Source organism: Variovorax boronicumulans, assembly GCF_019352895.1.
GTDB classification, from domain to species: Bacteria; Pseudomonadota; Gammaproteobacteria; order Burkholderiales; family Burkholderiaceae_C; genus Variovorax; species Variovorax boronicumulans_A.
The window spans coordinates 570,669-627,275 of record NZ_JAAAFX010000007.1 but is presented as its reverse complement, the minus strand read 5'-3'; the positions used below and the strand labels follow the sequence as shown (position 1 = coordinate 627,275).

At 69.8% G+C, this 56,607-nt stretch carries 50 protein-coding genes (2 of these 50 running past the window's edge); 25 read left to right on the top strand and 25 right to left on the bottom strand.

Features of this window, described 5'->3' with window-relative positions; translation table 11 throughout:
• On the bottom strand, positions 1-454 hold the beginning of the coding sequence (locus tag K0H49_RS17885; protein ID WP_219215275.1) for a 5-(carboxyamino)imidazole ribonucleotide synthase. 734 nt of this gene lie to the left of the window's left edge; the window shows 454 of its 1,188 coding nt (coding positions 1-454); its start codon is at positions 452-454; its stop codon lies beyond the left edge, outside the window.
• Complete coding sequence (purE, locus tag K0H49_RS17880) at positions 451-1,008, bottom strand: 5-(carboxyamino)imidazole ribonucleotide mutase (protein WP_219215273.1); 558 nt, start codon at positions 1,006-1,008, stop codon at positions 451-453. The genes K0H49_RS17885 and purE overlap by 4 nt, the downstream gene beginning before the upstream one ends.
• 36 nt (positions 1,009-1,044) lie before the next feature.
• Between purE and K0H49_RS17875 the strand changes: the two genes are divergently transcribed.
• A complete protein-coding gene (locus K0H49_RS17875; protein ID WP_219215271.1) occupies positions 1,045-1,965 on the top strand; it encodes a tetratricopeptide repeat protein in 921 nt (306 codons plus the stop codon).
• A 38-nt stretch (positions 1,966-2,003) separates the two neighbouring features.
• Positions 2,004-2,444, top strand: coding sequence for an META domain-containing protein (locus tag K0H49_RS17870; RefSeq protein ID WP_219215269.1), 441 nt, complete (start codon positions 2,004-2,006; stop codon positions 2,442-2,444).
• A 19-nt stretch (positions 2,445-2,463) separates the two neighbouring features.
• On the opposite strand, the gene K0H49_RS17865 is transcribed toward K0H49_RS17870, so the two are convergent.
• The 5 genes from K0H49_RS17865 to pyk form a co-directional block, all read right to left on the bottom strand.
• Positions 2,464-3,372 (bottom strand): phosphoribosylaminoimidazolesuccinocarboxamide synthase, encoded by a 909-nt coding sequence (locus K0H49_RS17865; RefSeq protein ID WP_219215267.1) that lies wholly within the window; start codon positions 3,370-3,372, stop codon positions 2,464-2,466.
• A 221-nt stretch (positions 3,373-3,593) separates the two neighbouring features.
• Entirely contained in the window at positions 3,594-4,658 is a 1,065-nt protein-coding gene (gene fba, locus K0H49_RS17860) for a class II fructose-bisphosphate aldolase (protein WP_219215265.1), read from the bottom strand.
• 55 nt (positions 4,659-4,713) lie between these two features.
• Complete coding sequence (locus K0H49_RS17855) at positions 4,714-5,625, bottom strand: alpha/beta hydrolase (protein ID WP_219215262.1); 912 nt, start codon at positions 5,623-5,625, stop codon at positions 4,714-4,716.
• Between the two features lie 101 nt (positions 5,626-5,726).
• A complete protein-coding gene (locus K0H49_RS17850; RefSeq protein WP_219215260.1) occupies positions 5,727-6,842 on the bottom strand; it encodes a DUF6892 domain-containing protein in 1,116 nt (371 codons plus the stop codon).
• Between the two features lie 97 nt (positions 6,843-6,939).
• The gene (gene pyk, locus K0H49_RS17845; protein ID WP_183025262.1) at positions 6,940-8,388 is read right to left on the bottom strand and encodes a pyruvate kinase; all 1,449 of its coding nucleotides are present in this window, start codon (positions 8,386-8,388) and stop codon (positions 6,940-6,942) included.
• Positions 8,389-8,572: 184 nt separating this feature from the next.
• On the opposite strand from pyk, the gene K0H49_RS17840 reads away from it, so the two are divergent.
• Complete coding sequence (locus K0H49_RS17840) at positions 8,573-9,682, top strand: fatty acid desaturase (RefSeq protein ID WP_219215258.1); 1,110 nt, start codon at positions 8,573-8,575, stop codon at positions 9,680-9,682.
• Positions 9,683-9,743: 61 nt separating this feature from the next.
• Here K0H49_RS17840 and K0H49_RS17835 read toward each other — a convergent pair whose 3' ends face one another.
• From K0H49_RS17835 to def, 6 genes are all read right to left on the bottom strand, one after another.
• Complete coding sequence (locus K0H49_RS17835; RefSeq protein WP_219215256.1) at positions 9,744-10,937, bottom strand: phosphoglycerate kinase; 1,194 nt, start codon at positions 10,935-10,937, stop codon at positions 9,744-9,746.
• 99 nt (positions 10,938-11,036) lie between these two features.
• The gene (locus K0H49_RS17830; RefSeq protein WP_219215253.1) at positions 11,037-11,375 is read right to left on the bottom strand and encodes an AzlD domain-containing protein; all 339 of its coding nucleotides are present in this window, start codon (positions 11,373-11,375) and stop codon (positions 11,037-11,039) included.
• Complete coding sequence (locus K0H49_RS17825; protein WP_219215251.1) at positions 11,372-12,109, bottom strand: AzlC family ABC transporter permease; 738 nt, start codon at positions 12,107-12,109, stop codon at positions 11,372-11,374. The genes K0H49_RS17830 and K0H49_RS17825 overlap by 4 nt, the downstream gene beginning before the upstream one ends.
• The gene (gene fmt / locus K0H49_RS17820) at positions 12,109-13,059 is read right to left on the bottom strand and encodes a methionyl-tRNA formyltransferase (RefSeq protein WP_219215529.1); all 951 of its coding nucleotides are present in this window, start codon (positions 13,057-13,059) and stop codon (positions 12,109-12,111) included. Before fmt ends, K0H49_RS17825 begins: the two co-directional genes overlap by 1 nt.
• A 17-nt stretch (positions 13,060-13,076) precedes the next feature.
• The gene (locus K0H49_RS17815) at positions 13,077-13,577 is read right to left on the bottom strand and encodes a hypothetical protein (protein WP_219215249.1); all 501 of its coding nucleotides are present in this window, start codon (positions 13,575-13,577) and stop codon (positions 13,077-13,079) included.
• Complete coding sequence (gene def, locus K0H49_RS17810; RefSeq protein WP_219215246.1) at positions 13,574-14,107, bottom strand: peptide deformylase; 534 nt, start codon at positions 14,105-14,107, stop codon at positions 13,574-13,576. Before def ends, K0H49_RS17815 begins: the two co-directional genes overlap by 4 nt.
• Before the next feature lie 162 nt (positions 14,108-14,269).
• On the opposite strand from def, the gene K0H49_RS17805 reads away from it, so the two are divergent.
• From K0H49_RS17805 to K0H49_RS17795, 3 genes are read left to right on the top strand one after another with little or no spacing between them, the layout of a single operon-like run.
• Positions 14,270-15,481, top strand: coding sequence for a LysM peptidoglycan-binding domain-containing protein (locus tag K0H49_RS17805; RefSeq protein WP_219215244.1), 1,212 nt, complete (start codon positions 14,270-14,272; stop codon positions 15,479-15,481).
• A 22-nt stretch (positions 15,482-15,503) separates the two neighbouring features.
• The gene (gene dprA, locus K0H49_RS17800) at positions 15,504-16,652 is read left to right on the top strand and encodes a DNA-processing protein DprA (RefSeq protein WP_219215241.1); all 1,149 of its coding nucleotides are present in this window, start codon (positions 15,504-15,506) and stop codon (positions 16,650-16,652) included.
• A gap of 56 nt (positions 16,653-16,708) precedes the next feature.
• Positions 16,709-17,224: a DUF494 family protein gene (locus K0H49_RS17795; RefSeq protein WP_219215240.1), complete on the top strand. Its 516-nt coding sequence runs from the start codon at positions 16,709-16,711 to the stop codon at positions 17,222-17,224.
• 18 nt (positions 17,225-17,242) lie between these two features.
• Here K0H49_RS17795 and K0H49_RS17790 read toward each other — a convergent pair whose 3' ends face one another.
• From K0H49_RS17790 to yajC, 4 genes are all read right to left on the bottom strand, one after another.
• Positions 17,243-19,621: a DUF1631 family protein gene (locus K0H49_RS17790; protein ID WP_219215238.1), complete on the bottom strand. Its 2,379-nt coding sequence runs from the start codon at positions 19,619-19,621 to the stop codon at positions 17,243-17,245.
• 136 nt (positions 19,622-19,757) lie between these two features.
• Positions 19,758-20,711, bottom strand: a complete 954-nt coding sequence (gene secF / locus K0H49_RS17785; RefSeq protein WP_219215235.1) for a protein translocase subunit SecF — start codon at positions 20,709-20,711, stop codon at positions 19,758-19,760.
• A 12-nt stretch (positions 20,712-20,723) separates the two neighbouring features.
• A complete protein-coding gene (gene secD / locus K0H49_RS17780; RefSeq protein ID WP_219215232.1) occupies positions 20,724-22,607 on the bottom strand; it encodes a protein translocase subunit SecD in 1,884 nt (627 codons plus the stop codon).
• Between the two features lie 94 nt (positions 22,608-22,701).
• Complete coding sequence (yajC, locus tag K0H49_RS17775) at positions 22,702-23,031, bottom strand: preprotein translocase subunit YajC (RefSeq protein ID WP_183025275.1); 330 nt, start codon at positions 23,029-23,031, stop codon at positions 22,702-22,704.
• 595 nt (positions 23,032-23,626) lie between these two features.
• Here yajC and K0H49_RS17770 point away from each other — a divergent pair.
• The 3 genes from K0H49_RS17770 to K0H49_RS17760 all read left to right on the top strand — a co-directional run bounded on the left by K0H49_RS17770 (position 23,627) and on the right by K0H49_RS17760 (position 25,949).
• The gene (locus tag K0H49_RS17770) at positions 23,627-24,484 is read left to right on the top strand and encodes a ferritin-like domain-containing protein (protein ID WP_219215230.1); all 858 of its coding nucleotides are present in this window, start codon (positions 23,627-23,629) and stop codon (positions 24,482-24,484) included.
• Between the two features lie 55 nt (positions 24,485-24,539).
• A complete protein-coding gene (locus tag K0H49_RS17765) occupies positions 24,540-25,421 on the top strand; it encodes an RNA polymerase sigma-70 factor (RefSeq protein WP_219215228.1) in 882 nt (293 codons plus the stop codon).
• A gap of 69 nt (positions 25,422-25,490) precedes the next feature.
• Positions 25,491-25,949, top strand: a complete 459-nt coding sequence (locus tag K0H49_RS17760) for a carboxymuconolactone decarboxylase family protein (protein ID WP_219215225.1) — start codon at positions 25,491-25,493, stop codon at positions 25,947-25,949.
• A 10-nt stretch (positions 25,950-25,959) separates the two neighbouring features.
• On the opposite strand, the gene K0H49_RS17755 is transcribed toward K0H49_RS17760, so the two are convergent.
• Together K0H49_RS17755 and glnE are read right to left on the bottom strand one after the other, a co-directional pair.
• Complete coding sequence (locus K0H49_RS17755) at positions 25,960-27,051, bottom strand: septal ring lytic transglycosylase RlpA family protein (RefSeq protein WP_219215222.1); 1,092 nt, start codon at positions 27,049-27,051, stop codon at positions 25,960-25,962.
• Positions 27,035-29,845: a bifunctional [glutamate--ammonia ligase]-adenylyl-L-tyrosine phosphorylase/[glutamate--ammonia-ligase] adenylyltransferase gene (gene glnE, locus K0H49_RS17750; RefSeq protein ID WP_219215219.1), complete on the bottom strand. Its 2,811-nt coding sequence runs from the start codon at positions 29,843-29,845 to the stop codon at positions 27,035-27,037. Before glnE ends, K0H49_RS17755 begins: the two co-directional genes overlap by 17 nt.
• A 24-nt stretch (positions 29,846-29,869) precedes the next feature.
• Here glnE and K0H49_RS17745 point away from each other — a divergent pair, with 24 nt between their 5' ends.
• The 4 genes from K0H49_RS17745 (at position 29,870) to K0H49_RS17730 (ending at position 37,674) form a co-directional block, all read left to right on the top strand.
• Complete coding sequence (locus tag K0H49_RS17745; RefSeq protein ID WP_219215216.1) at positions 29,870-33,934, top strand: YhdP family protein; 4,065 nt, start codon at positions 29,870-29,872, stop codon at positions 33,932-33,934.
• Entirely contained in the window at positions 33,931-34,755 is an 825-nt protein-coding gene (locus K0H49_RS17740; RefSeq protein WP_219215214.1) for a carbon-nitrogen hydrolase family protein, read from the top strand. The genes K0H49_RS17745 and K0H49_RS17740 overlap by 4 nt, the downstream gene beginning before the upstream one ends.
• Positions 34,756-34,795: 40 nt before the next feature.
• On the top strand, positions 34,796-36,814 hold the full coding sequence (locus K0H49_RS17735) for a two-component system sensor histidine kinase NtrB (protein WP_219215527.1): 2,019 nt from the start codon (positions 34,796-34,798) through the stop codon (positions 36,812-36,814).
• Positions 36,815-37,047: 233 nt separating this feature from the next.
• Entirely contained in the window at positions 37,048-37,674 is a 627-nt protein-coding gene (locus K0H49_RS17730) for a response regulator transcription factor (protein WP_219215211.1), read from the top strand.
• Here the strand turns inward: K0H49_RS17730 and K0H49_RS17725 are convergent.
• Together K0H49_RS17725 and K0H49_RS17720 are read right to left on the bottom strand one after the other, a co-directional pair.
• Positions 37,671-38,312, bottom strand: a complete 642-nt coding sequence (locus tag K0H49_RS17725; RefSeq protein WP_219215208.1) for an OmpA family protein — start codon at positions 38,310-38,312, stop codon at positions 37,671-37,673. The two genes, K0H49_RS17730 and K0H49_RS17725, sit on opposite strands and share 4 nt — an antisense overlap.
• Before the next feature lie 242 nt (positions 38,313-38,554).
• Entirely contained in the window at positions 38,555-38,701 is a 147-nt protein-coding gene (locus K0H49_RS17720) for a hypothetical protein (RefSeq protein ID WP_219215205.1), read from the bottom strand.
• Here K0H49_RS17720 and mltA point away from each other — a divergent pair.
• A complete protein-coding gene (gene mltA, locus K0H49_RS17715) occupies positions 38,700-39,836 on the top strand; it encodes a murein transglycosylase A (protein ID WP_219215202.1) in 1,137 nt (378 codons plus the stop codon). The genes K0H49_RS17720 and mltA overlap by 2 nt on opposite strands.
• A 392-nt stretch (positions 39,837-40,228) precedes the next feature.
• Positions 40,229-42,265 (top strand): PhoX family protein, encoded by a 2,037-nt coding sequence (locus K0H49_RS17710; protein WP_219215198.1) that lies wholly within the window; start codon positions 40,229-40,231, stop codon positions 42,263-42,265.
• A 19-nt stretch (positions 42,266-42,284) separates the two neighbouring features.
• Here K0H49_RS17710 and K0H49_RS17705 read toward each other — a convergent pair whose 3' ends face one another.
• Positions 42,285-42,746: an Lrp/AsnC family transcriptional regulator gene (locus K0H49_RS17705; RefSeq protein ID WP_219215195.1), complete on the bottom strand. Its 462-nt coding sequence runs from the start codon at positions 42,744-42,746 to the stop codon at positions 42,285-42,287.
• 106 nt (positions 42,747-42,852) lie between these two features.
• Here K0H49_RS17705 and mdeB point away from each other — a divergent pair, with 106 nt between their 5' ends.
• The 10 genes from mdeB to K0H49_RS17655 all read left to right on the top strand — a co-directional run bounded on the left by mdeB (position 42,853) and on the right by K0H49_RS17655 (position 54,032).
• Positions 42,853-45,507: an alpha-ketoglutarate dehydrogenase gene (gene mdeB, locus K0H49_RS17700; RefSeq protein ID WP_219215193.1), complete on the top strand. Its 2,655-nt coding sequence runs from the start codon at positions 42,853-42,855 to the stop codon at positions 45,505-45,507.
• A 103-nt stretch (positions 45,508-45,610) separates the two neighbouring features.
• On the top strand, positions 45,611-46,504 hold the full coding sequence (ltnD, locus tag K0H49_RS17695; RefSeq protein ID WP_219215191.1) for an L-threonate dehydrogenase: 894 nt from the start codon (positions 45,611-45,613) through the stop codon (positions 46,502-46,504).
• Positions 46,501-47,469 carry a LysR family transcriptional regulator gene (locus K0H49_RS17690; RefSeq protein WP_374122373.1) on the top strand — a complete coding sequence of 323 codons (969 nt, stop codon included), beginning with the start codon at positions 46,501-46,503 and terminating at the stop codon, positions 47,467-47,469. Before ltnD ends, K0H49_RS17690 begins: the two co-directional genes overlap by 4 nt.
• A gap of 70 nt (positions 47,470-47,539) precedes the next feature.
• The gene (locus tag K0H49_RS17685) at positions 47,540-48,517 is read left to right on the top strand and encodes a Bug family tripartite tricarboxylate transporter substrate binding protein (RefSeq protein WP_219215189.1); all 978 of its coding nucleotides are present in this window, start codon (positions 47,540-47,542) and stop codon (positions 48,515-48,517) included.
• 7 nt (positions 48,518-48,524) lie between these two features.
• A complete protein-coding gene (locus K0H49_RS17680; RefSeq protein WP_219215188.1) occupies positions 48,525-49,508 on the top strand; it encodes a 4-hydroxythreonine-4-phosphate dehydrogenase PdxA in 984 nt (327 codons plus the stop codon).
• Positions 49,509-49,532: 24 nt separating this feature from the next.
• Positions 49,533-50,798 (top strand): 3-oxo-tetronate kinase, encoded by a 1,266-nt coding sequence (otnK, locus tag K0H49_RS17675; RefSeq protein WP_219215185.1) that lies wholly within the window; start codon positions 49,533-49,535, stop codon positions 50,796-50,798.
• A 61-nt stretch (positions 50,799-50,859) separates the two neighbouring features.
• Positions 50,860-51,528, top strand: coding sequence for a class II aldolase/adducin family protein (locus K0H49_RS17670; protein ID WP_219215183.1), 669 nt, complete (start codon positions 50,860-50,862; stop codon positions 51,526-51,528).
• A 22-nt stretch (positions 51,529-51,550) separates the two neighbouring features.
• Positions 51,551-52,378, top strand: a complete 828-nt coding sequence (otnI, locus tag K0H49_RS17665) for a 2-oxo-tetronate isomerase (protein WP_219215181.1) — start codon at positions 51,551-51,553, stop codon at positions 52,376-52,378.
• Positions 52,375-53,571 carry an amidohydrolase family protein gene (locus K0H49_RS17660; RefSeq protein ID WP_219215179.1) on the top strand — a complete coding sequence of 399 codons (1,197 nt, stop codon included), beginning with the start codon at positions 52,375-52,377 and terminating at the stop codon, positions 53,569-53,571. Before otnI ends, K0H49_RS17660 begins: the two co-directional genes overlap by 4 nt.
• Positions 53,568-54,032, top strand: coding sequence for a RidA family protein (locus K0H49_RS17655; RefSeq protein WP_183028705.1), 465 nt, complete (start codon positions 53,568-53,570; stop codon positions 54,030-54,032). Before K0H49_RS17660 ends, K0H49_RS17655 begins: the two co-directional genes overlap by 4 nt.
• Here K0H49_RS17655 and K0H49_RS17650 read toward each other — a convergent pair.
• The 3 genes in view from K0H49_RS17650 to K0H49_RS17640 are tightly spaced (at most 47 nt apart) and all read right to left on the bottom strand, a layout consistent with a single transcriptional unit that may run on beyond the window.
• Positions 54,025-54,711 (bottom strand): TetR family transcriptional regulator C-terminal domain-containing protein, encoded by a 687-nt coding sequence (locus tag K0H49_RS17650; protein ID WP_219215176.1) that lies wholly within the window; start codon positions 54,709-54,711, stop codon positions 54,025-54,027. The two genes, K0H49_RS17655 and K0H49_RS17650, sit on opposite strands and share 8 nt — an antisense overlap.
• A 47-nt stretch (positions 54,712-54,758) precedes the next feature.
• Positions 54,759-55,721, bottom strand: a complete 963-nt coding sequence (locus K0H49_RS17645; RefSeq protein WP_219215173.1) for a PDR/VanB family oxidoreductase — start codon at positions 55,719-55,721, stop codon at positions 54,759-54,761.
• 2 nt (positions 55,722-55,723) lie between these two features.
• Positions 55,724-56,607, bottom strand: partial view of an ABC transporter substrate-binding protein gene (locus tag K0H49_RS17640; protein ID WP_219215171.1) — the 3' portion only. 136 nt of this gene lie beyond the right edge of the window; 884 of the gene's 1,020 nt are visible here — the last part of the coding sequence; its start codon lies beyond the right edge, outside the window; its stop codon occupies positions 55,724-55,726.

Sequence of the window (56,607 nt, the reverse complement as noted above, 5' to 3'; positions counted from 1 at the left end):
CGGTCTTGAGGATGCCGGGCAGCAGTTCGTCGGCGACCGCGTCCAGCTGGGCGGCGGTCTCGATCACCGCGTGCGGCGCGCAGGCCACGCCGCAGCGGATGAAGTGCGCCTTCTCGCGGATCCGGTCCTGCGCGATCGCCACGGCGGCCGCGCCGGGCGCCACCGGCCGGGCCGCGGCCAGGTGCTCGAGCGAGGGCGCGGGCACGTTCTCGAATTCGGTGGTGATGGCCTCGGCCAGGCCGGCCAGCCGGGCCAGGCCCGCGACGTCGGTGTAGTCGGTGTGGATGTGGTGGTGGCTCACCCGGCCGGCCGGGCTGTCGGCGTCGGGGTCGAGCACCGCCGTGAAGTAGCCCATGCGCTGGGCCGTCTGGGCGAACATGCGGCCCAACTGGCCGCCGCCGAGCACGCCCAGCGTGCTGCCGGGCTGCAGATAGGGCGAGACGGCGTGGCTCACAGTGCGCCCCCGCCCTGCGGCGAGAAGGGCGACACGGCCGGCGCGCTGGCCGCACCGGGCTCGGGCGGCGGCAGCGTCATGGCCTGCGCGGCCGCGGTCTGCGCGCTGCGGAAGGTGTCGAGCTGGGTGCGCAGCCGCGGGTTGCCCACCGCCAGCATGGCGATGGCGAACAGCGCCGCGTTGGCGGCGCCGGCATTCCCGATGGCAAAGGTCGCGACCGGCACGCCCTTGGGCATCTGCACGATGCTGTAGAGCGAATCGACGCCCTGCAGGTGGCGGCTGGCCACCGGGACGCCCAGCACCGGCACCGTGGTCTTGGCCGCCAGCATGCCCGGCAGGTGGGCCGCGCCGCCGGCACCGGCGATGATCGCGGCCAGCCCGCGCGGGGCCGCGCTTTCGGCATAGGCGAAGAGTTCGTCGGGCATGCGGTGGGCCGAGACCACCCGTGCTTCGTGGGTGATGCCGAATTGCTGGAGAATCTCGACCGCGTGACGCATCGTCTCCCAGTCGGAGTTCGATCCCATCACCACGCCGACCTGGATTGTTTGGTTCATGGTCGCAATTTTACGTTTTGCCTCCATCTGCATCCGATGATCGATATCACCCTCGAAAACTTCCAGACCGCGCTGATCGAAGGTTCGGCCACCACGCCGGTGCTGCTCGACATCTGGGCCGAATGGTGCGGACCCTGCAAACAGCTGGGCCCGGTGCTCGAACAGCTCGAGACCGAGTACGCCGGCCGCTTCACGCTGGCCAAGCTCGACGCCGACAAGGTGCCGCAGATCTCGACCCAGCTGTCGCAGATGTTCGGCGTGCGCAGCATCCCCTTCTGCGTGATGTTCGTCGGCGGCCAGCCGGTCGACGGCTTCGTCGGCGCCATTCCCGCCGAGAAGATCCGCGAATTCCTCGACAAGCACGTGCCGGCGGCCGAGGAACTCGAGGCCGCCGCCCAGGAAGAGGCCGCGCAGGAAGCGCTGGCCGAAGGCGACACCGATGGCGCGCTCGAGAAACTGCAGCACGCGGTGACCACCGACCCGGCCAACGACGACGCGCGCTTCGACTACGTCAAGCTGCTGCTGCAGCTGGGCCGCAGCGACGACGCCAAGGTGGCTTTCGCGCCGGTGATCGCCAAGGCGCCCGCGGTGCGCCGCTTCGACGCGCTGCAGCGCTGGATGAACGCGATCGACTTCGCGGCACCGGTGAACGGTCCGGCGCCGGCCGTGGCCGATTTCGACAGCCGCATCGCGGCCGGCAAGCGCGACTTCGAGGCCCGCTTCGGCCGCGCGCAGCTGCTGATCGCCGAGCAGCGCTGGACCGACGCGATGGACGAGCTGCTGGAAATCCTGATGCGCGACAAGGCCTGGAGCGAGGATCTGGCCCGCAAGACGTACATTGCGATCCTCGAACTCATCGAGCCGCCCAAGCCCAAGGTGGCCGACGGACAGATCCCGCCCGACGATCCGACGGTGGCGACCTACCGCCGGCGCCTGAGCAGCGTCGTGCTGAGCTGAGGCCCTCCGCCCCCTCGTTGTTCCTGAAAGGACCTCCCATGCGCCCCTTCGTCCGGCCCACCGCCCTGACCGCCCTGCTCCTGTCCGGTGCCGCCCTGCTGGCGGCCTGTGGCACCACGGTGAGCCTGGACGAACCGATCGAGTCGCGCACTTGGAGCCTGGTCAGCATCGGCAACCAGCCGCTGCCGGTCGACCCCGATCCGCAGCGCGGCGCGCAGCTTCAGTTCGACGGCGCACGCGTCACCGGCTCGGGCGGCTGCAACCGCCTGACCGGCAGCTACCAGCGCACCGGGCATTCGCTCAAGATCGAGCAGCTCGCCGCCACGCGCATGGCCTGCCTCGACAACACGCGCAGCATCATCGAGACCGACTTCCTGGCCGCGATCAAGGCCACCACGCAGTACAGCCTGGCCGGCGGCACGCGACTCACGCTGCTCGACGGCAGCGGCCGCACGACCGCGGTGCTCGAGAGCCGCTGAGCGCGGCCCGCTTCGGCCCTCAGCCGGCGGTGAGCCGGTCCAGCGCTTCGCGGTACTTGGCAGCGGTCTTCTCGGTGATTTCGGCCGGCAGGCGCGGCGCCGGCGGGGTCTTGTCCCAGGGCTTGCCGTTGACCTTGGTCGACTCGAGCCAGTCGCGCACGAACTGCTTGTCGTAGCTCGGCGGGTTGGTGCCGTTGGCCAGCGCCTCGTCGTAGCCCTCGACCGGCCAGTAGCGCGAGCTGTCGGGCGTGAGCACCTCGTCCATCAGCACCAGCGTGCCGGCCTCGTCCAGGCCGAACTCGAACTTGGTGTCGGCAATGATCATGCCCTTGGCAAGCGCGATCTGGGCCGCGGTCTCGTAGATCGCGATGCTGGTGTCGCGGATCTGCTGGGCCAGCGTGGGGCCCACCATCTCGACCACGCGGTCGTAGCTGATGTTCTCGTCGTGCTCGCCCATGGCGGCCTTGGCCGCGGGCGTGAAGATCGGGCGCGCCAGCTTGCTGGCGTTGCGCAGGCCCTCGGGCAGCGGCACGCCGCAGACCGAGCGCGATTCCTGGTATTCCTTCCAGCCGCTGCCGGCCAGGTAGCCGCGCACCACCGCCTCGACCGGGATCGGCTTCAGGCGCTTGACCAGCATCGAGCGGTCCTTGACCTGCGGCACCTCGGCCTCGGTGACCACGCTCTCGGGCGCCTCACCCGTCAGGTGGTTGGGGCAGAGGTGGCCCAGGCGCTCGAACCACCACAGCGCCATCTGGGTGAGCAGCACGCCCTTGCCCGGGATGGGTTCGCCCATGATCACGTCGAAGGCCGAGAGCCGGTCGCTCGCGACCATCAGGATGCGGTCGTTGCCGACCGCATAGTTGTCGCGCACCTTCCCGCGCGCGAGCAGGGGCAGGCTTTGGATGGAGGAAGTGTGGACGGTCGTCATGGCGGGGGCGTGATGGAAACAGGGGAAGGGAAAGCGGATTGTGCGCGCAGAAAAAAGCCACCGCGAACGGTGGCTCGTTGTCCGTCGGCCGGGAGCCTCAGAACGTGTGAAGGAACCGTCGCGAGCGCCCCGAGCCTGCGTCGAGGAGCGCAGCCGCACTGAGGTGCGGTGAGCACCGCAGATGCGGGACCGGTGTGCGCAGCAGGTTCATTCACATGTTCTCAGCGGACTTGTTGTGCGAGTTCTCCGTTCGCGTACTTGGCGGCCACGACCTGCAGCGTGTCGCCCTTGATCTTCGAGGCCTGGCCTTCGCAGCCGAACTCGATGTAGCGCTGCTTGCAGACCAGCTTGGCCGCCTCGCGCGCCGGCTTGAGCCATTCGCGGGCGTCGAACTTCTCGGGGTTCTCGAACAGGAACTTGCGCACCGCGCCGGTCATGGCCAGGCGGATGTCGGTGTCGATGTTGATCTTGCGCACGCCGTGCTTGATGGCTTCCTGGATTTCCTCGACCGGCACGCCGTAGGTTTCCTTGATCTGGCCGCCGTACTGGCGAATGATGGCCAGCAGTTCCTGCGGCACCGACGAGGAACCGTGCATCACCAGGTGGGTGTTGGGAATGCGCTGGTGGATTTCCTTGATGCGGTCGATCGCCAGGATGTCGCCGGTGGGCTTGCGCGTGAACTTGAACGGGCCGTGGCTGGTGCCGATGGCGATGGCCAGCGCGTCGATCTGCGTCTGCTTGACGAAATCGGCGGCCTGCTCGGGGTCGGTCAGTAGCTGTTCGCGCGTCATGGTCGCGTCGGTGCCGTGGCCGTCTTCCTTGTCGCCCTTCATGGTCTCGAGCGAGCCCAGGCAGCCCAGTTCGCCTTCGACCGTGACGCCGACGCGGTGCGCCAGCTGCGCGACCTTCTTCGTCACTTCGACGTTGTATTCGTAGCTGGCGATGGTCTTGCCGTCGGCCTCGAGCGAGCCGTCCATCATCACCGAGGAGAAGCCCAGGTCGATCGCGCCCTGGCACACGTCCGGGTTCTGGCCGTGGTCCTGGTGCATGACCAGCGGAATGTTCGGGTAGCTTTCGAGCGCCGCCTGGATCAGGTGCTTGATGAAGCCCTCGCCCGCGTACTTGCGGGCGCCGGCGCTGGCCTGCAGGATCACCGGCGCACCGGTTTCCTTGGCCGCTTCCATCACGGCCTGGACCTGTTCGAGGTTGTTGACGTTGAAAGCCGGAATGCCGTAGCCGTTGGCGGCTGCGTGGTCCAGCAGTTCGCGCATCGAAACGAGAGCCATGGGAAATACCTCGCGGGAAAATTGGTGGGAAGACTGTAGAAAAACTGCCTCGATTCTACCGAGCCACCTTGTGGGACAGGTCCGACGGCAACCCCACGAAGTCCAGGATGGGCGGCAGCACCGGCCCGCCGATCCAGCGGATCGGGGTGGCGAGGGCCCCGATCAGCGTCACATGGCTCAGGTTGTCGAAGGATTGCGTCTGCACCTCGACCCCGTCGGCGCGCAGCTTCTGCACCATCTGGCCGGTGTTGCGCACCGGGTCGACCAGGTTGTCCTTGCTCGCGGCCAAGAGCAGCGCGCGCGGCGAGGCGGCCGAGACGTGGGCGATGGGCTGCGAGCTGCGCGGCGTGTTCGGCCAGTCGAAGGCGCGCTGCGCATCGGGGTCGCCCATGGGCAGGAAGTCGTAGGGGCCGGCCAGGCCGATCCAGCCGGCCAGCTGCTTCGGGCTCGCGCCCACGGCGCCCAGCCAGCGCGCATCGAGCGCCAGCATGGCGGCGTTGTAGCCGCCCGAGCTGTGGCCCATCACATAGACCTGCTGCGGGTCGGCGCCCAGCCGGGCCGCGTTGTCCAGGCCCCATTTCAGGGCCAGCGCGCTGTCCTGCACGAAGACCGGATAGGTCACCTGCGGCGACAGCCGGTAGTCGGGGATCACCACCACCGCACCGCGTGCCGCCAGCGCCTCGCCGACGAAGCGGAAGCTGGCCCGCTCGCCCGTGGTCCAGGTGCCGCCGTAGAAGAAGACGATCAGCGGGCGCCGGCCCTCGGGCGGCGCGGTGGCCGGCAGCGGCCGGTAGACGTCGAGCTGCTGGCGCGGCGCGCTGCCGTAGGCGATGCCGGTGTCGGCCTGGTAGGTGTCGCTCGGCGTGAGCCGGTCGAGCAGCTTGATCGGGGAACAGGCGGACAGGGCCAGCGCGCCGGCGGCCAGCAGCGCGCTGCGGCGCCGGCGGAGGAAGTGGGAGAAGGGCATCCCGGCTGTACGCAGCCCGGATGCATTTGGTTTTCCCCGGGTCGGCAGGACGCGGCCGCGGCCTACGCCGCCGCGGCGAATCCGCGGCCCGTGGGCCCGTGCTAGGTCACGGTGACGCCACGCGCGATGAGCGCGGTGCGGGCGCCAGGGCCGAGGAATCCGCCGATGTCGTCGACCCGGCGAAGCCGCGTGAAGGGTGCGAGGTCCGCGGCGGTGAGGCTGGTGATCGCGAAGGCGTCGTCCTCGCCGTCCCACTGGGGGATCAACTGCAGGTAGATGTCGTTGCCGCCGTCGAGCACCAATGTCTCGACTTGCGCCGCGAGACGTGCCGGGATCGGGAGCCGGGCGAACCAGTCGCGCACCGCGGGGATGACTTCGTACCCGATCTCGTCGGGATCGAAGGATCGTGCACCCTGATCCTGGGCGAAATCGTGGACATCGAAGCGCGGCACCAGCAGCGCCTGGTCGAACATCAGGTGCTGGACGATGGCCAGGCGGAACGGGAAGGACGCGATCTCCAGCACCGGTTCGGTGGCCATGGGCACCTGCCACTTCCCGGAGGGCTTCTTCACCCGTTTCGGAGCCAGATGGCCGATCGCGACCTCGCGGAACGGGTGCGCGGCAGCCCGCACGATGTTCGCGAGTTCGTCGGTATTGCTTTTCGCGAAGCGCTCGGCGAACACCATGGACCGGAGCGCGCCGCACGCTGTCTCATGGAGGGAGAACGTGCTTTCCCAGGGCCCGACCTTCGTTTCGAGAAAGATGTACGCCTTGCGCAGTTCTGCTTCGGGGATCGTCTCGAGCGGGTTCTGCCCGCCCACGGTGAAGGTTCCGGTGAAGACGCGGCGCGGGTGACCCTCGCGCGCATCGCGCGAGGTCGATCGATCCCAGGCGGGGTCCTCGGCCAGGCGGATCGACAGCTCGCTCACCTCGTCGCCGCCCCGGGTGTAGGCGCGCACGCCCGCGTCGTCCCATATCACCAGCGTGCTGCGCACCAGGCCGCGCTCGTCCGGCGCCGGGTCCTCGGGTGGCACGACGCGCGGCGTCCCGAGCAGGGCCGTGAGCGCCGACACCGTCAGCGCCTCCAGCAGGGTGTGGTCGATGCGGATGCCGGCGGCCGTGACATCGATCCGGTGCGACGCACCCGTCGCGGGCGAGGAAGGCGGCGACGCGCCGGCCGGGTTCGTCTTGTTGTCGCGTCTGCGGAACCAGATCATCCGTTCTCCTCAAGGCTCGACGGCAACTGAGCGCAGGGCGCCGCTGTCGACGTGTTGGAATGCGATGCCGCCGGCGGAACGCCGCCCCCTGCTCGCCTCAGGAGGCCCGGCAGATCTTCAGCATGTTGGTGCCACCCGGCGCGCCCATGGGCTCGCCGCAGGTGATGGCGTAGACGTCGCCACTCTGCACGATGCCGCGCTTCTTCAGGTGGGCCTCGGCCTGCTCGAGCGCGGTGTCGCGGTCGGTCTGCGAGTCCATCAAGAGCGGGCGCACGTTGCGGAACAGCGCCATCTTGCGCTGCGTCGACAGGCGCGAGGTCAGCGCATAGACCGGGATGTGGGCCGAATGGCGGCTCATCCACAGCGGCGTCGAGCCCGACTCGGTCAGCGCCACGATGGCCTTGGCGCCCAGGTGGTGGGCGGTGAACAGCGCGCCCATGGCGATGGCCTGGTCGATGCGGGCGTAGGTGTGGCCGCTGAAGTCGGTGTCGCGCGCCGTGTCCTCGGCCTGCTCGGCGGCTTCGCAGATGCGGCTCATCTCCTGCACGGTGGCCAGCGGATAGCGGCCCGAGGCGGTCTCGGCGCTCAGCATCACGGCGTCGGTGCCGTCGAGCACCGCGTTGGCCACGTCGCTCACCTCGGCGCGCGTGGGCACCGGGTTGGTGATCATCGACTCCATCATCTGGGTCGCGGTGATGACCACGCGGTCCATCTCGCGCGCCATGCGGATCATCTTCTTCTGCAGCGCCGGCACCGCCGCGTTGCCCACTTCCACGGCCAGGTCGCCACGGGCCACCATGATGCCGTCGCTGGCGCGCAGGATCTCTTCCAGGTTGGGGATCGCTTCGACGCGCTCGATCTTGGCGATCATGCCCGGCCGGTGGCCGAACTCGGCGGCCGCCACGTTGCACAGCTGGCGTGCCATTTCCATGTCGGTCGCGTTCTTGGGGAAGCTCACGGCCACGTAGTCGGCCTGGAAGCTCATCGCGGTCTTGATGTCCTCCATGTCCTTGGCGGTCAGCGCCGGGGCCGTGAGGCCGCCGCCCTGCTTGTTGATGCCCTTGTTGTTCGACAGCTCGCCGCCCAGCACCACGGTGGTGTGCACGGCCTGGCCGCGGACCAGGTCGACCTTGAGCACGATCAGCCCGTCGTTGAGCAGCAGGCGGTCGCCGGCCTTCACGTCGCGCGGCAGGTCCTTGTAGTCGAGGCCGACGGCGTCGACGTCGCCCAGCTCGGTGCGCGAGGCGTCGAGCACGAACTTGGCGTCGGGCTCGAGCCAGATCTTGCCCTGGGCAAACTTGCCCACGCGGATCTTCGGACCCTGCAGGTCGGCCATGATCGCCACCTCGCGGCCGGCGCGGCGCGCGGCCTCGCGCACCATGGCGGCACGGTCGATGTGGTCCTGGGCGATGCCATGGCTGAAGTTCAGCCGTACCACGCTGACCTTGTAGTGGATCAGCTGCTCGATCAGCTCGAGCGTGTTCGATGCCGGACCGAGGGTCGCGACGATCTTGGTGGCATGGCGGGGAAGTCGGGTGGTGTCCACGGGGTTGCGTCTCCTGGGGGTATTCGGGCTTTTGGCACAATTCTCACATGCGGGGATGACCTCGCGCGATATGACACGGTTGCCAAGACAACCCTGAGGCTGCTTGATCTCGGTCATATCCCCTTCCGATGAATACGCTACGGTGCAGGATTGCGCCGTCGTCCTTCCTCCTTTTGCCCGTCTTATGCAGAGCCCATCTGATCCCGTTGTCACGCCCTTGCCGCCGGAAGCGCCGCTGCCGCACCGCAAGATCATCCGTTCCTGGCTGATCCCCATCTCGCAGCGCACCACCGTGCGCGCGCTGGTGATGCTCGCCATCGACTACCTGCTGTTCGGCGCGCTGCTGACCGGCACGGTGCTGCTCAAGCCGATCTGGCTCAAGCTGCTGGCCGCGCTGCTGGCGGGCTTCGTGATCGGGCGGCTGTTCATCATCGGCCACGACGGCTGCCACCAGAGCCTGACGCCGCACCGGCGCCTGAACAAGTGGCTGGGCCGGATCGCCTTCCTGCCCTCCCTCACGGCCTACAGCCTCTGGGACATGGGCCACAACGTGGTGCACCACGGCTTCACCAACCTCAAGGGCGTGGACTTCGTCTGGGCGCCGCTCACGCAGGACGAGTACCGCGCGCTGTCGCCGGTGCGCCGCGGGCTCGAGCGCATCTACCGCAGCGGCTGGGGCCCGGGGCTGTACTACATGATCGAGATCTGGTGGAAGAAGATGATGTTCCCGCGCCGCTCGGTGATGGGCAACAGCTACCGCCCGATCTTCGGCAAGGACTGCGCCCTGGTGACCGGCTTCGCCGCGCTCTGGATCGCGGCCCTCACGGCCGCCGCGCTGGCCACCGGCCAGTCGGTGCTGCTGGCGCTGCTGATCGGCTTCGTGGTGCCGATGGCCTTCTGGTTCAACATGATGGGCTTCGTGATCTACGGCCACCACACGCACGTCAAGGTGCAGTGGCACGACGAGAAGGCCGCCTGGCAGCGCGCCCAGCCCTTCGTCTCGACCACCGTGCACCTGACCTTCCCGATGCAGGTCGGCGCGATGATGCACCACATCATGGAGCACACCGCGCACCACGTGGACATGAGCATCCCGCTGTACAAGCTCAAGGAAGCGCAGAAGATGCTCGAGCACCTGCTGCCCGAGCGGATCATCATCCAGCCCTTCTCCTGGAAGTGGTACTTCTCGACCGCGCGCGCCTGCAAGCTCTACGACTTCTCGCGCCAGTGCTGGACCGACTTCCAGGGCCGCGCCACCAGCGCGATGCGCGCACCGATGCCGGCCGCGGCCTGATCCGCAGCGCCCCATTGAAAAAGCCCGCAATCGCGGGCTTTTTCGTTGGCACCGGGGTCGATCAGCCGGCCGCGCGTTTGGTCAGGATCTCGAAGGCCGGCAGGGTCTTGCCCTCGAGGATCTCGAGGAAGGCACCGCCGCCGGTCGAGATGTAGCCCACGTCCTTCTCGATGCCGTACTTGGCGATCGCGGCCAGCGTGTCGCCGCCGCCGGCGATCGAGAAGGCCTTGCTGTCGGCGATGGCGCGGGCGATGGCCTCGGTGCCGTGCGAGAAGGCCTCGAACTCGAACACGCCCACCGGGCCGTTCCAGACGATGGTGCCGGCCTCGCGCAGCTGCGCGGCCAGCAGCTCGGCGGTCTTGGGGCCGATGTCCAGGATCAGGTCGTCCTCGGCCACCGCATCGGCGGCCTTGACGGTGGCCGGCGCATCGGCCGCGAAGGTCTTGGCCGTCACCACGTCGACCGGGATCGGCACCGCGGCGCCGCGCGCGCGCATGGCCTCGATCACGGCCGTGGCCTGGTCCAGCAGGTCGGGCTCGGCCAGCGACTTGCCGATCGACAGGCCCGCGGCCAGCATGAAGGTGTTGGCGATGCCGCCGCCGACGATCAGCTGGTCGACCTTCTCGGCCAGGCTCTTGAGGATGGTCAGCTTGGTGCTGACCTTGGAGCCGGCCACGATCGCCACCAGCGGGCGGGCGGGCTGGGCCAGCGCCTTGGTGATGGCGTCGATCTCGGCCGCCAGCAGCGGGCCGGCCGAGGCGATCTTCGCAAACTGGGCGATGCCGTAGGTGGTGGCTTCGGCGCGGTGGGCGGTGCCGAAGGCGTCGTTCACGTAGATGTCGCACAGCGCGGCCATCTTCTTCGCGAGCGTCTCGTCGTTCTTCTTCTCGCCCTTGTTGACGCGGCAGTTCTCGAGCAGCACGACCTGGCCCGGCTGCACCTCGACGCCGTCGACCCAGTCGGCCACCAGGCGCACTTCGCGGCCCAGCAGTTCGCTCAGGCGCTCGGCCACGGGGGCGAGCGAGTCCTCGGGCTTGAACGCCCCCTCGGTCGGGCGGCCCAGGTGCGAGGTCACCATCACCGCGGCGCCGGCGTCGAGCGCCAGCTGGATGCAGGGCACCGAGGCGCGCACCCGCGTGTCTTCGGTGATGCGGCCGGTGTCGTCCTGCGGGACGTTGAGGTCGGCACGGATGAAGACGCGCTGGCCGGCAACCTTGCCTTGTGCACAGAGATCGGTGAAGCGGATGACGTTCATGGCGGGAGAGGAAGTGAGGAAAGAGGGAAGGCGGGGGGCTTCGGCCATTGTAGTTTTGGCCGTTTCGCGCGGGGGCGCAGGGCCGCGCCCCGCGCGACCCTACCAGCCCAGGCCCAGGTGCAGCGGCAGGTAGACGGCCATGCCGACCACCATGGTGCCCAGCACGCCGCCGCGCCAGAAGTAGTAGCCGGCGCCGGCCAGCGCGGCGTAGAGGCGGGCTTCCTGCCAGGTGCTCACCAGGTGGCCCTGGCTCATCACGATCTCGGGGATGACCACCGCCGACAGCGCGGCGATGGGCGCGTAGTGCAGCGCGCGGTGCGCCCATTCGGGCAGGCCCCAGGGCCGGTCGAGGATGAAGAAGAAGCAGCGCGTGAGCACCGTCACGCCGGCCAGGCCGAGGATCACCACCAGGGTCCAGGGATCGGTGTCGCCGCTCATCGATCAGCCTCCGCGGGGTTGCGCACGAACTGCTTCTCGAGCCAGAAGCACAGCAGCACCGCGACCCCGATGCCGGTCACGATGTTGAGCTTGAGGGGCAGCGCATAGGCCGCCACGGCCGTGGCGCCGGCGATCAGCGCCGACAGCACGCGCAGCCGCGTGGTCGCCATCGAACACAGGATGCCGACCAGGCTCAGCACGCCCGCGAAGCCCAGGCCCCAGGCCTGCGGGATGAAGTTGGCCAGCGCGATGCCGACCGCGCTCATGCCCATCCAGGCGCACCAGGTGATGAAGTAGCCGCCGGTCAGGTAGGCCTCCTGTGCGTGCTGCTCGGCTTCGTTGGCCGGCGGCACCGGGTAGCGGTGGGTAAAGACCGCGTAGCTCAGGTCGGCCGTGAGGTAGCCGTGCAGCATGCGGCGCCAGCGCGGCATGTGCATCAGGTAGGGCCGCAGGTGCAGGCTGAACACCACGAAGCGCAGGTTCACGCAGAAGCCCGTGGCCAGCACCACCCAGGCCGGCGCGCCGGCCACCAGCAGCGGGATCGCCGCCAGTTGCGAACTGCCGGCATAGACCAGCAGCGTCATCGCCACGGCCTCGAACACGCTCATGCCCGACTTGACCATGGCCACGCCGGTCATCAGGCCCCAGGCGCCGATGCCCAGCGCCATCGGCGCCATGGTGACGACGCCTTCGCGGAAGGTGGGACGGCCGCGAACCGCTGCGCTCAGGAACATCAGCCGAACACCTGGCCGGGCTTGACGTCGAAGCCGTGCAGGAAGTCGGCTGCGGGCAGGCGCTTGCCGCCGGGGCGCTGCAGCTCGGTCAGGCGGACCGATCCGCCGTGCACGGCCACGTCGATGCCCGCAGGCGACACGGCGAGCACCGTGCCCGGGGCCTCGGCCGCACCGCCGCTCTGCACCTCGGCCGACCAGCACTTGACGGCCACGCCGTCGAGCACGCTGCTGGCGCCGGGAAAGGGGTCGAAGGCGCGCACGCGGCGCACCAGCGTCGGGGCGTCCTGCTGCCAGTCGATGGCCGCCTCGTGCTTCTCGATCTTGTGGGCGTAGGTCACGCCTTCGGCAGGCTGGGCCACCGGTTGCAGCGTGCCGGCCTCGGCCTGGCGCAGTGCGTCGACGATCAGCCGGCCGCCCATGGCCGCCAACTTGTCGTGCAGGCGCGCCGTGCTGTCGTCGCCGATGGGCAGCGACTCGCGCAGCAGCATCGCGCCGGTGTCCAGGCCCGCGTCCATCTGCATGATGGTGACGCCGGTCTCGGTGTCGCCGGCCTCAATGGCGCGATGGATCGGCGCGGCGCCGCGCCAGCGCGGCAGCAGGCTCGCATGGATGTTGAGGCAACCCAGCCGGGGCGCGTCGAGCACCCATTGCGGCAGGATCAGGCCGTAGGCCGCGACCACCAGCACGTCGAGTTCGGCCGCCAGGAGGGTGTCGCGCGCCGCGGCGGCCTCGTCGGGGTACTTGCCGTCGAGTCGCAGGCTGCGCGGCTGCGCCACGGGCCAGCCGTGCTGCAGCGCGAACTGCTTGACCGGCGAGGCCTGCAGCTTCATGCCGCGGCCGGCCGGGCGATCGGGCTGGCTCAGCACCAGGCGGATGTCGAAACCGGCGCCGTGCAGGGTTTCCAGGGCGACACGGGCGAATTCGGGCGTGCCGGCAAAGCCGATCTTCAGACTCAAGGGGAAACCTCTCACCAGCGCACGTCGTCGCGCATCACGTCATCGGCGGTGTGGTAGCGCACCACCTCGCCGGTCGGGTCGATGTAGATGTGCAGCAGGCGCGGCGCATTCATCGACTTGAAGCGCCAGGTCCAGACCACGCCGTCGAAGGAACCCACGCGCGCGACCTCGTAGGGCCGGCCGTAGGTGCGCAGCACGTCGGCCTCGCGCCAGCGGCCTGCCTGGATGGTGCGGTCGAACAGCGCCTCCTGCAGTTCCTGGCGGGTCGACACGACCTGGCCCTGCGCGTCGACGTCGACGTTGTTCACTTCGTAGCCCATCGGGCCGCGCGAGTACTGGAGCCGCTCGCCGCCGCCAGGCAGCGGATAGACCGCGGTCGGGGTGCCCAGCCGCTGCAGGGCGTCGGCGCGCGTGACGCCCAGCGGCAGCCGGGTGGGCTCGCTGGCGCAGCCGGCCAGGACCAGCGCCGCCAGCGCGGCACAGGCCAGGGACGGGCGCCAGTTCGCGCTCACCGTCGGGCGTCCTGCGCGGCGTCGCGCTCTTCTTCGCGCTGCTGCTTGAGCAGCTTGCTCTTGATGCGGTTGCGCTTGAGCGGCGACAGGTATTCGACGAAGACCTTGCCCAGCAGGTGATCGAGCTCGTGCTGGATGCACACGGCCAGCAGGCCGTCGGCCTCGATGGTGTGCGGCTTGCCGTCGGCATCGAGGGCGTTCACCCGCACCGAGGTCGAACGCATCACGCCGTCGTAGATGCCGGGCACCGAGAGGCAGCCTTCTTCGTTGAGCACCTTCTCGTCGCTGGCCCAGACGATCTCTGGGTTGATCAGCACCAGGGGCGCGTCGTGCTCCTCGGACACGTCGATGACGACCACGCGCTGGTGCACGTCGACCTGGGTCGCGGCCAGGCCGATGCCCTTGGCGTCGTACATGGTCTCGAGCATGTCGGTGACCAGCTCGCGGGTCTGCGCGTCGATGCCTTGCACCGGCTTGGCCACCGTGTGCAGGCGCGGGTCGGGAAAGCTCAGGATGGTTCTTTTGGACATGAAATCGGCAGGAAATTGTGGCTATTTTCGCCAATTCCGGAGGGCCCCGGCGGCGCCTGAAGCGATAAGCGTTGCCCTATCAAGGGCTTCAGCGCAAAATTCGTAGCAAATTGTGAGGATTCGTACGCCCGGTGCGGCCTCTGCGTGGACATCGATTCAATCATGAAAAAAACCTGCCTCCCTCGCCAGCGTTCGACCGTCCTCACCGCGCTGGCGACCGTGGCTGCACTCGGTTTCGGCATCGGTGCCGCAGCCCAGAACTACCCCGTCACCCCTCAGCAGCGCGCCACGGCCCAGCAGGCTGCGCAGACCGGCGTCCCGCTCAGCGAACTGGCACCCGGCGCGCCCGACGAATACACCGTCAAGTCCGGCGACACGCTCTGGGCGATCTCACGGCTCTATCTGCGCAGTCCCTGGCGCTGGCCCGAGCTCTGGGGCATGAACCTCGACGACATCGCCAACCCGCACCGGATCTACCCGGGGCAGGTGCTGTACCTCGACAAGACCGGCGGCCGCGCGCGCCTGAGCACCCGGCGCGGTACGGGCGGCACGGGCGATGGCGGCACGATCAAGCTGTCGCCGCGCACGCGCTCCGAGTCGCTCTCCGGCCTGGCGCTGCCCACGCTCAACCCGAGCCTGATCGAACCCTTCCTCAGCGAACCGATCGTGGTCGACGAAGGCACGCTGCTGGCCGCGCCGCGCATCGTCGCGGGCAACGACAGCCGCGTGCTGCTGGCCCGCGGCGACCGCGCCTATGCCCGCGGCGAGCCGAATGCGCCGCTGGTCGACACGGGCGGACCGCTCAGGACCTACCGCGTGTTCCGCAACGCGACGCCGCTCAAGGACCCCGGCACCGGCGAGATCCTGGGTTACGAGGCGCAGTACCTGGGCAAGGCCCAGCTGCAACGCGGCGAGTCGGTCGCCCAATCGCTGGAAGACGGCAAGCCCGTGACGACCGTGGTCCCGGCCACCGTCGACATCGTCGCGGCACGCGAGGAAATCCGCGCCGGCGACCGGCTGCTGCCCGAGCCCGCGCGCCAGCTGCTGAGCTACGTGCCGCGCGCACCGGCACAGGCCTTCGACGGCCGCATCGTCTCGGTCTACGGCAACGCGGTGCAGTTCGCGGCCCAGAACCAGGTCGTCGCGATCAACAAGGGCTTGCGCGACGGCATCGAGAACGGCCACGTGCTGGCCATCCTCAAGAACGGCGAGACCATCGTCGACCGCACCGGCGGCGCCAAGGAAACCCTCAAGCTGCCCAACGAACGCATCGGCCTGCTGATGGTGTTCCGGCCCTTCGAGAAGGTCTCGTACGCGCTGGTGCTCGAGATCAACGACACGCCGCGCGTGGGCGACCTGCTGGTCAACCCCTGAGGCTTTCGCGCGGGCCGTCAGCGTGGAACGTGACGAACTCGCCGACTGGCTGCGGCTCGCGCTGACGCCGGGCATCGGCGACGGCACGGCGCGCCGGCTGCTCGCCGCCTTCGGGCTGCCGGGCGCCGTGTTCACGCAATCACCCGCCGCACTGCGCGACGTCGTCACGCCAGCCCAGGCCAGCGCGCTGCAGGCCGCGCCAGCGGGCCTCGACGCACAGCTCGCCAGGACCTGGGACTGGCTGCATACCCCCGAGCCCGAAGGCGCGGTGCGGCGGCTGGTGACGCTGGGCGATCCGGGCTATCCCGCCGCCCTGCTCGAGACGGCCGACCCGCCGCTGATGCTCTACCTGCTGGGCGCTCCGGCCTTCGACCTGACGCAACTGGCGCGCAGCGTGGCCATCGTCGGCAGCCGCAACCCCACGCCGCAGGGCGAACTGAATGCCCGGGCCTTCGCCCGCGCCTTGGGCGATGCCGGCGTCGTGGTGGTGTCGGGCCTGGCGCTGGGCGTCGACGGCGCCGCCCACCAGGGCGCGCTGGACGCGGCGGAGGCGGCAAGGGGCGGCCCCCGGCTCGCGACGGTGGCGGTGGTCGGCACCGGCCTCGACCGCGTCTACCCGGCGCGGCACCGCACGCTGGCCCACCGCATCGCGTCGAACGGCCTGATCGTCAGCGAGTTCGCGCTCGGCACGCCACCGCTGCACCCGAACTTCCCCAAGCGCAACCGCATCATCGCGGGGCTTTCACGCGGCACGCTGGTGATCGAGGCGGCACTGCAATCGGGCTCGCTGATCACCGCCCGGCTGGCGGTGGAGCAGGGCCGCGAGGTGTTCGCGATCCCGGGCTCGATCCATTCGCCGCAGTCGCGCGGCTGCCATGCGCTGATCCGGCAGGGGGCCAAGCTGGTCGAATCGGTGCAGGACGTGCTCGAGGAATTGCGCTTCGACGACACCGCCCCAGCCACCTCCCGCGCGAATGCAGAAGAAGGCCCGGACCGCGCCGACATCGCATTGCTGCAGGCGATCGGCTTCGATCCGGTGGGCCTCGACGCCCTGTGCGCACGCACCGGCCATGGCGCCGCCGCGCTGCAGGGCCTGCTGCTGGAACTCGAACTCGGCGGGCGCGTGGCGCGCCTGCCGGGCGGCCTGTTCCAGCGCGTCGCACAAGGCTGAGCGCACGGCGCGCATCGCCGCGCCTGCGCAACGGTGCAGTGGGCTATATTGAGCCCATGTTTGAAGTGCTTGTGTTCGTCTACGAAAACTACTGGCGCGGCAACGCGTGCCCCGAACCCGAGCAACTGGGCCGCAAGCTCAGCGCCCACGGTTTCGAGGACGAGGAAATCCGCGCCGCACTGCAATGGCTCGACGAACTGAGCTTCGCGACCCAGGGCGTTCCCCTGGAACGCAACGCCGACGCGTCGAGCGCGACGGTCCTCGCGCGCACCGCCGGCGAGGCCGCGCTGGCACCGTCTGCCGACGCGATGCGCATCTACTCCGCAGCCGAACAGGATCACCTGGGCGCGGAGTGCCTGGGCTTCGTCCATTTCCTCGAAGCGGCCGGCGTGCTCCACGGCGGCCTGCGCGAGATCGTGATCGAGCGCGCCATGGCGACCTCGGGCCAGCCGGTGGCGCTCGAGGAACTCAAGATCATCGTGCTGATGGTGCACTGGAGCACCGGCATCGAGCCCGATGCGCTGGTGCTCGACGAGCTGTGCGACGGTCGCCGGGACCGCATCGCGCATTGATGCGCCGCGGCGCGGCCCTCAGTTGAGCAGGCGCTCGGGGTTCGCATCCAGCTTGGCCAGCGCCTCGCGCGTGGCGCGCACGGTGAGCGTCTCCTCCTCGGCGGGCACCAGCAGGCCGGCCTGCAGGTAGGACGCCAGCCGACCGGCCTGGATCAGGAAGCTGCGGCCGTCGGCCGAGGCGAACAGATGCAGCTGCTTGCGCTCGCTGCGCCAGACGAACTGCACCTGGCTCGCCCGGTTGTTGTGGTCGAGCATGAACCAGTTGCCGACCTGCAGCTCGTGCGCCCACTGCAGCATGTCGTCGTCGATCTTCGCGCCGCGGGTGTCGGGCACGACCTCGATCGAGGCGGCGTCCACGCCCAGCAGCAGCTCGATGCTGGCGGCGTCCAGCGCCAGCTCGGCCGTGCCTTCGTCGCTCACGAAATCCTCGAGGTTGGCCAGCCTGGAGGCCATCGCCTCGATCTTGGCCTGGGGAATGGCCTCGGTCTTCGAGAGGAAAGCGTCGGACAGCGTCACGCCGATGGTCTTGATCTGCGCTTCCTGCGGCTCGCCGACGATGCCCAGCAGCGCCATGCCGGAGCGCAGCCGCTGCAGCAGCTTGGGCAGGTCCTGGATCACGCGGGTGCGGTCGTTGCGGTTGGGCTTGGCGCTGGCGGCCCAGACCAGTTCGGAGGCCGCGCGCTTGAGCGTGACGGTCTGCTCGTCCTGCGCGCCGTACTTGAGCGCGGCGATGGCCAGCACCTCGGCCCAGATCTTGAACAGGAACTCGCGGATCTCCTCGCGCACCGGCATGTCGTTGAGCATCTTGCGCAACTCGATGGTGTACTGGATCGCCATCGTCTCCTTCTGCTCGACCTGCTGCGCCACGCTCATCACGCGCTGCGTGCTGTCGCTCTGCGTCAGGTACTTGTTGAGGAAGGCGACGAATTCGTCGAACACCAGCTTGAACACGCGCTGGCCGGTCTCGGGGTACTGCTCGATGACCTGCACCACGCGGCGGATCTCGCCCTCGAGCGCGCTGCCGGAGATGGCGGCCGCGTCGAAGCCCATCACCACCGAGCCCATGCGGTCGATCAGCATGCGTGCAGGGTGCTGCAAGGTGCCGAAGAACTCGGGCTCGGCGATCGCCACGCGCAGCACCGGCATCTGCAGGCGCGCGAACCAGACGCGCGCCGAGAAGGGAATGCGCTCCTCGGCCAGGATGGCCTGGAACATCAGCGCGACGATCTCCACCGTGGCCTTGTCGGCCGTGGTCGGCGCCCGGCGCTTGAGTTCGCTGGTGCGGCGGCGCAGGTCGGCCGCGCTGTGCTGGAGCGCGACGGCCTCGTCGCCGACCACGTACTGCGACGATGCCAGCTGGTACGCCGCACCGGCATCGGAGATCGCGGCGGCGAAGCCGCCCGGCACGCCCGCGCCGGCACCGGCGCCCGCCACGCTGCGCATGAACCCGCCTTCGCCACCGACGCCGCCGGTGGCGCGTGGGCTCATGTCGCCGCCGATGCGTGCCGAGACGAAACGCTTGAGGTTGAGCAGCACGCCCTGGGCACGCTGACGGGCCATGGACAGCGGCGACCCGCCGGTCGCGACCAGGGTGTCGGTCGACATGCCGCCCGTGCCCGCCATGCCCATCGAATGCATGGCGCCCATCGCGCCGGCACCGCCGGCCTGGTAGCCCATGCTCTCGGGCGCCATCGGCCGGCCCGCGCCGGAGGCGCCGCCACCCAGCGGCATCACCCCGGAATTGCCACCCCCGGTGCGCCGCACGAAACTCTTGAGGTCGATTTCCGGCATCACGCCCTGGCGGACCAGGTGGCTGTTGGCGTCGGCGTAGGCCTTGGCCGTGGCTTCGAGCACGGCGCGCTCGATCACGTCCTGCACGCGGGTCCAGAGCACGCGCGTGAGCCCGGTGGCCAGCCACTGCTCGACCAGCACACGGGCCAGCGCCTCGGGCCGCAGCACGTCCCTCGCGCCGAGTTCCTCGGTGCCGTCCAGATGCTGGATGCGCAGGCGCAGGTCGTTGATCTCGAAGTTGGACTTGCCCTGCACCGCCTGGGCCAGCCGGGACGAGAGGATCTGGGTCTCGACCACGTCGTCGTCCATCAGCGCCAGATTCGACATCGAATGGGTGTCCACACCGACGGCCGTCACCTCCTGCGCGTTGCGCCAGGCCTCCTGGGCCTGGGTCACCCAGCGGCCGCCCAGCGACTGGAAGGCCAGAAAATCGTCGCGCCAGTCCTGCATGTCACGCGCATTGCCCATCTGGGCCGCCGAAGCCGCCAGCCGGTCGCGGATCGTCTGCGCCAAGGGCTCGAACAGCGCCTGCGTCGCGGCGATGAAGCGCTGGCGCGTCTCGCGTGCGAGTTGCTGGGACAGGGCCTGGGGACGCGCGGTGCTCATGGGAGGGTTTCAGGACAGCAAGAGGACATCATCGGACCCTGCGAGCTTGCCCGGGTCGGGCCGGACGCACAAGGGTATCCGATGCGCCCCAACCCGAAGCCCCAAGGCCCCGCATCATGTCTTCGGGCCTGAAGGCTCAGACCGTGGCGCCGGCATTGGGATCGTCCGGGTCGCCTTCGTGCTTGACGGGGGTCTTGACCAGGTCTTCGCGCTTGATGCCCAGCCACATGGCGATGGCCGCAGCCACGAAGCACGACGAGTAGATGCCGAAGCAGATGCCGATGGTCAGGGCCAGCGCGAAGTAGTGCAGCGTCGGTCCGCCGAAGAAGAACATCGAGAGCACCACCAGCTGCGTCGAGCCATGGGTGATGATGGTCCGGCTGATGGTCGAGGTGATCGCGTTGTCGATGGTCTCGACCGTGCTCAGCTTGCGGTAGCGGCGGAAGTTCTCTCGGATCCGGTCGAAGATCACCACCGACTCGTTGACCGAGTAGCCCAGCACCGCCAGCACCGCCGCCAGCACCGCCAGCGAGAACTCCCACTGGAAGAAGGCGAAGAAGCCCAGGATGATCACCACGTCGTGCAGGTTGGCCAGCACGGTCGACAGGGCGAACTTCCACTCGAAGCGGAAGGCCAGGTAGATCATGATGCCGATCACCACCATGCCCAGCGCCTTGAGGCCGTTGGTGGTGAGTTCCTCGCCGACCTGCGGGCCGACGAACTCGTTGCCGCGCAGCACGGCGGTCGGCTCGACGGCCTTGAGCGCGTCCATCACCTGGGCGCTCTGCTGCGCCGAGGTCTGGCCCTTCTGGACCGGCAGGCGGATCTGCACGTCGCGCGAGGTGCCGTAGTTCTGCACCTGCACGTCGGCGTAGCCGAGCTTGCCGATGGTCTCGCGCACCTTGCCGACGTCGACCGACTGCTGGTAGGCGACCTCCATCACGGTGCCGCCGGTGAACTCCACCGACAGGTGCAGCCCGCGGTGGAACAGGAAGAACACCGCCAGCAGGAAGGTCGCGATGGAAATCAGGTTCAGCACCTTGGCATGGCGCATGAACGGGATGGTCTTGTGGATGCGGAAGAACTCCATGGCATCGATCCTTTAGTTGGCTTCGACCGGGGTCGTGCCGTCGGTCTTGGGGCGCCAGACGGTGCCGATCGAGACGCTCTTGAGCTTCTTCTTGCCGCCGTACCAGAAATTCACCAGGCCGCGCGAGAAGAACACCGCGGAGAACATCGAGGTCACGATGCCGATGCAGTGCACCACCGCGAAGCCGCGCACCGGGCCCGACCCGAAGGCCAGCAGCGCGATGCCCGCGATCAGCGTGGTCACGTTGGAGTCCAGGATGGTGCCCCAGGCACGGTCGTAGCCGGCGTGGATCGCGGCCTGCGGCGAGGCGCCGGCGCGCAGTTCCTCGCGGATGCGCTCGTTGATCAGCACGTTGGAGTCGATTGCCACGCCGATGGCCAGCGCCATGGCGGCAATGCCCGGCAGCGTGAGCGTGGCCTGCAGCATCGACAGGATCGAGATCAGCAGCAGCAGGTTGACCGCCAGCGCGATCGACGAGAACACGCCGAACAGCGCGTAGTACAGGCACATGAACACCATGATGGCCAGGAAGCCATACATCACGCTCTTGAAGCCCTTGTCGATGTTGTCGGCGCCCAGGCTCGGGCCGATGGTGCGTTCCTGGATGATCTCCATGGGCGCGGCCAGCGAGCCGGCACGCAGCAGCAGCGCGAGGTCGTTGGCCTCGACCACGTTCATCGAGCCGGAAATCTGGAAGCGGTTGCCCAGCTCGCCGTTGATCGACGGCGCGGTGAGCACTTCGCCCTTGCCCTTCTCGAAGATCAGCATCGCCATGCGCTTGCGGTAGTTGTCGCGGCTCACGTCGCGCATGATCCGGCCGCCCTTGGCGTCCATCGTCAGGTCGACCTTGGGCTGCTGCGTCTGCGAGTCGAAGCCGGGCTGGGCGTCGGTCAGGTTCTCGCCGGTGACCAGCACCTGCTTCTTGACGATGACCGGGCGGCCTTCACGGTCGAGGAAACGCTCGGAGCCGAAGGGCACCGGGCCGGTGCCGAGTTCGGCGGCGCGGCCTTCGGTGGTCTCGTCGACCATGCGCATCTCGAGCGTCGCGGTGCGGCCCAGGATGTCCTTGGCCTTGGCCGTGTCCTGCACGCCCGGCAGCTGGACCACGATGCGGTCCAGGCCCTGCTGCTGGATCACCGGCTCGGCCACGCCGAGTTCGTTGATCCGGTTGTGCAGCGTGGTGATGTTCTGCTTGAGCGCCGCGTCCTGCAGCCGGCGCGCGGCCTCGGGCTTGATGGAAGCGGTCAGCTTCCACTCGGTGCCGTCCTGGCTGTCGACCGTCGAGAGGTCGGCGAACTGGTCCTGCACCAGGCGCTTGGCGGCGTCGAGGCTGGCCGCGTCGCGGAAACGCACTTCGATCGACTGACCGTTGCGGTTGACCGCGCTGCCGCGGATGCCCTTGTCGCGCAGGGCGGTGCGCAGGTCGCCGGCGAAGGACTCGGCCTTCTTGTCGATCGCGCCCTTCATGTCCACCTGCAGCAGGAAGTCGACACCGCCACGCAGGTCGAGGCCCAGGTACATGGGGAAGGCATGCAGCGCGGTGAGCCAGGTCGGCGAACGCGAGACCAGGTTGAGCGCGACCACGTAGGACGGGTCGGCCGCATCGGGCACCAGCGCGCGCTGGAGCACGTCGCGGGCCTTGAGCTGGTCGTCGGTGCTGAGGAAACGGGCGCGCACCGAGGTGGCGTCCAGCGTCATCACGTCCGGCGTGAGGCCGCCGGCCCGGAGGGCCTCGGTCACGCGGGTCTGCGTGGCCGCGTCGACCTTGACGGTGGCCTTGGCTGCGGACACCTGCACGGCCGGCGCCTCGCCGAAGAAATTGGGCAGGGCGTAGATCAGCCCCACCAGCAGCACGACCACCAGGATCGCGTACTTCCAGACCGGGTAACGGTTCATATGAAAAGAGATTCAGCGTTGGGCGTTGCGCGCGAACCGGACGGACCGGAGAGAAAGGAGCACCGGGCGCTCGGCGCCCGGCGTCCGGCCTCGATTACTTGATCGCGCCCTTGGGCAGCACCTGGACCACCGCCGAGCGCTGGACCTTGATCTCGACGCCGTTGGCGATCTCGAGGCCGAGGTATTGCTCGCCCAGCGAGGTGATGCGGCCGAGCACGCCGCCAGCGGTGGCGACTTCGTCGCCCTTGGCCAGCGCCTCGATCATGGCGCGGGCTTCCTTCTGGCGCTTCATCTGGGGCCGGATCATGACGAAATACAGCACCACGAACATCAGCACCAGGGGCAGCATGCTGCCGAGCGAGGACAACATGTCGCCGCCCGCGGCTGCGGGTGCGGTCTGAGCGAAAGCAGAGGAAATGAACAAGAGAGTCTCCAGCAGAAGAGCGGGTGGGAGCGCGCCGCCGGGGCGGCGCTGCCGTGGCCACGGATTGCAGCCATGGGGCGCGGCAGGGGCCGCGCAGCACCCGGCATTGTATTCGGCGCGCTGACGCAGGGGGCGGGGTGTTATCCGGGGCGGGATCGGGGATTTTGCGGCCTCCGCCGCCGCCAGCCGCGGCGTGGCGACACGCCGCCGGCCCGGCAGGGAATACAAAAATGTTGCGAGGCGCCCCGACGCGAAGGAGGGAGGAGGAGGGAGGAGGAGGGTCGCCCCGGGATTTCAGCCAGACAGATGCCTGGAAGGCCTCGCAACATAAAAACATTTGTCATCGCTCGATCACGATGAGATGCATTTATGAGCGCGCCGGCGCCGGGCCGGTTCCCTCGGCAAGGGGGCCAGATTGTCACCAATTGCTTCATCCAGCCCGCGCGACCTTCACCCTCCGACGCGGAGGGTGGATGCGCTCATTGCGCGGCAAAGCCGCTTAGGCTGGCGGCACCGCCGCGCGAAACGCCGCCCGACCGGGCACGCGGCCATTGCCTGCGCACCCCTAGAATCCGCCGGCCCACGAAGGACGCACATGCTCTATCCCGAACTGTTCAGACAACTCGAATCCGTCCGCTGGGACATGGACCGCGACATCCCGTGGCAATCCTTCGAGGGCACCAAGCTGTCCGACGAGCAGGCTCAGACCATCAAGATGAACGCCATCACCGAGTGGGCGGCGCTGCCGGCCACCGAGATGTTCCTGCGCGACAACCGGCACGACAGCGATTTCTCCGCCTTCATGTCGATCTGGTTCTTCGAGGAGCAGAAGCATTCGCTGGTGCTGATGGAATACCTCAAGCGCTTCAGCCCCCAGCACGCGCCGACCGAGCAGGAACTGCACGACATCCGCTTCGACTTCGATCCGGCGCCGCCGCTGGAGACGCTGATGCTGCATTTCTGCGGCGAGATCCGGCTCAACCACTGGTACCGCCGCGCGGCCGAGTGGCACACCGAGCCGGTGATCAAGCACATCTACACCACGCTGAGCCAGGACGAGGCGCGCCACGGCGGCGCCTACCTGCGCTACATGAAGCGCGCCATGGAGAAGTTCGGCGACGAGGCGCGTGCCGCCTTCACCAAGGTCGGCGTGCTGATGGCCAGCGCGCGCCGCACGGCCCAGGCGCTGCACCCGACCAACCTGCACGTGAGCAAGGCGCTGTTCCCCAACGACACCATCCAGAGCCGCATGCCCGACCCGGACTGGCTCGAGCACTGGCTGGACCACCAGATCAAGTTTGACGCGGTCTGGGAGAACAAGGTCGGCGAGCGCATCCTGCACAACCTGAGCCTGCTGATGAACCGCAGCTTCAAGACAGTGCAGGACCTCAACCGCTACCGCAAGGAACTGGCCACCTCGCTCGGCCCGAAGCCCGAATACCAGGGCGCCTGAGGCCCATGCGCTGCGCGGGTTGTCACACCGACCCGCACCCGTTCGTCTGAGCGGCATGGACGACGCCACCCTCACCTTCGACCGCCTGCGCCCCCGGCTGCAGGGCATCGCCTACCGCATGCTGGGCTCGCGGGCTGAGGCCGAGGACGTGGTGCAGGACGCCTGGCTGCGCTGGAACGCCGCCGTGCACGAGACGCTCGACAGCGCCGAGGCCTGGCTGGTCACCGTGACCACGCGGCTGGCCATCGACCGGCTGCGCGCGGCCAAGCTGCAGCGCATCCACTACGTGGGCACCTGGCTGCCCGAACCGCTGATCGAAGACGGCCCGCCCACGCCCGAGCAGCTGCTCGAACGCGCCGACGACCTCTCGATGGCCTTCCTCACGCTGCTCGAGCGGCTGGCGCCCGAGGCACGGGCCGCCTTCCTGCTGCGCGAGGTCTTCGACGCCGACTACGGCGAGATCGCCCACACGCTGGGCAAGAGCGAGGCCGCCTGCCGGCAGCTGGTGCACCGGGCCCGGACCCAGGTGCGCGAAGGCGAGCGCCCGCGCCAGGCCGTGACGCGCGACACCCACCTGCGGCTGCTGCGTGGCTTTGCCGAGGCGGCGCAGAAGGGCGACCTGCACGGCCTCAAGGCGCTGCTGGCCGAGGACGTGGCGATCATCGGGGACGGCGGCGGCAAGGTGCCGTCCTTCGGCAAGCCCATGGTCGGCGCCCAGCGCGTGGCGCAGATCTATTTCGCCGTCGCGCGCCGTTTCCCGGGCGCGGTGCGCGTCGAGATCGCCGAGGTCAACGGCGCGCCGGGGCTGGTGCGCTACGTCGATGGCGTGCTCGAGTCGGTGCAGGGCATCGAGTGGGACGGCGAACGCATCGTGCGCATCCATGCCCAGCGCAATCCCGACAAGTTGGCGCACGTCGCCGCGACTTTCGGCCCTTGAGTGTCACAGGCGCCGCGGCCGGCGCGTCTTATGGGGGTATCCAGTGACTTTCATACAAGGAAACCCGTCATGAACACCCCCCGCCTCAGCTGGTTCAAGATCGCGCCCAAGGCCTACCAGGCCATGCTCGGCGTCAATGGCGCACTGGCCGGCCACACGCTGGGCCAGCGCCTGTTCGAGATCGTCCAGACCCGCGTCTCGCAGCTCAACGGCTGCGCCTTCTGCCTCGACATGCACGTGCGCGACCTGCGCAAGCTCGAAGTCGACTGGCAGCACATCAACAGCATCGCGACCTGGCGCGAGGTCGGCTTCTATGACGCGCGCGAACGCGCCGCGCTCAACTGGGCCGAGAGCCTGACCCGCCTGGCCGAGCACCACGGCGACCGCGATGCCGACTTCGCGCAGCTGCAGGCGGTGTTCAGCGACGCCGAGATCGTCGACCTGACGGTGGCGATCGCGCAGATCAACGCCTGGAACCGGCTCGGCGTAGGCATGCGCCTGCCGGTGGCCGAGAAGACCATCGCCTGAGAAAAACGGCTCAGCGCCGCTCGACCACGATCGGCGCGATGCGCAGTTCCTCGCGCACCTGCGACACGGTCGCAGCCGCCGCGTCGCGCGTGGCGAAGGGCCCGGCCTGCAGCCGGTGCGTGCCGTCCTCGCTGAACACGCGCAGCTGCGAGGCCAGCGCCGGCAGGCCGCGTGCGGCCCGGTTGCGCAGGCCCTCGGCGCCATCGCGTTCGCGGAAGGCGCCCAGCTGCAGCCAGAAGCCGGCGGACGGTGCCTCGGCGTTCGATGACGTCGGCAGCGGCGAGGGCGTCGGCGCTGCGGCCGGCGTCAAGGGCGGCAGTTCGGTCACGACCATCGCCGACGGCGCGGATGCCGCGGAAGGCTGCGCGGGCAGCGCGACGCTGTCGGCCGGCGCTGCCGCGGCGTTCGCGGTCCAGGCGGCGGGCACGGCCACGGGTGCCGGGGCCACGGCCCTGGGAGGCGGCGGTGGGGGCGGCGGTGGCGGTGTGGCCGAGGCCAGCATCGGCTCGCCACCGCGGCGCCAGGCGCCGGTGCGGATGTCCTCGTTGGTGATGCGCTCGATCTCCACCGGCCCCACGCCGCGCAGCAGGTCGAGCTTGAGCGCGGCGGTGTAGCTCAGGTCGATGATGCGGCCGTCGTGGAAGGGGCCGCGGTCGTTGACCCGGACCACCACCTCGCGGCCGTTGGCCGGATTGCGCACCCGCACATAGCTGGGCAGCGGCAGCGTCTTGTGCGCCGCGGTCATCGCGTACATGTCGTAGGGCTCGCCGCTGGCCGTCGACTGGCCGTGGAACTTGTTGCCGTACCAGGAGGCCACGCCGCTCTCGCGCAGCGGCCGGTCGTCGGTGATCGGCACGTAGGAGCGGCCCAGCACGGTGTAGGGCTTGCTGGTGCCGCCGCTGCCGCGGATCGATTCGATGCGCGGCTCGGCATCGGGCACGCTGCTCAGGTTCGACGGCGGATTGGCGCCCGGGCCGTCGCGACCGCTGCGGCCCTCGCCACCCTTGGGTCCGCTCGCGCAGCCCGCCAGCACCAGCGCCGCGGCGAGGGCCGACCAGGCCGCGCCGCGCGGCCCTGCGAGGCGGTCAGCCAAAGACCGCATGCCACAGCGCCAGCATGGCTTCGCGTTCGGCCGCCAGGGCCGGCAGCGGCACCTGCGTGGGTTCTTCGTTGAGCCGCGCGCGGTGCTGGACGCGGCGCAGTTCGCGGTAGGCCGCTGCGGCCCGCTGGCCCACGCCCTCGGGCAGCAGCCCGGCCGCCTCGGCGCGCTGCAGCAGCGCGATGTTGCCCACGTTGGGCACCAGCTCGGTGTGGCCGCAGGCCTGCGACAGCACCAGGAACTGCACCGCGAACTCGGCATCGACCATGCCGCCGGGGCTGTGCTTGACGTCGAAGCGCCCGGCCTTGACCGGGTGCGCGGCGCGGACCTTGTTGCGCATCGCGAAGATCTCGGCGCGCAGCGCCTCGTGGTCGCGCGGCGCGCAGATCACGGCGTCGCGGATGCGGTCGAAGCGCTCGCCCAGCGCCGGGTCGCCCAGCACGAAGCGCGCCCGCGTCATGGCCTGGTGTTCCCAGGTCCAGGCGGTGTTGCTGCCGCGGCCCAGCTGGTACTTCTCGTAGGCCGCGAAGGTGGTGATGAGCAGGCCCGAGTTGCCGTTGGGCCGCAGCGCGGTGTCGATCTCGAACAGGTCGCCCTCGCGCGTCTTCGTCGTGAGCCAGTTGATGAGCCGGCGGATGTAGGCCGCATAGACCTCGCCCGCGCGTTCGTCCTCGTCTTCGTAGACGAACACGATGTCGAGGTCGCTGCCGTAGCCCAGCTCCTTGCCGCCCAGCTTGCCGTAGCCGATGACCGCGAACTGCGGCGCCTCGCGATGGGTGTTGCGCACATGCTGCCAGCACCAGCGCGCGGTGATGCGCAGCACGGTGTCGGCCATGGCGCTGAGGTCGTCGGCCACCTGTTCGACCGTGATCCGGCCTTCGACGTCGCGCGCCAGCGTGCGGAACACCTCGGCATGGTGCGCATGGCGCAGCAGGTTGAGCAGGCGCTCTTCATCGTCTTCACCGGTGCGGCGCAGCGAGACCAGCCGCGATTCGAGCTCGCGCTCGAACTCGGCGGCGACGAAACGCCCGCCCAGCATCTCGTCGCTGGCGAGTTCGTCGATCACGCCCGGGTGCTGCATCAGGTAGCGCGCCGGCCAGCGCGCCGCGCCGAACAGCCGCAACAGCCGCTCCTGCACCGCCGGCCGTTCGACCAGCAGCGCCAGGTAGCTCTCGCGCCGCAGCAGCGGCTCGATCCAGTCGGCCCAGCGCAGGGCGGCTTCGGTGCGCTGTGCCTTGACTTCCTCCGAGGCGTCCTGGGCCACCCCGTCGATCCACTGGCCGGTGCGGCGCACCAGCTGGCGCAGCCGCGCGCGCGTCTCGTCGCGCAGCGCCAGGATGCGCGGGCTCTCGCGCCAGCGCTCGACGCGCGCGGCGAAGGCCGCGGGCAGCTGGGCGATCAGGTCGTTGAGGTCGGCCGGCGGGTCGGTCTTGGCCTTGCCGTTGCAGCCGGTGCAGGTCTTCTCGCCGCCCAGCAGCTTGTCGAACTCCTGCGCCACGAATTCGCGGTGGGTGTCGAGCTCGGCCAGGAAGGCGCAGCAATCGGGCAGCCCCATCGACTCGGCGATCCAGCGCACGTCCTCGTCGTTGACCGGCAGCACGTGGGTCTGCTGGTCGTCCAGATACTGGATGCGGTGCTCGACGCGGCGCAGGAACTCGTAGGCCACGGCCAGGGTGTCCGCCGTGTCCTGCGGCATCAGGCCGGCGCGCGCCAGGCGCTGCAGCGCGTCGAGCGTGGGCCGGGTGCGCAGCTCGGGGAACTGACCGCCGCGCACCACCTGCAGCAGCTGCACGGTGAATTCGATCTCGCGGATGCCTCCGCGCGACAGCTTGACGTCGTTGGCCCGCTCGGGCCGGCCCGCGCTGCGGCGCGCCGCCTGTTCGCGGATCTGCCGGTGCAGCGTGCGCAGCGAATCGAAGACGCTGTAGTCGAGGTAGCGGCGGAACACGAAGGGCAGCACCACGCCGCGCAGCGCCTGGGCCGAGCCGTCGGCCACCACCGAGGCGGGCGCCACCACCCGGCTCTTCATCCAGGCGAAGCGCTCCCACTCGCGGCCCTGCACCTGCAGATACTCCTCGAGCGCATCGAGCGAGACCACCGGCGGGCCGGAATTGCCGTTGGGCCGCAGCGCCAGGTCGACCCGGAACACGAAGCCGTGCTCGGTGGTGTCGCCCACCAGCGCATAGATGCGCTTGACGGCCAGCGCGAAGTACTCGTGGTTCGAGATCCGGCCACGGCCGTCGACGTCGCCCGCGGTGTCGCCGTCCTGGTCGTAGAGGTAGATCAGGTCGATGTCGCTCGACACGTTGAGCTCGCGCGCGCCGAGCTTGCCCATGCCCACCACCCAGAACTGGGCGCGCTGGCCGTCGGGGCCCAGGGGGGCGCCGTGGCGGGCGTCGAGTTCGGCCGCGCTCTCGGCGCAGGCGACGTCGAGCGCGAACTCGGCGAGCTGGGTGACGGCGGTAGTGACCACGGCCAGCGGGGCCTGGTGGTCGCAGTCGAGCGTGACCAGCCGCTCCATGACCAACTGGCGCACGATGCGCAGCGCATCGGCGGCGCTGTCGCCGCGCGCACGCAACTGTTCGTAAGCCTGGCGCATCTGCGGGCGCAGCGGTTCGCCCTCGGGCAGCAGCGCCAGCTCGCCCGCATAGCGGCGGCGCAGCCGCTGGACGAAGCGCGAATGGGCGGACAACGGGACCGGGGCCGTCGCGGGAGCCACCGGCGGCCATGTCGTCGTGGGGGAGGGATGCACGATGGCATCGGTGGGAGCGGAACCCGTCGAGAGGCTGGGGGTCATAATTCCTGCACAGCGCGATCCTCAATGAACGACACGGCGTCCCATCCTTCCAAGCTGCTCAAGTTCACCGCTGTCATGGCGAGATGGCTGCTGGGTCTGTTGATTGCCGCGTGGTCGTTGTTCGCCTTGGCGGTCGTTGTCCTACACGGCTGGATTGTGCCGCGAATCGGCGACTACCGTGAAGCCATCGAGGCGCAGGCCTCCCGTGCCGTCGGGGTACCGGTGCGCATCGGCGAGATCAGCGCACGATCCGGCACCCTGTTTCCCGTGCTCGAGCTGCGCGACGTGGTGCTGCTCGACGCCCAGCAGCGCGAAGCGCTGCGGCTGGTGCGGGTGGTGGCCAGCGTCTCGCCACGCTCGCTGTGGCACCTCAACTTCGAGCAGCTCTACATCGAGAAACCCCAGCTCGAGGTGCGGCTCGATGCGCTGGGCAAGCTGCACGTGGCCGGGCTCGACATGTCCACCGACACCAGCGGAGAGACCCGCGGCGCCGACTGGTTTTTCGCCCAGCGCGAGTTCGTGATCGAAGGCGGCACGGTGCGCTGGACCGACGAACGCCGCCAGGCCGAGCCCCTGACGCTGACCGACGTGCGCTTCGTCGCGCGCAATGCCGGGCGCCGCCACGCGCTGCGCCTGGACGCCACGCCGCCCGAGGGCTGGGGCGAGCGCTTCTCGCTGCGCGGCCAGTTCCGCCAGCCGCTGCTGTCGGTGCGCCGCGGCAACTGGCACAGCTGGACCGGCCAGATGTACGCCGAGCTGCCGCACATTGACGTGCGCCGGCTCGGGCGCTACGTGTCGCTCGACGCCCGCATCCGCGAAGGCAGCGGCGGCCTGCGCGCCTGGGCCGACGTGCGCAACGGCAAGATCGTCGGCGGCGCCACCGACCTCGCCCTGGACCAGATCGACGCCTCGCTCGACGCCGGGCTCGAGCCGCTGGTGCTGCGCGGCGTGACCGGCCGCCTCGCGGGCCGCCTCAACGACCAGACGCTCGAGTTCTCCACCACGGCCCTGCAGTTCACCGCCGCCGACGGCCTGCGCTGGCCCGGCGGCAACCTGTGGTTCCAGCACACGCCGACCCAGGGCCGAAGCCCCGAACGCGGCGCCTTCAAGGCCGATGCGCTCGACCTGGCCGCGCTGGCGCTGATCGCCGGCCGGCTGCCGCTCGGCGACGCCACGCACCAGGCGCTCGCCACCTACGCGCCGCGCGGCGTGGTGGAGCGCCTCGACCTCGGCTGGCAGGGCTCGCTCGACGCCCCGCACCACTACCGCGCCACGGGCAGCGTGAGCGGACTCGGCCTGGCCTCGCAGCCGGCCAAGGCGCCCGCCGACGCCAAACCGCAGGCTGCTGCGGCCGTGCCGCATCCGGGCACGCCCGGCCTGAGCGGCGCCCGCGTCGAGTTCGACGCCACCCAGGACGGCGGCAAGGCCACGCTCTCGATCGCGCAGGGCACGCTCGAATTCCCCGGCGTGTTCGAGGAGCCGCTGATCCCGATCGACCGGCTCTCGGCGCAGCTGCAATGGAAGCTCGACGGCGACAAGGCGCAGCTGCAGGTGAGCGACCTGCGCTTCGCCAACGCCGACGCCACGGGCGAGGCGCGCGCCAGCTGGCGCACCAGCGACCCGGCCGTGTCGCACGGGCGCTCGCGCTACCCCGGCGTGCTCGACCTGCAGGGCCAGCTGACCAACGCCGACGGCACGCGGGTGTTCCGCTACCTGCCGCTGGAGATCCCCAAGCACACCCGCGACTACGTGCAGCAGAGCGTGACCAAGGGCCGCGCCAGCACGGTCGACTTCAAGGTCCGCGGCGACCTCTGGGACGTGCCCTTCAACGACCCGCGCGAAGGCGAATTCCGCATCTCGGCCAAGGTGTCGGGCGTCGACTACGCCTACGTGCCGCCCTCCCTGGTCGCGTCGGGCAAGGCGGCCGCGTGGCCGGGCCTCACCGGCGTCTCGGGCGACCTGATCTTCGAGCGCTCGGGCATGCGCGTGCGCAATGCGCGCGGCCGCCTGGTGGGCGCGCCGGGCATCGAGGTGACCCAGGCCGACGCGCAGATCGCCGACATGGCGCATCACGCGCCGCTGCTCGAGGTCGATGCCCAGGCCCGCGGGCCGCTGGCCGAACTGCTCAAGGTCGGCGCGCCGCTGACCGGCGAGGCGGCCGAGCCGATCGCCAGGGTGCGCGCCACCGGCAACGCCGACTACCGGCTCAAGCTGGACCTGCCGCTGGAGAACATGGACAAGGCCAAGGTGCAGTCCACCGTGGTGCTGGCCGGCAACGACCTGCAACTCGCGCCCGAAGCCCCGACCGTGTCGCAGGTCCGCGGCACGCTGGGCTTCACCGAAACCGGCTTCACGTTGGGCGGCGTGCAGGGCCGGCTGGCCGGGGGCGACACACGCATCGAGGGCCGCGGGCGCTACGCCGGTGCCAGCCCCGAGATGAGCTTCAGGGCGCAGGGCAACGTGACCGCCGAAGGCCTGCGCGCGGTGCGCGAAGTCGAATGGCTGCCCCGGGTGGCCGCCAAGGCCGGCGGCGGTACCGGCTACAGCGCCACGCTGTCGGTGCGCGACGGCACGCCGGAGTTCTCGGTCAACAGCAGCCTGCAGGGCCTGGCGCTGGCGCTGCCCGCGCCGCTGGCCAAGAGCGCCGACGAGGCGATGCCGCTGCAGATCGAGAAGAAGGTGGTGCTGCGCGAGGCCCGGGCGGGCGCGGCACCGCTGATGCACGACCGGATCGCCCTCGGCCTCGGGAACGTGGCCTCGGCCCACTACGTGCGCGACATCACGGGCGCCGAGCCGCGCGTGCTGCAGGGCGCGATCGGCGTCGGGCTGCCCGAGGGCGAGACCGCCACCGCGCCCGACCACGGCGTGCTGGCCACGCTGCACCTGGCCCAGTTCGACCTGCCGGCCTGGCAGGCGCTGTTCGGCGAAGCGACGGGCAACGCGGTCGGCACCGGCACCGGCGGCAGCGACCCCTCGGCCTACCTGCCGACGTCCCTGGCGGCGCGCGCGCAGGCACTGGGCATCGGCGGCGGCCGCACGCTGCACGACGTGGTGCTGGGCGGCTCGCGTGAGGGCACGCTGTGGCGCGCCAACATCGACGCCACCGAGCTCAGCGGCTATGCCGAATACCGCCAGTCGCAGGACGGCCGCATCTATGCGCGGCTGTCGCGCCTGAAGATCGCGGCCAGCGAAGCGAAGGACGTCGAGTCGCTGCTCGACGAGCAACCCGATGCGCTGCCGGCGCTTGACATCGTGGTCGACGACTTCGAGCTGCTGGGCCGGCACCTGGGCCGGGCCGAGATCGACGCGGTCAACCGCGGCGGCGCGCGGCGCGAGTGGCGGCTCAACAAGCTGGCCTTCACCATGCCCGAGGCCAGCTTCACGGCGCAGGGCACCTGGGCCGGCAACGACGCGGCGCGGCGCCGCACCGCGATGAACTTCAAGCTCGAGATGGCCGACGCCGGCGCATTGCTGGCGCGCTTCAACATGAAGGACGTGATCCGGCGCGGCCGCGGCCGGCTCGAGGGCGAGGTCGACTGGCAGGGCTCGCCGCTGTCGCTCGACTACCCCAGCCTCAACGGCCAGCTGCACATCGACGTGGGCAGCGGCCAGTTCCTCAAGGCCGACCCCGGGCTCGCCAAGCTGCTGGGCGTGCTGAGCCTGCAGGCGCTGCCGCGCCGTCTCACGCTCGACTTCCGCGACGTGTTCAGCGACGGCTTCGCCTTCGACTTCGTGCGCGGCGACGCCAAGATCCTGCGCGGCGTGGCCAGCACCAACAACCTGCAGATGAAGGGCGTGAACGCCGCCGCGCTGATGGACGGCTCGGCCGACCTGGCGCGCGAAACGCAGAGCCTGCGCGTGGTGGTGGTGCCCGAGATCAATGCGGGCACCGCATCGCTGGTCGCCACCGCGATCAACCCGGTGATCGGCCTGAGCACCTTCCTCGCGCAGCTGCTGCTGAGCAAGCCGCTGGCCGCCGCCGCGACGCAGGAGTTCCAGATCGAAGGCACCTGGACCGACCCCAAGATCACCAAGGTGCCACGCCGCAGCACGCCCGTGAACGAAGCACAGAAGGAGAACCGGCCATGAAAGTCGCAGCCATCCAGATGGTGTCGGCCATCACCCGCGAAGCCAACCTGGCCCGCGCCCACGCCCTGCTGGCCGAGGCCGCGGCGGCCGGCGCCGAACTGGCGGTGCTGCCCGAGTATTTCTGCGTGATGGGCGCCAGGGACACCGACAAGCTCGCGCTGCGCGAAGCGCCCGGCGACGGCACGGTGCAACGCTTCCTGGCCGACGCGGCGCGCGAGTTCGGCCTGTGGATCGTCGGCGGCACCTTGCCGCTGGAGACCACCGACGACCAGCATGTGCTCAACAGCTCGCTCGCCTACGCGCCCGACGGCCGCTGCGTGGCGCGCTACGACAAGATCCACCTGTTCTTCTTCGACAACGGCCGCGAGCACTACGACGAGCGCCGCGTGGTCGCGCGCGGGAGCGAGCCCGTCAGCTTCGACCTGCCCTCGCGCGACGGGCACCGCTGGCGCATCGGGCTGTCGGTCTGCTACGACCTGCGCTTCCCCGAGCTCTACCGCGCGCTGTCGCAGGGCGGCGCCGAACTGCTGCTGGTGCCCAGCGCCTTCACCCACACCACCGGCTCGGCCCACTGGGAAGTGCTGCTGCGTGCGCGCGCCATCGAGAACCTGGCCTGGGTCGTGGCGCCCGCGCAGGGCGGCACGCACGAGAACGGCCGCCAGACCTGGGGCCAGTCGCTGATCGTCGACCCCTGGGGCACGGTGGTCGCACAGCGCGCGCAGGGCGAAGGCGTGGTGCTGTTCGAGCTCGACGCCACGCGCACCGCCGCGGCACGCGCGCAACTCCCCGCACTCTCCCACCGTGTCCTCTCCGCCGCTTGAGACGCCGCGCCCGGTGCCGCGCGAGAACCTCGCCACGCGCCTGGCGCTGCGCTTCGGCGGCCAGGCCTTCCTGAGCCTGCGCTCGGTCTGGCAGCGCTGGTTCCTCTGGGTGCTGCTGGCGGTGCTGGTGCTGGCGCTGCTCGCCACCGTGGTGTGGCTGGCCGGCCGGCACGAAGCCGAGCAGGTGCAGGCCGCGCTCGACCGCGACACGGCCGATGCCGCCGCGGACCTGCGCGCCGGCCTGCAGCACAACATGCAGAGCCTGCACGCCCTGGGCGCGCCGGCACTCAACCCCGAGCGCTGGCCGACCGAATCCGCCGCCCTGATGCGCGGCCATCGCGAGTGGCTGCGGCTCGAATGGCGCGACGGCGCGCTGCGCACGCGGGCCGCGGCCGACACGCCCTATCGCACCACGATGTTCGACGAGACCACGCGCCAGTCGGCACAGACCGACGTGGCGCTGGCCTGCACCTCGGCGCACAAGCTCGACGGTGCCGCCTATTCGCCGAGCCACTACGTGGCGCTGCCCGACAGTGCGGGCCTCGAGGTGATGGAGCTGTGCCTGCCGCTCGAGGCCGGCGGCTACCTGATCGCCACCTACGCGCTGCGCGACATGCTCACCGAGCTGGTCGCGCCCACGCTGCGGCGCGGCCAGGAAGTCTCGCTGACCGAGCCCGACGGCACGCGGCTCGCGTCGGTCGGCACCGCGCGGCGCATCGGCAGCCGCGTGTTCAGCACGCAGCAGCTGATCGACCTGCCCGGCACGGCGCTGGTGCTGCGGGTCGACGGCTGGCGCGCCGCCCCCGATGTGTTCCCCAACCTGCTGACCGCGCTGGTCACCGCCATCTCGATCGCGCTGGTCTCGGTGCTGGTGCTGCTGGCACGCGACACGCGCCGCCGGCTGCGCGCCGAGAACGAGCTGGCCGACACGCTGGCCTTCCGCAAGGCGATGGAAGACTCGGTCGTCACCGGCCTGCGCGCGCGCGACCTGCAGGGCCGCATCACCTACGTCAACCCCGCCTTCTGCGAGATGGTGGGCTTCAGCGCCGAGGAACTGGTCAGCGCCGGCTTCGGCGAAGCGCCCTACTGGCCGACCGAACTGGCGCACGAATACCAGAAGCGCCAGACCCTGCGGCTGGCCGGCGGCCTGCCGCCGCGCGAGGGCTTCGAATCGGTGTTCATGCGCAAGAACGGCACCCGCTTCCCGGTGCTGATCTTCGAGGCCCCGCTGATCAACGCCCACGGCGTGCAGACCGGCTGGATGAGCGCCTTCATCGACGTCAGCGAGCAGCGCCGCGTCGAGGAGCTCTCGCGCGCCAGCCAGGAGCGGCTGCAGGCCAGCGCGCGGCTCGCGACCGTGGGCGAGATGGCATCGCTGCTGAGCCACGAGCTGACCCAGCCGCTGGCCGCCATCGCCAGCTATGCGACCGGATCGCTCAACCTGCTGCAAGGCGCCGAAGGCGAGAACGCCGAAGTCGCGATGGCGGTGCGCCGCATCGCCGAGCAGGCCGACCGCGCGGGCCAGGTGATCCGCAGCGTGCACGACTTCGTGCGCCGGCGCGACCGCACGCGCGAGCCCGTGGCGCCGCAGGCGCTGCTCGATGCGGTGCTGCCGCTGGTGCGGCTGCAGGCCCGCAAACTCGACGTGCGCATCGACGTGGTGCTGGAAGACGCGTTGCCCCGGGTCTTGTGCGACCGCACCTTGGTCGAACAGGTGCTGCTGAACCTGGCGCGCAACGCGATGCAGGCCATGGACATGCCGGAGCTGCGCGAGCGCGTGCTGCTGTTGCGCGTGGCCCGTGCGGGCGGCCTGCGGGCCGAGGGTGCGCCGGCCGACATGCGCCACTGGCTGGCGTTCACGGTGGCCGACATCGGCAGCGGCATCAGCGACGAGGTGGCCAAGCGCCTGTTCACGCCCTTCTTCACCACGCGGCCCGACGGCATGGGCCTGGGCCTGAGCCTGTGCCGCACGGTGGTCGAGCAGCACGGCGGCGTGCTGATGTTCGAGCCCCACCGTCCGCGCGGCACCGTTTTCCGATTCACATTGCCGATCGCCTGAACTGCATGGCCCACCCTCGATGCGCCTTCGGCGCCTCCCCCCTTCCGGGGGCGACACCAGCGGCCCGGCAAAGCCGGTTCCGCGGTGTCCCTGGCCCACCCCCGGAGGCGGCGCGGCACTTCGTGTCCGCTTGCCTTCCCCCTCAAGGGGGCGACACCAGCGGCCCGGCAAAGCCGGTTCCGCGGTGTCCCTGGTATTGATTCCACTTGCCGTCAGGCCTGGAGAAAGATGAAATGCAACCCCTGATCGACGGACTGGTCTTCATCGTCGACGACGATGCGGGCGTGCGCGACGCGCTGGCCTGGCTGCTGCGTTCGCGCCGGCTGGCCAGCGAGCCCTTCGCCTCGGCCGATGCCTTCGAGGCCTACATCACGAGCATGCCGCCCCTGCCGCAGCCGCATTGCCTGCTGCTGGACGTGCGCATGCCGGGCACCAGCGGGCTGGTGCTGTTCGACCGGCTGGCCGAGCGCGGCCTGCTGGAGGCCATGCCGGTGATCTTCCTGACCGGGCACGCCGACGTGCCGACCGCGGTCGACCTGGTCAAGCGCGGCGCCTTCGATTTCTGCGAGAAGCCCTTCTCTGACAACGCGCTGGTGGACCGCATCGAGAAGGCGCTGGCCGCCTCGCTGCTGGCCGTCCACGCGCAGGCCGGGCGTCAGGCCTTGCGCGACCGCATCGGCGAACTCACCGATCGCGAGCGTGACGTGATGCAGCTGGTGGTCGAGGGATTGCCCAACAAGCTGATCGCCGATCAGCTGTCGATCAGCGTGCGCACGGTGGAAGTCCACCGTGCGCGGCTGTTCGAGAAGATGGACGTCAAGTCGGCCGTCGAACTGGCCAACCTGCTGCGCGGGATTTAGCCCTGGCGCTCGCCGACGTAGATCTCGACGCGGCGGTTCTGGGCGCGGCCGGCGTCGCTGTTGTTGTCGGCGATCGGCTCACGCGAGCCGCGGCCTTCGATGCGGAAGGCGCTCGAGGGCACGCCGCGGGCGATCAGGTAATCGCGCGTGCTGGCCGCACGGTCGACCGACAGCGGGTTGTTGATGGCGTCGCTGCCGGTGCTGTCGGTGTGGCCGATGATGCGCACTTCGGCGTTCGGGTTGTTGCGCAGGCCGTTGGCGAACTGGTTGAGCACCGGCGCGAAGTTGGCCTTGATGGCCGAGCGGCCGGTGTCGAAGGACACGTCGCTCGGGATCGCGAGCTTGAGCTCGTTGTTGGCGGTCTGCGTCACGCCGATGCCGGTGCCGCGGGTGGCGGCTTCCATCTCGCGCTTCTGGTTCTCCATGCGCTGCGACCAGAGGTAGCCGCCCAGCGCGCCCACGCCGGCACCGATGGCCGCGCCCGTGCCGGCACGACCGCCGGTGACGGAACCGATGGCGGCACCGCCCAGCGCGCCGACGCCGGCGCCGATGCCGGTGTTGCGTTGCGTGTCACTCATGCCGGCGCAGCCGGTCAGGACGACGGCGAATGCGGCAGTGGCGAGTACGAGTTTTTTCATGGCGGTTTCCTTCGATCGAAGTTGAGAGACGCCGCAGCATGATCTGCCGCGGGATGCCGGTCAATTATCCCGATGAAAGCAGGGCCCAATGGGCGCCGCGGACGTCTCGGCATGTAACCATCCGGGCATTCGATCCTCCTGAAAGCCATGAATTCAAAGGCCCAACCGCTACCAAATCCATAGCAATTCCGCAGTTACCTCACGATACGATGCGGCCTCGCCCGACAGGGAAAGCGTGACATTCAGCCGCGGGGCGGCGTGTCTTCCGGCGCGTCGGCCTTGTGCCCCGGGTCGATCTCGCCGCCCTTGCGGCCGGAGAACATGGTCCACCACACGATGAAGACGAGCAGCACGAGGGCGCCGAGCGCTTCAAGCAAAATCAGACCCATGACAAAAGGACTCCGGTGGCTGGTGGTAACGGCCATCGTAACAATGCTCGCTGCCTGCTCGACCGGCACGCGCATCCCCCCCACGACTTCCCCGCCCATTGGCAGCAGCCCGCCGCCGGTGCTGGGGCCTCTCACCGGTTCGCTGGCGCATCCCAAGAGCCGCTGGGTGCCCGTGGCGTGGTCCGAACTGCCGGGCTTCAACGACGACGCCACGCATGAGGGCTGGGACGCGATGGTGTCGAACTGCGCGCGCCCCAATGCCGCCTTCGCGCCCTTGTGCCAGGACGTGCGGCGCCTCGCGATCGCGGATGCCGACGCGCAGCGCCAGTGGATGACCGAGCGGCTGCAGCCCTACCGCGTGGAATCGCTGGCCGGCCAGAGCGAAGGCCAGCTCACCAGCTATTACGAACCTGTCTACGAGGCCTCGCGCCAGCAGACCGCGCAGTTCAACGTGCCGATCCACGCCACGCCCGCCGGGCTGGTGCCCAAACGGCCCTGGTTCACGCGCGAGCAGATCGAGACCCTGCCCGAGGCGCAGGCCGCGCTGCGCGGCCGCGTGATCGCCTGGATGGCCGATCCGGTCGACGCGATGATGCTGCACATCCAGGGCTCGGGCCGCCTGCGGCTGACCGAGCCCGACGGCCGGCAGCACACCGTGCGCGTGGCCTTCGCCGCCACCAACGAACAACCCTACCGCAGCATCCAGCAGTGGCTGATCAACCAGGGCGCGGGCCGCGTGAGCCGCTGGCCCGACGACACCAAGGCCTGGGTCGCACAGAACCCGCAGCGGGTGTCGCAGCTGATGTGGAGCAACCCGCGCTACGTGTTCTTCCGTGAAGAGACGCTGAGCGAGGTCGATGCGGCCTTCGGGCCGCGCGGCGCGCAGGGCGTGCCGCTGACGGCCGGCCGCTCGATCGCGGTCGACCGCGACAGCATCCCCTACGGCACCCCGGTCTGGCTGACCACGCCCGGGCCGTCGGTGCAACTGCAGAAGCTCGTGGTGGCGCAGGACACGGGCAGCGCCATCCTGGGCGCCGTGCGCGCGGACTACTTCGCGGGCACCGGGCTCGAAGCCGGCAGGCTGGCGGCGACGGTGAACCAGCCGCTGCGCCTTTGGGCGCTCTGGCCGAAGTAGCCCCACCCCCGAAGGCGGCGCGGCACTTCGTGTCCGCTTGCCCTCCCCCTCAAGGGGGCGACACCTGCAGCCCGGCGAAGCCGGTTCTGCGGTGTCTCTGGACCACCCCCGATGCGCACTTGGCTCCCCCCGGAGGCTCGCGCACTGCGTGTCGCTTCACCTTCCCCCTCCGGGGGCGACACCGGCGGCCCGGCAAAGCCGGTTCCGCGGTGTCCCTGGTCTTGAATTCACACGCTGTGCGCGGCGCTTGAACATCGCGCTTGTCACCGTTCTGTCATGCCCACGGCATGGCCATGTCATGGGCGCTGCCTAAGGTGCGGTGGCGTGCGGCGGCCGAGGGAAATGCTGGGGCCGTCGCGTCGATTCACCCCACGATTTCAAAGAACATCGCCATGTCCGAACCCGTTGATTTCCGCGCCTCGCGCCGCCAGGCCCTCAAGCTGTTCTCTGCCGCGCCGATGCTGCCCCTGGGCGGCGTCGCCTTCCTGACCGCTTGCGGCGGCGGCAACGACAACACCGTCACGCCCCCGGTCACGCCTCCTGTCACGCCGCCGGCCGCGGCCAACTACGTGTCGGCGACCTTCACCGGCATGGCCGCGCCCACGCTGAGCACGCCCGCTGCGATGGCCACCACCACCGTCGGCTCGACGCTCAAGATCGCCTACGACGACGGCAGCGCCACCGAGTTCAAGCTGGCCTACCGCCCCTTCTTCGTCACCGGCGACCAGGTGCCCGACGGCAAGGGCGGCACGGTGCTCGCGGGCGGTTATGTCGACATCTACAACCAGCCGATCGTCGATGCGTCGGTGCCGGGCAAGGAACGCCAGTTCTTCTCCGATTCGCCCGACGGCACTTCGCTGCTCGCGCTGCCGAACCCGACCGTGCCCGGCATCAAGGGCAAGGCCGTGTTCGCCGTGGTGCAGTTCGAATACAACACGCGCGACCAGGCCGGCAACGACACCTACGGCCGCCTGCCTTCGCCCATCGCCGTGCTCACGCTCGACCAGGACCAGACCACCGGCAAGCTGAGCCTGGTCAAGTACCACAACGTCGACACCACGCCCGCGCACGGCCTGTGGATCACCTGCGGCGCCAGCCTGTCGCCGTGGAACACCCACCTGTCGAGTGAAGAGTACGAGCCCGATGCCAACGTCGCCGCCGGCAGCGCGCAATTCAAGGCCTACAGCAAGAACGTGTTCGGCAGCGAGACCATCGCCAACCCGTACCACTACGGCCACCTGCCCGAAGTCACGGTGAACCCGGACGGCACCGGCAGCGTGAAGAAGCACTACTGCATGGGCCGGATCTCGCACGAGCTGATCCAGGTCATGCCCGACAACCGCACCGCCATCATGGGTGACGACTACACCAACGGCGGCTTCTTCATGTTCGTCGCCGACAAGGAGAAGGACCTCTCGGCCGGCACGCTCTACGTGGCGCGCTACGACGCGGGCTACTCCATCGATCCGGCGGCCGCGGCCACCAAGATGAGCTGGATCAAGCTGGGCCACGCCACCAGCGCCGAGATCGAGAAGCTGGCCAACACGCTCAAGGCCTCGGACATCATGGACATCGTCTATGCGGTGCAGAACGGCTCGGCCGACGCGGTGCCGCTGACCCCCGCCACGCCGGTCGACAACAGCTTCACGCTGCTGTACGCCGACGGCAAGGCCAACTGGGTGCGCCTGAAGCCGGGCATGGAGAAGGCCGCGGCCTTCCTCGAGACGCACCGCTACGCCAACCTCAAGAACGCCAGCATGGCCTTCACCAAGATGGAAGGCACCACCGTCAACATCAAGGACAAGGTGGCGTACTCGGCGCTGCAGAACATCCAGGACTCGATGATCCAGGGCGGCAAGGGCTGGACGGCCGCGACCAACATCGCGCTGCCCAAGAAGCTCGCGGCCGGCGGCGTGATGGCGCACGACCTGGCCGGCAGCCAGAAGGACACCGACGGCGCGGCGATCGCTAGCGAATGGGTGCCCACCAAGACGCATGCGCTGCTGGTAGGCGAAGACGTGCCGGCCGACGCGCTGGGCAACACCTCCAACCCCGACAAGGTCGGCAACCCCGACAACCTCAAGTTCTCGGAAAAGATGCGCACGCTGTTCATCGGCGAGGACAGCAGCAGCCACGTCAACAACTTCCTGTGGGCCTACAACGTCGACACCAAGCAGCTCTCGCGCCTGATGTCGATCCCCGCGGGCGGCGAGTCGACCGGCCTGCACGCGGTCGACGAACTCAACGGCTGGACCTACATCATGAGCAACTTCCAGCACGCGGGCGACTGGAGCGGCCTGCATGCCAAGGTGCAGCCCACGCTGGACCCGCTGGTGCGCGCCAACTACAAGGACCGCTTCGGTGCGGCCGTCGGCTACCTCACGGCCGACCCGGTCCAGCCTTCGCTGGGCGCCAAGAAGAAGGCCTGAGCCTGATGCGGCGTGCGCTTCAGGGCAGCGGCAACGCGGTCTTGTAGCGCACCTGCTTGAGCGCAAAGCTCGAGCGGATCTTCTCGATGCCGGGGATGGGCGTGAGCTGTTCCATGATGAACTTCTCCAGCGCCGCCATGTCGGCCACCGCGACCCGGATCAGGTAGTCGCGGTCGCCGGTCATGAGGTAGCACTCCATCACCTCGTCGTGCTCGGCGATGCGCCGCTCGAAGTCGGCCAGCGACTCCTTGCCCTGGGTGCGCAGGCTGATCGAGATGAAGACATTGAGCCCCAGGCCGAGCGCCTGCGCGCTGGCCAGCGCCACGTAGCGGTCGATCACGCCGGCCGCCTCCAGCGCCTTCACGCGCGCCAGGCAGGGCGAGGGCGAGAGGTGCACGCGCCGCGCCAGTTCGACGTTGGACAGCGAACCATCGCGCTGCAGTTCGTCGAGGATGCGCAGATCCATGGGATCGAGTTTCATGAAATGCCGCCGAATAATAGTTTTGCGGCATTTTATGCGGCCATCGTTGCGAGAAGCGGCCCTTCACGGCAGCTCATGCGGCGCGTAGCATCCTAAAGTGCCTGCTATGAATGCACCGATTTCCGCCTCGCAGTTGCACGCCCTGATGACCCCCGACGCCCACGATCCCGACCCGCAGGAAACCGCCGAATGGCGCGATGCGCTGACCGCGCTGGCCCAGACGCAGGGGCCGGAACGCGCGCGCCAGATGCTCGACGCGCTGGCCCAGGTCGCCAGCCAGCAGCGCATCGGCTGGAAGCCGGAGCTTTCGACGCCCTACGTCAACACCATCGGCGTCGACGCCCAGCCCGCCTTCCCCGGCGACCTCGCGATCGAGGAGCGGCTGGGCTCGCTGATGCGCTGGAACGCACTGGCGATGGTGGTGCGTGCCAACCAGGCCTATGGCGAACTCGGCGGCCACATCGCGAGCTATGCCAGCGCGGCCGACCTGTTCGAAGTCGGCTTCAACCATTTCTTCCATGCGCACAGCGAGCGCCATGGCGGCGACCTGGTGTTCTTCCAGCCGCACAGCGCGCCGGGCGTCTATGCGCGCGCCTACCTCGAAGGCCGCTTGAGCGAAGACGACCTGCTGCACTACCGCCAGGAACTGACCGCCCCCGCCTTCACCCAGGGCAGCGGCGCGCGCGGCCTGTCGAGCTACCCGCATCCCTACCTGATGCCGGACTTCTGGCAGTTCCCCACCGGCTCGATGGGGATCGGCCCGATCAGCTCGATCTACCACGCGCGCTTCATGCGCTACCTGAGCGACCGCCAGCTGCAGGACTGCAGCCAGCGCAAGGTCTGGGGCGTGTTCGGCGACGGCGAGATGGACGAGCCCGAATCGATGAGCGCGCTCACGCTGGCCGCGCGCGAGAAGCTCGACAACCTGGCCTGGGTGGTCAACTGCAACCTGCAGCGCCTGGACGGCCCGGTGCGCGGCAACGGCCGCATCGTCGACGAGCTGGAAAAACTGTTCGCGGGCGCGGGCTGGAACGTGATCAAGCTGGTCTGGGGCAGCGACTGGGACGGCCTGTTCGCGCGCGACACCACCGGCGCGCTGGCGCGCGCCTTCGCCCACACGGTCGACGGCCAGATGCAGACCTTCGCGGCCAAGGACGGCCGCTTCAACCGCGACTCCTTCTTCGGCCAGAACGAAGAGTTGAAGAAGCTCGCGCAGGGCATGACCGACGAGCAGATCGACCGCCTCAAGCGCGGCGGCCACGACCTGGTGAAGATCCATGCGGCCTATGCCGCGGCCGCCGCCCACAAGGGCCAGCCCACCGTCATCCTGGCCCACACCAAGAAGGGCTACGGCATGGGCGCCGCGGGCCAGGGCAAGATGACCACGCACTCGCACAAGAAGTTCGAGAGCGCGGACCTGATCGGCTTCCGCAACCGCTTCGACCTGCCGCTGTCCGACGAGCAGGCCACCTCGCTGACCTTCTACAAGCCGGCCGAGGACAGCGCAGAGATGCGCTACCTGAAGGCGCACCGCGAGGCGCTGGGCGGCGCGATGCCGCGCCGCGAGACCGCGTGCGCGGTGGTGCCCAAGCCCGAACTCGCGGCCTATGCGCAGTTCGCGCTGGCGGCCAACGGCAAGGAGATGAGCACCACCATGGCCTTCGTGCGCATGCTGGGCAACCTGCTGAAAGACAAGGCCCTGGGCCCGCGCGTGGTGCCGATCGTGGCCGACGAGGCGCGCACCTTCGGCATGGCCAACCTGTTCAAGCAGGTCGGCATCTATTCGAGCGTGGGCCAGCGCTATGCGCCGGAAGACATCGACTCGATCCTCAGCTACCGCGAAGCCACCGACGGCCAGATCTTGGAAGAGGGCATCAGCGAGGCCGGCGCGATCGCGAGCTGGACCGCCGCGGCCACCAGCTACAGCGTGCACGGGCTGGCGATGTTGCCCTTCTACATCTACTACTCGATGTTCGGCTTCCAGCGCGTGGGCGACGCGATCTGGGCCGCGGCCGACCAGCGCGCGCGCGGCTTCCTGCTGGGTGCGACCTCGGGCCGCACCACGCTGGGCGGCGAAGGCCTGCAGCACCAGGACGGCAGCAGCCACCTGGTGGCCGCGACCATCCCCAACTGCAAGGCCTGGGACCCGGGCTTCGCGGGCGAGATGGCGGTGATCGTCGACGCCGGCATCCAGGAGATGATGGTCGAGCAGCGCGACGTCTTCTACTACGTCACGCTGATGAACGAGAACTACGCGCAGCCCGACGTGCCCGCCGAAGCGGCGGAGCACATCCTGCGCGGCTGCTGGCGCTACGAGGGCTGGCGCGATGCGGCATCGTCGTCGAAGCCGAAGAAGCCCCAGGTCACGCTGATGGGCTCGGGCGCGATCCTGACCGAGGTGGTCAAGGCCGCGCAGCAGCTCGAGGCCGAAGGCATCGCGGCCGAGGTGATCAGCGTCACCAGCTGGAGCGAGCTCGCGCGCGACGGCGCCGCCTGCCAGGCACGGGCGCTGAACGGCGAGGAGGCCGGCACCGCCTTCATTGCCCAGCAACTGGGCAAGGGCAAGACCCCGATCGTGGCCGCCACCGACTACGTGCGCGCCGTGCCCGAGAGCGTGCGCGCCTTCCTGCCCGAGGGCCGGCGCTACCTCACGCTGGGCACCGACGGCTTCGGCCGCAGCGACACGCGCGCCGCGCTGCGCGACTTCTTCGGCGTCGATGCAGCGAGCATCGGGCGGGCCGCCAAGCTCACGCTGCGCTGAGAAGCTTCTGAACCCCGTCGCCCACGGGCTTGTCCCGTTGGTGCGCGCGCGGCCTCGGGGTATGGTCAGGCCCTCCTGAACCAGCACGCCTGCGGGCATTGCCATGAACACTGTCGGATTGATCGGCCTGGGCGCCATGGGCCTGGGCATCGCGCAGACGCTGCGCAGCAACGGATACGAAGTGCACGTCTGCGACGTGCGGCCCGGCGCGGCCGCGGCCTTCGCCGAGGGCGGCGGCGTCGCCCATGCCACGCCGGCCGACGTCGGCGCGGCCTGCGACGTCGTCGTGAGCGTGGTGGTCAACGCCGCGCAGACCGAAGCCGTGCTCTACGGCGAGCATGGCGCCGCGGCCACGATGCGGGCCGGCAGCACCTTCGTCATGTGCTCGACCGTCGACCCAAACTGGTCGGTGGCGCTCGAACAGCGTTTGAACGCCACCGGCCTGCACTACATCGACGCGCCGATCTCCGGCGGCGCGGCCAAGGCCGCGAGCGGCCAGATGACCGTGATGTCGGCCGCCAGGCCCGAGGCCTATGCCCGGGCCGGCGCGGTGCTCGACGCGATGGCCGGCAAGGTCTACCGGCTGGGCGACAGCGCGGGCGCGGGCAGCAAGGTCAAGATCATCAACCAGCTGCTGGCCGGCGTGCACATCGCCGCGGCGGCCGAGGCGATGGCGCTGGGCCTGCGCGAGGGCGTGGATGCGGCGGCGCTGTACGAGGTCATCACGCACAGCGCGGGCAACAGCTGGATGTTCGAGAACCGCATGGCCCACGTGCTGGCGGCCGACTACACGCCGCTGTCAGCGGTCGACATCTTCGTCAAGGACCTGGGCCTGGTGCTCGACACGGCGCGCGCGAGCAAGTTTCCGCTGCCGCTGGCCTCGACCGCACACCAGATGTTCATGCAGGCCTCGACCGCCGGCTTCGCCAAGGAAGACGACAGCGCGGTGATCAAGATCTTCCCCGGCATCACGCTGCCCGGCGCGAAAACGCAGTGAGCCCACGCGCCGCGAAGCCCGCGGCCCCGGCCGCCCTGCCGGACACGGTGCCCGGCCGGGTGCACTTCGACCTGACCACGGTGCGGCTGTTCATCGCCACGGCCGAGTCGGGCAGCATCACGCGCGCCGCAGAACGCATCGCGCTGGCGCCGGCCGCGGCCTCGCGCCGCATGAAGGAACTCGAAGCCCAGTTCGGCGTGCCGCTGTTCCAGCGCCTGCCGCACGGCATGGCGCTGACCGACGCGGGTCGCACGCTGCTGGCCCATGCGCGCAGCGTGGCGCATGCGGTGTCGCGCATGCAGGACGATGCACAGGCCTTCCGCCACGGCGACAAGGGCGTGGTGCGCATCGCGGCCTGCACCTCGGCCGTGCTGCAGTTCATGCCGCAGGACCTGCAGCGCTGCCACGCGGCCTACCCCGGCATCAAGATCGACCTGCAGGAGATCAACAGCCAGGGCGTGCTGCAGGCCGTGAGCCGCGGCGTGGTCGACCTGGGCATCTACGAGAGCGCGCAGGGCGGCCTGGCATTGCCGGCCATGCACTACCACGAGGACCGGCTCGTGCTGGTGGTGCATGCCAGCCATGCGCTGGCCGCGCGGCGCAGCGTGCGGCTGGAGGACTTCCTGCCCTACGACGTGATCGGCCTGACGCAGGGCTCGGCCATCTCGACCACGCTCGCGCGCATGGCCTCGGAGGCGCAGCACAGCCTGCGCATGCGCATCCACGTGGGCAGCTTCGACAGCATGACGGCCATGATCGCGCAGGGCATCGGCATCGGCCTGATGCCGCAGGCGGTGGCGCAGAGCTTCGCGGGCGGCCAGGCCTTCAGGCGCCTGCGCATCGACGACGACTGGGCCGCGCGGCGCTTCACGCTGTGCCACCAGCCGGCCGCTGCGATGTCCTCGGCGGCAATGACCGTGGCCGCGATGCTGTGCCCGGGTGAATTCGCAAACCGCGAATCCTGAGTCGCGCAATGAGCGATGGCCGCGGCGCGCGGCCTCTCCTACAGTGCGCGCACTACAGGAGACATCCCACATGACCCACGCCTTCGCCCGCGCGCTCGCGCTTCTCGCGTTCGCCGCCGCCGTCCCGCTGGCGGCGCACGCCCAGGCCGCGGCCTTTCCCAACAAGCCGCTGCGCATCAACGTCGGCGCCTCGGCCGGTGGCGGCACCGACGTGGTGGCGCGCATCTTCGCCGAGAAGATGGGCCAGGGCCTGGGCCAGTCGATCATCGTCGACAACCGGCCCGGCGCGGCCAACACCATCGCCGCCGACCTGACCTCGAAGGCGCCGGCCGACGGCTACACGCTGCTGATGGCCACCAACTCGCCGCAGGTGATCGCGCCGCACCTGATGAAGCTGGGCTTCGATCCGCTGAAGCAGCTCACGCCCATCGGCATGGTGGTGATGGTGCCGCACGTGCTGATCGTCAACGCGCAGAACCCGGCCAAGGATTTCCGCGCGCTGCTGGCCGAGATCAAGGCGAAGCCCGACAAGCTGAGCTATGCCTCCTCGGGCATCGGCAGCGTGCAGCACATCGCAGGCGAGCTGTTCATGGCCGCCAGCGACACCCGCATGGTCCACGTGCCCTACAAGGGCAGCTCGCAGGCCCATTCGGACATCCTCGCGGGCCAGGTCGACCTGATGCTCGACACCACCTCCTCGGCCATGGCGCTGATCAAGGCCGGCAAGTTCCGCGCGCTGGCCGTGACCACGCCGCAGCGCTCGAGCGAACTGCCCGAGGTGCCGACGCTGGCCGAGCTGGGTCTGAAGAACGCCGAGATGAGCACCTGGTACGCGATGTACACGCCGACCGAGACGCCCGCACCGGCGCTCGACCGGCTGGTGACCGAGTTCAACAAGGCCCTGCAACTGCCCGAGGTGCAGACCCGGCTGCGCGCGCTGGGCGGCACGCCCTCGACGCTGACGCGCGAGCAGTTCGTGCAGCTGCAGGCGGCCGACTACCAGCGCTTCGGCGCCCTGATCAAGCAACGCAACATCAAGCTGGACTGAGCCCACCATGACACTTCCCCGCATCGCACTGGCCATCGGCGACCCCGCCGGCATCGGCCCCGAAATTGTCGCCCGGCTGCTGGCCGACCCGGCCACCGCGGCCAAGGCCGACATCCAGCTGATCAGCAACCGCGAGGCGCTCGAAGCCGGCGCGCGCGCGGCCGGCGTGCCGCTGCCCGTGGCCGGCGAGCGCCTGCGCTTCGTCGAATGGGCCGGCCAGGACGCGCGCTTCGCGCCCTCGGTCGCGAGCGCCGACAACGGCCGCTTCATCCTCGACAGCCTGACGCTGGGCACGCGCCTGGTCACCGACGGGCAGGCCGACGCGCTGTGCTTCGCGCCGCTCAACAAGGGCGCGATGCGCATGGGCGGCATGCACGAGGAAGACGAGATGCGCTGGTTCGCCAAGCTGCTCGACTACAGCGGCCCCTGCGGCGAGTTCAACGTGCTGGGCCCGATGTGGACCGCGCGCGTGACCTCGCACGTGGCGCTCAAGGAGGTCTCGTCGCTGCTCACGCCCGAAGGCGTGGCCGGCGCGATCCGCATGCTGAGCGACGCGCTGCGCGCGGCCGGCACCGCGCAGCCGCGCATCGGCGTGTGCGGCCTCAATCCGCACAACGGCGACAACGGCAACTACGGCAGCGAGGAGGCCGAGGTGATCGAGCCCGGCATCCGGCTCGCGGCCTCGCAGGGCTTCCCCGCGCTGGGGCCCTACCCGGCCGACACCATCTTCGTGCGCGCGCGCCGCGGCGACCTCGACGGCATCGTCACCATGTACCACGACCAGGGCCAGATCGCGACCAAGCTGCTGGGCTTCGACATCGGCGTGACGGTCGAGGGCGGCCTGCCGATCCCGGTGACCACGCCCGCGCACGGCACGGCCTACGACATCGTGGGCCAGGGCACGGCCCAGGCCACGGCCATGACCAGCGCCTTCGATCTGGCCTGCCGGATGGGCGCCAGCCACAGGGTTCGCCAGGGCGCCGGAAGCTGAGTCGAACCGATAGACTTCTGCCGCATGAAAGCTCTCTCTCTCGGCTGCATTGCCGACGATTTCACCGGTGCCACCGACCTCGCCAACAACCTCGTGCGCGCCGGCATGCGCGTGGTGCAGGTGATCGGCGTGCCCGAAGGACCGCTGGCCGTCGAGGTCGATGCGGTGGTGGTGGCGCTCAAGTCGCGCACCATCCCCGCGCAGGAGGCCGTCGAGCAGTCGCTGGCCGCGCTGCGCTGGCTGCAGGCGCAGGGCGCGCAGCAGGTCTACTTCAAGTACTGCTCGACCTTCGACAGCACGCCGGCCGGCAATATCGGGCCGGTGACCGAGGCGCTGATGGACGCGCTCGACACCGCGTTCACCATCGCCACGCCGGCCTTCCCCGACAACGGCCGCACGGTGTTCAAGGGCCACCTGTTCGTGGGCGAGCTGCTGCTCAGCGACAGCGGCATGAAGGACCATCCGCTCACGCCCATGACCGATGCCAACCTGGTGCGCGTGATGCAGGCGCAGACGCGCCGCAAGGTCGGCCTGATCGACCACCGCACGGTGGCGCAGGGCGATGCGGCCATCCGCGAACGCATCGCGGTGCTGCGCGCCGAGGACGTGGGTGTGGCCATCGTCGATGCGGTCACGAACGACGACCTGCTGCGGCTGGGCCCGGCGCTGGCCGGCATGCCGCTGGTCACGGCGGGCTCGGGCGTGGCGATCGGGCTGCCAGCCAACTTCGGGCTCGCGCCCTCGGCCGGTGCCAGCGCGCTGCCGCCCGCGGGCGGCCTGCGGGCCGTGTTGTCGGGCAGTTGCTCGGTCGCGACCAATGCGCAGGTGAAGCACTTCATCGACGGCGGTGGCCCGGCCTTCGCCATCGATCCCTTGCAACTCATGGCCGGCGACGACGTGGTGGCGCAGGCGCTGGCCTGGGCCGCGCCGCTGTTGGCGCAAAGCCCGGTACTGGTCTATTCGACCGCCGAGCCCTCGGCCGTGAAGGCGGTGCAGGCGAAGCTGGGCGTGGACGAGGCCGGCGCCATGGTCGAACGCACGCTCGCGGCCATCGCGCGCGGCCTGGTGGCGCAGCACGGCGTGCGCCAGTTGCTGGTGGCCGGCGGCGAAACCTCGGGCGCCTGCGTGCAGGCGCTGGGCATCGCGCAGCTGCAGATCGGTGCGCAGATCGATCCGGGCGTGCCCTGGTGCCATGCGCTGGCCGAGGCCGCGCCGCTGCACATCGCGCTCAAATCGGGCAACTTCGGCAGCGCGGACTTCTTCACCAAGGCCTTCAAGGCCCTCCCATGAGCGCGGCGCCGGGCCGCCCCAAGCAAGCTCGCACCGCAGTGCGCAGCACGGAGGTTTCTCAATGACCGAAAGCGAGGCACGCGACGAGATCTGCCGCGTCGGCCGCAGCCTGTTCGCGCGGGGCTACGTGCACGCCACCGCGGGCAACATCAGCGTGCGGCTCGACGACGGCTTCCTGATCACGCCCACCGACGCCTGCCTGGGTTTCCTCGATCCCGCGCGGCTGGCCCGGCTCGACGCGCAGGGCGTGCAGACCGGCGGCGACCGCGCGAGCAAGACCATCGCGCTGCACCGGCGCATCTACGCGGCCGCCACGCGCTTCGACGCGCAGACGCGCTGCGTGATCCACACCCACAGCACGCATTGTGTGGCGCTCACGCTGCAGCCGCATGCAGAAGACGAGGAGCTGCTGCCCGCGCTCACGCCCTACTTCGTGATGAAGGTGGGGCACGTGCCGGTCATCCCCTACCACCGGCCCGGCGCCGACGAGGCAGCCGAAGCCGTGGCGCAGGCGATCGAAGCACGCGGCGCACAGGGCACGCCGATCCGCGCCGTGATGCTCGAACGGCTCGGCCCCAACGTCTGGCACGACACCCCCGCCGCCGCGATGGCCACGCTCGAAGAGCTCGAGGAAACGGCGAAACTCTGGGGGTCCGCCGACCCGAAGCCCGCCGAACTCACGGCCGCACAGATCGACGAACTGCGCCGCCACTTCGGCGCGCGCTGGTAACCCTTCAGACACGAGACATGCCATGCCCCGCTTTGCCGCCAACCTCTCGATGCTCTATCCCGAGCTCGATTTCCTCGACCGCTTCGAAGCCGCCGCGAAGGATGGCTTCCAGGGCGTCGAGTACCTGTTTCCGTATGCCTACCCGGCGACCGAGATCGCCGCGCGGCTCAAATCGAACGGCCTGCAGCAGGTGCTGTTCAACGCACCGCCCGGCGACTGGGAGGCCGGCGAGCGCGGCCTGGCCTGCCTGCCGGGCCGCGAGGCGGAGTTCCGCGAAGGCATCGCACGCGCGCTCGACTACGCGGCCGCACTCGACTGCCCGCGCGTGCACGTGATGGCCGGCCTGCTGCCCGCGGGCATGGCACGCGAGACCGCCAAGGCGACCTACGTCGAGAACCTGCGCTGGGCCGCGGCCGAGGCCGAGAAGGCCGGCGTCGACCTGCTGATGGAGCCGATCAACACGCGCGACATCCCGGGCTTCTTCCTCAACCGGCAGGACGAGGCGCACGCCATCGTCGAGGCCATCGGCTCGCCCCGGCTCAAGGTGCAGTTCGACCTGTACCACTGCCAGATCGTCGAGGGCGACGTGGCGATGAAGATCCGCCAGTACCTGCCCACGGGCCGCGTCGGCCACCTGCAGATCGCGGGCGTGCCCGAGCGCCACGAGCCCGATGTGGGCGAGATGAACTACGGCTACCTGTTCGGCGTGATCGACGCGGTGTCGGCCCAGAGCGGTTGGGACGGCTGGGTCGGCTGCGAGTACCGGCCCGCGCGCGGCGCGGTGGCCGGCGGCACCTCGGCCGGCCTCGGCTGGCTGCGCAGCCTGCCGAACGGCGGTGCCAAGGCGTGAGGCTCGAGGCCGTCCGCATCCCGCCGCGCCTGTGCGGCTTCGATCCCGGTGAATCGCGCGTCTTCGACGTGGTGCTCGAGGGCACGCGCGTGGCCTCGGTCACGCCCACGCCGGGCCAGCCGGCCGCGCGCGGCACGCTGCTCAGCGCGCCGGTCGATGCGCATGTGCACCTGGACAAGAACTACACGGTGCAGGAGGTCGGTGCCGCGCAGGGCGACCTGTTCACCGCCATCCGCCGCATGAACACGCACCGCGCGGGCTGGACCGCCCCTACCCTGCGCCCGCGCATGGAACGCGCGCTGCACGAGGCCTGGCATGCGGGCACGCGCGCCCTGCGCACGCACCTCGACTGGGTCGAGCCCGAGGCGCCGGTGGCGCTGGGCGTGGTCGAGGCCCTGCGCGAGGCCTGGGAAGGCCGCGTCGCGCTGCAGTTCGTCTCGCTCACGCCGCTCGACGTGTTCGCCGACGCCGCGGCGGGCGAGCGCATCGCGCAGGACGTGAAGCGCGCCGGCGGCGTGCTCGGTGCCTTCGTCTACCGCAACGCCAAGCTGGCCGAGACGCTGGGCCGCGTGTTCGAGCTCGCGCAAAAGCACGGCCTGGCACTCGACTTCCACGTCGACGAAGGGCTGGACGTCGAGGCCACGGGCCTGCGCACCATCGCCGAACTCGCGATCGCCCACGGCCCCGGCCTGCCGGTGGTCTGCGGCCATGCCTGCTCGCTCGCGATGCAGCCCGACGCCGATGCGGCCCAGACGCTCGCGCTGTGCGCCAAGGCCGGCCTGCACCTGATCGCGCTGCCGACCACCAACCTCTACCTGCAGGGCGCCTGGGACCGCACGCCGGTGGCGCGCGGCATCACGCGCATCCGCGAAGCCGCCACGCATGGCGTGCGCGCCAGCCTCGCGACCGACAACGTGCAGGACGCCTTCTATCCCTACGGCGGCTACGACCTGCTCGAGACCTTCGGCCTGGGCGTGCAGGTGGCGCACCTGGCGCCCGCGCTCGACTGGCTCGACACCATCACCCTCAACCCGGCACGGGCGCTCGGCCTGGCCTGGGACGGCCGCATCGCCGCGGGCTGCCCGGCCGACCTGCTGCTGCTCGCAGCCACCGACGAACACGAACTGCTGGACCCCCGCGGCCGACGCCGAACCGTCATCCGCGCGGGCCGCACACTGGAGAAAATGGCATGAGCATGGGCAAACCGATGGCCAACTACGCGGCCGCCAAACGGGTCGGCGACTTCGTCTTCATGAGCGGCGTGGTCGCGGTCGACCCGTCGATCCGCCGCGCGGTCGCGGGCTACGACGACATCCCCGCTTCGGCGCGCGAAGCGCTGGGCACGCTGGGCTATGCCACCGGCCAGATGTCGGTCGACGTGTTCGAGGCCGCGATCGTGGCGCAGAGCTGGTTCGTGCTGGAACGCATCCGCCAGCTCGCGGCCGAGCATGGCGGCACGATGGATGACGTGGTGAAGCTGGTGCAGTACTTCCGCCACCTGCCGCACTACGCCTTCTACAACCGCGTGCGCGGGCTGTTCTATCCGGGCGAGCCGCCGGTCAGCACGGTGGTGGAGGTGTCGCGCTTCCTGCCGGGGGACGAGGTGCTGGTGGAAGTCGAAGCCACCATGTACCTACCCGCGCGCGCTACCTGACGCCTGCGCCCTTGAGCAGGAAAGCGAGCACCTGCGCATTCAGGTAGCGCTGGTCCTTCTCGTCGTCCTGCGGCGCCACGCCGCGGTAGTAGGCGACCTGGGTGGCGTGGTCGGCATAGAACTGCGTCACGGCCCAGATGTGGAACAGCACCAGCAGCGGATCGGACTTGTCCATCAGCCCCTGGTTCATCCAGTTCTGGATCACGGCCGCAGCCTGCTCGGTGCGCTGCTTGCTCGTGGCCATCATCGCGTTGAGCACCGGCGCGCCGCGCATCATCTCGGCGGTGAAGATGCGCGAGCGCAGCGGATGCTGGAAGGAGAAGGCCATCTTGCGCTGGATCAGGTCGCCCAGCACCTTGCGCGGGCCGAAGGCCTCGTCGGCAAAGCCGAACACGCCGATCCAGTCGGTCAGGATGTCCTGCAGCACCTGGCGGTAGAGCGCTTCCTTGCTCTCGATGTAGTAGTGCAGCTGGGCCTTCGACAGCCCCGCCTTGTCGGCGATGGCCTGGGTCGAGGCGCCGGTCAGGCCCTCGCTCGCGAACACCTCGATCGCCGCCTGGTAGATGGTGCCCAGCACCTGCGTGTACTTGCGCGAGCGTCCGCGCGTGGCGGGGGCCTCCGGCGCGACCGGTTCGTCGGTGGCCGGGGCGGCGGGAGCGGTGTCGGTCGGCGGGATCATGTGAAGCGAATGGTGCCAGAGACGGGCGCGCTCGCGCCCGTGCCGCATCAAAGGTCGAGCACCAGTTCCTCACCCACGGCACGCGCGCAGCACAGCGCGATCTTGTGGCTGCGCTCGCTGCGCGTGAGGCAGAAGTCGCGGTGCTCGGCACCCGCGCCTTCGCCCGCCACCACGCAGGTGCCGCACAGGCCCTGCTGGCACGAGACCGGGATGTCGATGCCCACCCCGTGCAGCGCATCGACCGCACTCTGGTCGGCCGCGACCGGCACCGTGATCCCGCGCTGCGCGAGCTTCAGCACGAAGGGCTTGCCGGTCGCGCCGCCCGCGTCGGCCGGTGCCGCGAAGTACTCGGCGTGCAGCGCGTCCTCGGGCCAGTGGGCGGCAGCCTGGCGCACCGCGTCCATGAAGCCGGCGGGCCCGCAGACGTAGAGGTGCGTGTCGGCCGCGGGCTCGGCCAGCAGCGCGCGCAGGTCGATCTTCTGGCCCGCGCCCTCGCGGTCGAGATGCAGCCGCACATGCGGCGCCAGCGCGGGGGCGCGAAGCGCCTCGGCGAAGGCCAGGTGCTCCTCGCTGCGTGCGAACAGGCACAGCGTGAAGTCGGCGCCGCTGCGTGCCAGCGACTGCGCCATCGCCAGCAGCGGCGTCATGCCGATGCCGCCGGCCAGCAGCAGGTGGCGCCGCGCGGCGGCCTGCACCGGGAAGGTGTTGCGCGGCGCGCTGATGGGCACCAGGTCGCCCTCGCGCACGCGCTCGTGCATCGCGGCCGAACCGCCGCGGCTCGCGCCCTCGCGCTTGACGCCGATCAGGTAGGACAGCGGGGCCGCGTCGCCGCCGTCCTGCGCCAGCGAGTACTGGCGCATGAAGCCGCCGGGCGTGTGCACGTCGATGTGCGCGCCGGCCTGGTAGGCCGGCAGGGCGCGGCCCAGCGGGTGCGTGAACTCGAAGGACAGGATCTCCGGCGTCTGGCGTGCGATGCGCGCGACGCGCACCGTCAGGATGCGTTCGAGCATGGCTACTTGACCAGCGCCTTGCGGATGTCCAGCCCGGTGCCCTTGTTGACGAACTGGGTGGTGTAGGCGTCCTTGTAGTTGAAGTCGGTCGGCTTGTAGAGGCCGGCCTCGACGGTCTTGTCGTAGAAGTCCTTCATGCGCGCGTCGCTGATGGCGCCGATGCCCTTGGTCGGCGCATCGCCCACGTCCATGTGCGCGCGCAGCACCGGGATCGACTTCTCGATGTAGTCCTCGCTGATGTCCGGGTTGATCTTCTGGATCATCGCGTCGGCCGCCTTGCGGTCGCCGTAGAGGTAGTTGTAGTGGCCGATGTTGGTGGCTTCCACGAAGCGGCGCACCAGGTCGGGCTTGTTCTTGACCAGGTCCTGGCGCGTCTCGATCACCATGCCGTAGGTCGACCAGCCCGCGTCGGCCAGCGACAGCACCACCGGCTTGAAGCCGGCCTGCTTCTCGACCGCGAAGGGCTCCGAGGTGGCATAGGCCTGCTGCACCGACTGCTTGTCGGCCAGGAACTGCGACAGGCTGTAGTTGTAGGGGCGCACCTGCTCGTCGCGCATGCCGTAAGCCTTCTTCATCCACTGCCAGTAGCTGATCTGGCCGTCCTTGGCGAGCAGCACGGTCTTGGCCTTGGCCAGGTCGGCGAACTTCTCGAAGCCCTGGCCCGGGTGCGCGATGATGGCCTGCGGGTCCTTCTGGAAGTAGGCCGCAACCACCACCGTCGGCACCTTCTGCTTGATGTTGTCGAAGGCCATCAGCAGGTTGCCGGTCATGAGGAAGTCGACCTTGCCGGCCGGCAGCATCGGCCGGTTGTTGACCTGCGGGCCGCCCTGCTGGATCTCGACGTCGAGGCCGAACTTCTTGTAGGTGCCGTCGGCCAGCGCCTGGT

Excerpts from the sequence above, each read along its gene's own strand:
- K0H49_RS17760 (WP_219215225.1), top strand. The coding sequence starts at position 25,491 with ATGAACACCCCCCGCCTCAGCTGGTTCAAGATCGCGCCCAAGGCCTAC.
- secF (WP_219215235.1), bottom strand. The coding sequence starts at position 20,711 with ATGGAGTTCTTCCGCATCCACAAGACCATCCCGTTCATGCGCCATGCC.
- mdeB (WP_219215193.1), top strand. The coding sequence starts at position 42,853 with ATGAATGCACCGATTTCCGCCTCGCAGTTGCACGCCCTGATGACCCCC.
- K0H49_RS17685 (WP_219215189.1), top strand. The coding sequence starts at position 47,540 with ATGACCCACGCCTTCGCCCGCGCGCTCGCGCTTCTCGCGTTCGCCGCC.
- K0H49_RS17680 (WP_219215188.1), top strand. The coding sequence starts at position 48,525 with ATGACACTTCCCCGCATCGCACTGGCCATCGGCGACCCCGCCGGCATC.
- K0H49_RS17850 (WP_219215260.1), bottom strand. The coding sequence starts at position 6,842 with ATGATCTGGTTCCGCAGACGCGACAACAAGACGAACCCGGCCGGCGCG.
- mltA (WP_219215202.1), top strand. The coding sequence starts at position 38,700 with ATGACAAAAGGACTCCGGTGGCTGGTGGTAACGGCCATCGTAACAATG.
- K0H49_RS17855 (WP_219215262.1), bottom strand. The coding sequence starts at position 5,625 with ATGCCCTTCTCCCACTTCCTCCGCCGGCGCCGCAGCGCGCTGCTGGCC.
- def (WP_219215246.1), bottom strand. The coding sequence starts at position 14,107 with ATGTCCAAAAGAACCATCCTGAGCTTTCCCGACCCGCGCCTGCACACG.
- K0H49_RS17705 (WP_219215195.1), bottom strand. The coding sequence starts at position 42,746 with ATGAAACTCGATCCCATGGATCTGCGCATCCTCGACGAACTGCAGCGC.
- K0H49_RS17730 (WP_219215211.1), top strand. The coding sequence starts at position 37,048 with ATGCAACCCCTGATCGACGGACTGGTCTTCATCGTCGACGACGATGCG.
- K0H49_RS17720 (WP_219215205.1), bottom strand. The coding sequence starts at position 38,701 with ATGGGTCTGATTTTGCTTGAAGCGCTCGGCGCCCTCGTGCTGCTCGTC.
- glnE (WP_219215219.1), bottom strand. The coding sequence starts at position 29,845 with ATGACCCCCAGCCTCTCGACGGGTTCCGCTCCCACCGATGCCATCGTG.
- K0H49_RS17795 (WP_219215240.1), top strand. The coding sequence starts at position 16,709 with ATGTTTGAAGTGCTTGTGTTCGTCTACGAAAACTACTGGCGCGGCAAC.
- K0H49_RS17770 (WP_219215230.1), top strand. The coding sequence starts at position 23,627 with ATGCTCTATCCCGAACTGTTCAGACAACTCGAATCCGTCCGCTGGGAC.
- fba (WP_219215265.1), bottom strand. The coding sequence starts at position 4,658 with ATGGCTCTCGTTTCGATGCGCGAACTGCTGGACCACGCAGCCGCCAAC.
- K0H49_RS17865 (WP_219215267.1), bottom strand. The coding sequence starts at position 3,372 with ATGACGACCGTCCACACTTCCTCCATCCAAAGCCTGCCCCTGCTCGCG.
- otnI (WP_219215181.1), top strand. The coding sequence starts at position 51,551 with ATGCCCCGCTTTGCCGCCAACCTCTCGATGCTCTATCCCGAGCTCGAT.
- K0H49_RS17790 (WP_219215238.1), bottom strand. The coding sequence starts at position 19,621 with ATGAGCACCGCGCGTCCCCAGGCCCTGTCCCAGCAACTCGCACGCGAG.
- ltnD (WP_219215191.1), top strand. The coding sequence starts at position 45,611 with ATGAACACTGTCGGATTGATCGGCCTGGGCGCCATGGGCCTGGGCATC.
- K0H49_RS17870 (WP_219215269.1), top strand. The coding sequence starts at position 2,004 with ATGCGCCCCTTCGTCCGGCCCACCGCCCTGACCGCCCTGCTCCTGTCC.
- K0H49_RS17745 (WP_219215216.1), top strand. The coding sequence starts at position 29,870 with ATGAACGACACGGCGTCCCATCCTTCCAAGCTGCTCAAGTTCACCGCT.
- K0H49_RS17805 (WP_219215244.1), top strand. The coding sequence starts at position 14,270 with ATGAAAAAAACCTGCCTCCCTCGCCAGCGTTCGACCGTCCTCACCGCG.
- K0H49_RS17875 (WP_219215271.1), top strand. The coding sequence starts at position 1,045 with ATGATCGATATCACCCTCGAAAACTTCCAGACCGCGCTGATCGAAGGT.
- K0H49_RS17830 (WP_219215253.1), bottom strand. The coding sequence starts at position 11,375 with ATGAGCGGCGACACCGATCCCTGGACCCTGGTGGTGATCCTCGGCCTG.
- K0H49_RS17650 (WP_219215176.1), bottom strand. The coding sequence starts at position 54,711 with ATGATCCCGCCGACCGACACCGCTCCCGCCGCCCCGGCCACCGACGAA.
- K0H49_RS17725 (WP_219215208.1), bottom strand. The coding sequence starts at position 38,312 with ATGAAAAAACTCGTACTCGCCACTGCCGCATTCGCCGTCGTCCTGACC.
- otnK (WP_219215185.1), top strand. The coding sequence starts at position 49,533 with ATGAAAGCTCTCTCTCTCGGCTGCATTGCCGACGATTTCACCGGTGCC.
- K0H49_RS17710 (WP_219215198.1), top strand. The coding sequence starts at position 40,229 with ATGTCCGAACCCGTTGATTTCCGCGCCTCGCGCCGCCAGGCCCTCAAG.
- purE (WP_219215273.1), bottom strand. The coding sequence starts at position 1,008 with ATGAACCAAACAATCCAGGTCGGCGTGGTGATGGGATCGAACTCCGAC.
- K0H49_RS17645 (WP_219215173.1), bottom strand. The coding sequence starts at position 55,721 with ATGCTCGAACGCATCCTGACGGTGCGCGTCGCGCGCATCGCACGCCAG.
- K0H49_RS17840 (WP_219215258.1), top strand. The coding sequence starts at position 8,573 with ATGCAGAGCCCATCTGATCCCGTTGTCACGCCCTTGCCGCCGGAAGCG.
- K0H49_RS17755 (WP_219215222.1), bottom strand. The coding sequence starts at position 27,051 with ATGCGGTCTTTGGCTGACCGCCTCGCAGGGCCGCGCGGCGCGGCCTGG.
- secD (WP_219215232.1), bottom strand. The coding sequence starts at position 22,607 with ATGAACCGTTACCCGGTCTGGAAGTACGCGATCCTGGTGGTCGTGCTG.
- K0H49_RS17740 (WP_219215214.1), top strand. The coding sequence starts at position 33,931 with ATGAAAGTCGCAGCCATCCAGATGGTGTCGGCCATCACCCGCGAAGCC.
- K0H49_RS17670 (WP_219215183.1), top strand. The coding sequence starts at position 50,860 with ATGACCGAAAGCGAGGCACGCGACGAGATCTGCCGCGTCGGCCGCAGC.
- K0H49_RS17655 (WP_183028705.1), top strand. The coding sequence starts at position 53,568 with ATGAGCATGGGCAAACCGATGGCCAACTACGCGGCCGCCAAACGGGTC.
- K0H49_RS17765 (WP_219215228.1), top strand. The coding sequence starts at position 24,540 with ATGGACGACGCCACCCTCACCTTCGACCGCCTGCGCCCCCGGCTGCAG.
- K0H49_RS17825 (WP_219215251.1), bottom strand. The coding sequence starts at position 12,109 with ATGTTCCTGAGCGCAGCGGTTCGCGGCCGTCCCACCTTCCGCGAAGGC.
- K0H49_RS17835 (WP_219215256.1), bottom strand. The coding sequence starts at position 10,937 with ATGAACGTCATCCGCTTCACCGATCTCTGTGCACAAGGCAAGGTTGCC.